36 protein-coding genes, 4 tRNA genes, 1 other RNA gene and 1 pseudogene are annotated in these 41,306 nt (G+C 78.1%); 20 read left to right on the forward strand and 22 right to left on the reverse strand.

Annotation, left to right across the window (positions count from 1 at the left end; genetic code table 11):
* Nucleotides 1-52: 52 nt before the first annotated feature.
* Entirely contained in the window at nt 53-613 is a 561-nt protein-coding gene (locus tag ACRYMN_RS14940; RefSeq protein WP_432496625.1) for a hypothetical protein, read from the reverse strand.
* A 238-nt stretch (nt 614-851) separates the two neighbouring features.
* Here ACRYMN_RS14940 and ACRYMN_RS14945 point away from each other — a divergent pair, with 238 nt between their 5' ends.
* Nucleotides 852-1,541, forward strand: a complete 690-nt coding sequence (locus ACRYMN_RS14945; RefSeq protein ID WP_432496628.1) for a DUF998 domain-containing protein — start codon at nt 852-854, stop codon at nt 1,539-1,541.
* 54 nt (nt 1,542-1,595) lie between these two features.
* On the opposite strand, the gene ACRYMN_RS14950 is transcribed toward ACRYMN_RS14945, so the two are convergent.
* The gene (locus ACRYMN_RS14950) at nt 1,596-2,567 is read right to left on the reverse strand and encodes an ATP-binding protein (protein WP_432496630.1); all 972 of its coding nucleotides are present in this window, start codon (nt 2,565-2,567) and stop codon (nt 1,596-1,598) included.
* A gap of 205 nt (nt 2,568-2,772) precedes the next feature.
* Between ACRYMN_RS14950 and ACRYMN_RS14955 the strand changes: the two genes are divergently transcribed.
* The 4 genes from ACRYMN_RS14955 (at nt 2,773) to ACRYMN_RS14970 (ending at nt 7,914) form a co-directional block, all read left to right on the forward strand.
* On the forward strand, nt 2,773-3,525 hold the full coding sequence (locus tag ACRYMN_RS14955) for a YqjF family protein (RefSeq protein ID WP_432496632.1): 753 nt from the start codon (nt 2,773-2,775) through the stop codon (nt 3,523-3,525).
* A 147-nt stretch (nt 3,526-3,672) separates the two neighbouring features.
* A complete protein-coding gene (locus ACRYMN_RS14960; protein ID WP_432496635.1) occupies nt 3,673-5,067 on the forward strand; it encodes a hemolysin family protein in 1,395 nt (464 codons plus the stop codon).
* Nucleotides 5,064-6,086: a hemolysin family protein gene (locus ACRYMN_RS14965; protein ID WP_432496637.1), complete on the forward strand. Its 1,023-nt coding sequence runs from the start codon at nt 5,064-5,066 to the stop codon at nt 6,084-6,086. Before ACRYMN_RS14960 ends, ACRYMN_RS14965 begins: the two co-directional genes overlap by 4 nt.
* 25 nt (nt 6,087-6,111) lie before the next feature.
* Nucleotides 6,112-7,914: a prolyl oligopeptidase family serine peptidase gene (locus ACRYMN_RS14970; RefSeq protein WP_432496712.1), complete on the forward strand. Its 1,803-nt coding sequence runs from the start codon at nt 6,112-6,114 to the stop codon at nt 7,912-7,914.
* Nucleotides 7,915-7,945: 31 nt separating this feature from the next.
* Here the strand turns inward: ACRYMN_RS14970 and ACRYMN_RS14975 are convergent, their stop codons facing one another.
* Nucleotides 7,946-8,512: a TetR/AcrR family transcriptional regulator gene (locus tag ACRYMN_RS14975; protein WP_432496640.1), complete on the reverse strand. Its 567-nt coding sequence runs from the start codon at nt 8,510-8,512 to the stop codon at nt 7,946-7,948.
* A gap of 65 nt (nt 8,513-8,577) precedes the next feature.
* On the opposite strand from ACRYMN_RS14975, the gene ACRYMN_RS14980 reads away from it, so the two are divergent.
* Nucleotides 8,578-9,612 (forward strand): aldo/keto reductase, encoded by a 1,035-nt coding sequence (locus ACRYMN_RS14980; RefSeq protein ID WP_432496643.1) that lies wholly within the window; start codon nt 8,578-8,580, stop codon nt 9,610-9,612.
* 72 nt (nt 9,613-9,684) lie between these two features.
* Here ACRYMN_RS14980 and ACRYMN_RS14985 read toward each other — a convergent pair whose 3' ends face one another.
* The 4 genes from ACRYMN_RS14985 to ACRYMN_RS15000 all read right to left on the reverse strand — a co-directional run bounded on the left by ACRYMN_RS14985 (nt 9,685) and on the right by ACRYMN_RS15000 (nt 14,551).
* Nucleotides 9,685-10,932 (reverse strand): Nramp family divalent metal transporter, encoded by a 1,248-nt coding sequence (locus tag ACRYMN_RS14985; protein WP_432496646.1) that lies wholly within the window; start codon nt 10,930-10,932, stop codon nt 9,685-9,687.
* A gap of 84 nt (nt 10,933-11,016) precedes the next feature.
* Nucleotides 11,017-11,535 carry a GNAT family N-acetyltransferase gene (locus tag ACRYMN_RS14990; RefSeq protein WP_432496649.1) on the reverse strand — a complete coding sequence of 173 codons (519 nt, stop codon included), beginning with the start codon at nt 11,533-11,535 and terminating at the stop codon, nt 11,017-11,019.
* Nucleotides 11,528-12,754, reverse strand: a complete 1,227-nt coding sequence (locus ACRYMN_RS14995; protein WP_432496652.1) for an MFS transporter — start codon at nt 12,752-12,754, stop codon at nt 11,528-11,530. The genes ACRYMN_RS14990 and ACRYMN_RS14995 overlap by 8 nt, the downstream gene beginning before the upstream one ends.
* Before the next feature lie 162 nt (nt 12,755-12,916).
* Nucleotides 12,917-14,551 carry an ABC-F family ATP-binding cassette domain-containing protein gene (locus ACRYMN_RS15000; RefSeq protein ID WP_432496655.1) on the reverse strand — a complete coding sequence of 545 codons (1,635 nt, stop codon included), beginning with the start codon at nt 14,549-14,551 and terminating at the stop codon, nt 12,917-12,919.
* A 122-nt stretch (nt 14,552-14,673) separates the two neighbouring features.
* On the opposite strand from ACRYMN_RS15000, the gene ACRYMN_RS15005 reads away from it, so the two are divergent.
* Genes ACRYMN_RS15005 through ACRYMN_RS15015 form a run of 3 tightly spaced genes read left to right on the forward strand, consistent with a single transcriptional unit; the run spans nt 14,674 to nt 18,256 of the window.
* Nucleotides 14,674-16,362, forward strand: a complete 1,689-nt coding sequence (locus tag ACRYMN_RS15005; protein ID WP_432496657.1) for an NAD(P)/FAD-dependent oxidoreductase — start codon at nt 14,674-14,676, stop codon at nt 16,360-16,362.
* Complete coding sequence (locus ACRYMN_RS15010; protein ID WP_432496660.1) at nt 16,359-17,891, forward strand: sensor histidine kinase; 1,533 nt, start codon at nt 16,359-16,361, stop codon at nt 17,889-17,891. The genes ACRYMN_RS15005 and ACRYMN_RS15010 overlap by 4 nt, the downstream gene beginning before the upstream one ends.
* Before the next feature lie 14 nt (nt 17,892-17,905).
* Entirely contained in the window at nt 17,906-18,256 is a 351-nt protein-coding gene (locus tag ACRYMN_RS15015) for a UBP-type zinc finger domain-containing protein (RefSeq protein WP_432496714.1), read from the forward strand.
* A gap of 32 nt (nt 18,257-18,288) precedes the next feature.
* Here the strand turns inward: ACRYMN_RS15015 and ACRYMN_RS15020 are convergent, their stop codons facing one another.
* Entirely contained in the window at nt 18,289-19,230 is a 942-nt protein-coding gene (locus ACRYMN_RS15020) for an alpha/beta fold hydrolase (RefSeq protein ID WP_432496662.1), read from the reverse strand.
* A 114-nt stretch (nt 19,231-19,344) separates the two neighbouring features.
* Entirely contained in the window at nt 19,345-21,693 is a 2,349-nt protein-coding gene (locus ACRYMN_RS15025) for a helix-turn-helix transcriptional regulator (protein WP_432496665.1), read from the reverse strand.
* A 96-nt stretch (nt 21,694-21,789) separates the two neighbouring features.
* Here ACRYMN_RS15025 and ACRYMN_RS15030 point away from each other — a divergent pair, with 96 nt between their 5' ends.
* Nucleotides 21,790-23,133: a uracil-xanthine permease family protein gene (locus ACRYMN_RS15030; protein WP_432496667.1), complete on the forward strand. Its 1,344-nt coding sequence runs from the start codon at nt 21,790-21,792 to the stop codon at nt 23,131-23,133.
* Between the two features lie 65 nt (nt 23,134-23,198).
* Here the strand turns inward: ACRYMN_RS15030 and ACRYMN_RS15035 are convergent, their stop codons facing one another.
* From ACRYMN_RS15035 to ffs, 7 genes are all read right to left on the reverse strand, one after another.
* A complete protein-coding gene (locus ACRYMN_RS15035; RefSeq protein ID WP_432496669.1) occupies nt 23,199-23,369 on the reverse strand; it encodes a hypothetical protein in 171 nt (56 codons plus the stop codon).
* Between the two features lie 147 nt (nt 23,370-23,516).
* Nucleotides 23,517-24,596, reverse strand: coding sequence for an aspartate-semialdehyde dehydrogenase (locus ACRYMN_RS15040; protein WP_432496672.1), 1,080 nt, complete (start codon nt 24,594-24,596; stop codon nt 23,517-23,519).
* A complete protein-coding gene (locus tag ACRYMN_RS15045) occupies nt 24,593-25,885 on the reverse strand; it encodes an aspartate kinase (protein WP_432496674.1) in 1,293 nt (430 codons plus the stop codon). Before ACRYMN_RS15045 ends, ACRYMN_RS15040 begins: the two co-directional genes overlap by 4 nt.
* A gap of 115 nt (nt 25,886-26,000) precedes the next feature.
* Complete coding sequence (locus ACRYMN_RS15050; RefSeq protein WP_432496676.1) at nt 26,001-26,609, reverse strand: DUF5063 domain-containing protein; 609 nt, start codon at nt 26,607-26,609, stop codon at nt 26,001-26,003.
* A complete protein-coding gene (recR, locus tag ACRYMN_RS15055) occupies nt 26,602-27,201 on the reverse strand; it encodes a recombination mediator RecR (RefSeq protein WP_432496679.1) in 600 nt (199 codons plus the stop codon). The genes ACRYMN_RS15050 and recR overlap by 8 nt, the downstream gene beginning before the upstream one ends.
* Nucleotides 27,202-27,283: 82 nt before the next feature.
* Nucleotides 27,284-29,620 carry a DNA polymerase III subunit gamma and tau gene (locus ACRYMN_RS15060; protein ID WP_432496682.1) on the reverse strand — a complete coding sequence of 779 codons (2,337 nt, stop codon included), beginning with the start codon at nt 29,618-29,620 and terminating at the stop codon, nt 27,284-27,286.
* Between the two features lie 41 nt (nt 29,621-29,661).
* Nucleotides 29,662-29,758: signal recognition particle sRNA small type (ffs, locus tag ACRYMN_RS15065), an RNA gene on the reverse strand.
* Between the two features lie 131 nt (nt 29,759-29,889).
* Between ffs and ACRYMN_RS15070 the strand changes: the two genes are divergently transcribed.
* The 3 genes from ACRYMN_RS15070 (at nt 29,890) to ACRYMN_RS15080 (ending at nt 31,060) form a co-directional block, all read left to right on the forward strand.
* Nucleotides 29,890-29,974, forward strand: a tRNA-Ser gene (locus ACRYMN_RS15070).
* Between the two features lie 125 nt (nt 29,975-30,099).
* On the forward strand, nt 30,100-30,399 hold the full coding sequence (locus ACRYMN_RS15075; RefSeq protein WP_432496685.1) for a type II toxin-antitoxin system VapB family antitoxin: 300 nt from the start codon (nt 30,100-30,102) through the stop codon (nt 30,397-30,399).
* A 13-nt stretch (nt 30,400-30,412) separates the two neighbouring features.
* Entirely contained in the window at nt 30,413-31,060 is a 648-nt protein-coding gene (locus tag ACRYMN_RS15080) for a LytR C-terminal domain-containing protein (RefSeq protein WP_432496688.1), read from the forward strand.
* 87 nt (nt 31,061-31,147) lie between these two features.
* Here ACRYMN_RS15080 and ACRYMN_RS15085 read toward each other — a convergent pair.
* The 3 genes from ACRYMN_RS15085 to ACRYMN_RS15095 all read right to left on the reverse strand — a co-directional run bounded on the left by ACRYMN_RS15085 (nt 31,148) and on the right by ACRYMN_RS15095 (nt 32,358).
* A tRNA-Ser gene (locus ACRYMN_RS15085) sits at nt 31,148-31,234 on the reverse strand.
* A 78-nt stretch (nt 31,235-31,312) separates the two neighbouring features.
* Nucleotides 31,313-31,747, reverse strand: coding sequence for a nucleoside deaminase (locus tag ACRYMN_RS15090; RefSeq protein ID WP_432496690.1), 435 nt, complete (start codon nt 31,745-31,747; stop codon nt 31,313-31,315).
* A gap of 35 nt (nt 31,748-31,782) precedes the next feature.
* On the reverse strand, nt 31,783-32,358 hold the full coding sequence (locus ACRYMN_RS15095) for a tRNA adenosine deaminase-associated protein (RefSeq protein ID WP_432496692.1): 576 nt from the start codon (nt 32,356-32,358) through the stop codon (nt 31,783-31,785).
* A gap of 66 nt (nt 32,359-32,424) precedes the next feature.
* Here ACRYMN_RS15095 and upp point away from each other — a divergent pair, with 66 nt between their 5' ends.
* The 3 genes from upp to ACRYMN_RS15110 all read left to right on the forward strand — a co-directional run bounded on the left by upp (nt 32,425) and on the right by ACRYMN_RS15110 (nt 34,128).
* The gene (gene upp / locus ACRYMN_RS15100; protein WP_432496695.1) at nt 32,425-33,060 is read left to right on the forward strand and encodes a uracil phosphoribosyltransferase; all 636 of its coding nucleotides are present in this window, start codon (nt 32,425-32,427) and stop codon (nt 33,058-33,060) included.
* Between the two features lie 183 nt (nt 33,061-33,243).
* Nucleotides 33,244-33,405, forward strand: a complete 162-nt coding sequence (locus ACRYMN_RS15105) for a hypothetical protein (RefSeq protein WP_432496697.1) — start codon at nt 33,244-33,246, stop codon at nt 33,403-33,405.
* A gap of 15 nt (nt 33,406-33,420) precedes the next feature.
* Nucleotides 33,421-34,128: a PH domain-containing protein gene (locus tag ACRYMN_RS15110; RefSeq protein ID WP_432496699.1), complete on the forward strand. Its 708-nt coding sequence runs from the start codon at nt 33,421-33,423 to the stop codon at nt 34,126-34,128.
* Nucleotides 34,129-34,194: 66 nt separating this feature from the next.
* Here ACRYMN_RS15110 and ACRYMN_RS15115 read toward each other — a convergent pair whose 3' ends face one another.
* From ACRYMN_RS15115 to ACRYMN_RS15125, 3 genes are all read right to left on the reverse strand, one after another.
* Nucleotides 34,195-34,908: an Lsr2 family DNA-binding protein gene (locus tag ACRYMN_RS15115; protein ID WP_432496701.1), complete on the reverse strand. Its 714-nt coding sequence runs from the start codon at nt 34,906-34,908 to the stop codon at nt 34,195-34,197.
* Nucleotides 34,909-35,936: 1,028 nt separating this feature from the next.
* Nucleotides 35,937-36,012, reverse strand: a tRNA-Arg gene (locus tag ACRYMN_RS15120).
* A 211-nt stretch (nt 36,013-36,223) separates the two neighbouring features.
* A tRNA-Ser gene (locus ACRYMN_RS15125) sits at nt 36,224-36,314 on the reverse strand.
* A gap of 45 nt (nt 36,315-36,359) precedes the next feature.
* Here ACRYMN_RS15125 and ACRYMN_RS15130 point away from each other — a divergent pair.
* The 4 genes and pseudogenes from ACRYMN_RS15130 to ACRYMN_RS15145 form a co-directional block, all read left to right on the forward strand.
* The gene (locus tag ACRYMN_RS15130; protein WP_432496704.1) at nt 36,360-38,333 is read left to right on the forward strand and encodes a penicillin-binding transpeptidase domain-containing protein; all 1,974 of its coding nucleotides are present in this window, start codon (nt 36,360-36,362) and stop codon (nt 38,331-38,333) included.
* A gap of 366 nt (nt 38,334-38,699) precedes the next feature.
* The gene (ssd, locus tag ACRYMN_RS15135; protein ID WP_432496706.1) at nt 38,700-39,791 is read left to right on the forward strand and encodes a septum site-determining protein Ssd; all 1,092 of its coding nucleotides are present in this window, start codon (nt 38,700-38,702) and stop codon (nt 39,789-39,791) included.
* A gap of 8 nt (nt 39,792-39,799) precedes the next feature.
* Entirely contained in the window at nt 39,800-40,972 is a 1,173-nt protein-coding gene (locus ACRYMN_RS15140) for a TadA family conjugal transfer-associated ATPase (RefSeq protein ID WP_432496709.1), read from the forward strand.
* Nucleotides 40,969-41,306: pseudogene (locus tag ACRYMN_RS15145) on the forward strand (hypothetical protein); the annotation flags it as partial. The gene ACRYMN_RS15140 and the pseudogene ACRYMN_RS15145, both read left to right, overlap by 4 nt.

Below are 41,306 nucleotides of genomic sequence, written 5' to 3' on the forward strand. Positions count from 1 at the left end.
CGGGTGGCCTTGCCGGCCACCCGCCGCAGCGCCCGCGTGGAGCACGTCCTGCTCAGCCGACGCGCTCAGCGGTGTTCTTGACGAAGACGTCCGTGACGGTGGAGTCGCCACCGGCACCGACGACGGTCACCGGGACGTGCCGGCTCTGCCCGGCCTGGACGACGACCCCGTTGATCCGCCGGATGGTCGCGTCGGAGTACGGGTGCACGCCGTCGCAGGCGTCGGTGCTCAGCCACTCCACGAGGTCGACGGAGATCGCGCCGTCCGTGCCGACCTCGTGGACGTTGTTGAAGAACGTGCGGCTCTGGGTGTTCTCGGCGCAGTCGCTGGTCAGCGTGCGGGCGTAGGAACCGTTGTCCCAGTTCGTGAACTTCACGAAGGTGCTGCGCAGGCTCGACGCGGTGGCGTCCGGGCGGACCCAGTTGTTCTGGGTGACCTGGTAGTGGCTGGTGAGGCTGACCGTGTGCCGGTACACCGGGTCGCCGGGGCTCCACGCGGACGCCGGGGCGGCGGCGACGAGGGAGAGGGCCGCCGCCGAGGCGACCGCACCCAGCGCGGTGGCGGTGCGGGCGGTGCGGGCTGTGCGGGCGGTGGTGCGGGCGTGCAGGGCCATGGCGGTTCTCGCTCCTGTTCTGGCCGGTGCCCGGGGGCCGGTCCCCTCGAGCGCTGCCGGTGACGACGAGCCTGCTGGAGCGAACCCCTCGGCCCGAGGGTGCTCACCTGCACGTCGGGGGTGGTGCAGGCACCACCGGCACCGGCAGGTGCGCACCCGCGTGCGGCCGGCCCGGTCCGGTCACGCTCGGGGGAGGCGGGTGCCGGCGCGGCGCCGCCACCACCCCGAGGAGGTCCCCGTGGACGCGACGACCGCACGCCCCGCCCCGCCGCAGCCCACGCCCGCCCGGTGGGCCGGCGCCTGGCCCGCCCCGGCCGTCGCGGCCGCGGCCGGGTCCGGCGCGTTCGCGCTCTCCGTCGTCGTCGCGGGCGCCCTGCACCCCGGCTACAGCCACGTCCGCGAGGCGATCAGCGCGCTGGCGGCCACCGACTCGCCCTCGGCGTGGGTCGCGGTCGCCGGTTTCCTCGCGCTGGCCGCCGGCACCACTGCGGCCGGCGCGACCCTGTGGGTGCGCCTGCGCGCCGGCGCCGCCGGCCGGGTCGCCGCCGCGCTGGTGGTCCTGTCCGGCCTGACCGCGGTGGGCTCGGGGCTGGCCCGGCAGGACTGCTCCGAGGCCGACGCCGCGTGCGCCGCCCGGGAGGCGGCCGGGGCGCTCAGCACGCACCACTGGGTGCACCAGTACACGTCCCTGGCGGTGTTCGTGCTGCTGTCGGTGGCACTGCTGCTGCTGCCGCGGGCGCTGCGCGCGAACCCCGGCTGGGCGCACCTGGCGACGGCGACCCGGCTGGTCGGCCTCGCCGCCGTGCTGGTGATCGCCGCGCTGATGACCGTGGGCTTCGGGGACGTGAGCGGACTGGTCCAGCGGCCCTTCGTGGCCGTGCTCTTCGGCTGGCCGGTGCTGCTGGCCGCCGCCCCCGCGCGCCGCTGAACCGCCGCGCGCGGGGCCCGGGGGTCTGCGGTGCGCGCGGCCGGGGCGCCCGGCTCAGTCCAGCGGGCCGTCCCACGGGCGGGGTCGCCCGCCGCGCAGCTGGCGCTCGAACTCCTCGCCCATCCAGTGCGAGAGCTCCTCGACGTCGGGGACCTCGGAGAGGGTGAGCAGGCCCAGCGAGCGGCCCACCCGCTCCGCCTCGGCCATGCGCGCGCGCCAGCGCGTGACGCGCTCCAGCTCGTAGGAGGCGCGCGGGTACTCCAGGTCGACGCTGTCCAGGCCGTCGGCCAGCGCGGCGAGCTTGCGGGTCTCCGCGCCGTTGAGGTGCCCGCCGTACTCGGAGTCCAGCAGGTCGGTGACGTCGTGGGCCAGCGCTGCGGTGGCGGCGTCGGGGAAGGCGTGCGCCAGGTCCAGCAGGCGCAGCTCGCGCAGCATCGCCTCGCGGTGCTCGCGCAGGCGCACGCCCCGGCGCAGCGGGTAGCGCAGCAGCCGCAGCGGCTCGGCCCCCGCGGGGGCGGGCGCCCCGTCGCCGGCGCCGCCCGCCGAGAGCTCGGCGACGGCGGAGGCCCACTCGGCGGCCATGAGCGCGTCCACGTGGCCCTGCTCCTCGCGCTCGCGCTCCTCGTCGCGCCCGGCCGGCGGCGCGGCGCTGCTCAGCTCGCACCACACGCTCTTGCCGCTGCCGTCGGGGTGCACCTCGGTGCCGCGGGCGGCGCTCAGGGCCGTGATCAGGCGCAGGCCGCGGCCGGTGGCGGCGGTGAGGCTGCGCGGCACCCACTGCGGGGCGACGGGGGAGGGGTCGGCGACCTCCAGGCGCACGGCGTCGCCGGTGCGGTGGACGGTGAGCACCACGGGGCCGCCGGCGTGCAGGACGGCGTTGGTGACCAGTTCGCTGGCGCACACCTCGGCGTCGTCGACGACCGCCCCGGGCACCGCCGGGCCCAGCACGCGGCGCACGTGCCCGCGGGCTCGCGCGGCGCTGCCGGCGTCGGGCTGCAGCCGCAGCACGTGGTCGGCGTCGGGCACTGCGCTCCTCCTCCCGGACCCGGCTGCTCCAGTCCCGCTGCGGGCCGCGCGCGGGCCCGGACCCTCGGCACCCGGTGGGTGCCCCTCCGCAGCAAAACTACACACCGTGCGGGCAGCGTGACGCCGGGTGCGGAGAAGGGGGCCCGTCCGGAGCCTCGCGGGGGCCGGGCGCGCACCCCGGCGCCCGGCGCCGCACCCTGGTCCGGTGATCGAGCGCCTCCCGTCCCCCGACGCCCCGCCGCTGGAGGGCGCGGTGATGATGCACCAGCACTGGGACGACATCGCCTTCCTGCACTGGGCCGTCGACCCCGGGCAGGTCGCCCCGCACCTGCCGCCCGGCGCGCGCCCCGACGTGCTCGACGGGCGCACCTACGTGGGCCTGCTGCCCTTCACGCTGCGCGGCGCCGCGCCCGGCCGGCTGCCCGCGGTGCCGCACCTGGGCACGTTCCTGGAGACGAACGTGCGCTTCTACTCCGTCGACGACGCCGGCCGGCGCGGGGTGGTCTTCGCCAGCCTGGACGCCTCCCGCCTCGCCGTCGTGCTCGGTGCGCGCGCGGCGTTCTCCCTGCCGTACCGGTGGTCGCTCATGCGCCACGCCGTGCGGGTGCGCGAGGGCGCGCGCGAGCTGCTGTGGACGTGCCGCACCCGCACCGGGGTCACCAGCCGCGTCGCGGTGCGCGAGGGCGCCCCGCTGAGCGCCCCCGACGACGTGGCCACCTTCGTCAGCGCCCGCTACGGCCTGCACGTGGCCGCGTTCGGGCGCACCCGCTGGATCGCCAACGAGCACGAGCCGTGGCCGCTGCGCAGCGCCGAGGTGCTGGAGCTGGACGACGGGCTGCTGGGCGCCGCCGGCTTCGGCGACCTGGCCGGGCGCGCCCCGGACCACGTCGCCTTCGCCCGCCGGGTGACCACCAGCTTCGCGCTGCCCCGGGAACTCGCCCCCGCCGCGCCCCGTTGAGCCGGGGGACGACCGTCCCCGAGACCAGGAGAGGACCGCCGCCGCCGTGCGCGACGACGACCCCCCCAGCACCGCCGACCCCTCAAGTACCCGCTCCGCCACCGCGCGCCGCGCGCGCCCCCGCACCGCCGAGGGGGTGCGCCGCCGGTGACGGACGTGCTCACCCTCCTCCTCGGCGTCGTGGTGGTCCTCGCCATCACGGTGGCCACCGGCTACTTCGTGGCCCAGGAGTTCGCCTACGTGTCGGTGGACCGCTCGGAGCTGAACGCCCGCGCCGCCGCCGGCGACGCCGGGGCGCAGCGGGCGCTGCGCGTGACCGGCCGCACCTCGTTCATGCTCTCCGGCGCGCAGCTGGGCATCACCGTCACCGGCCTGCTCGTCGGCTACGTCGCCGAACCGCTCATCGGTCGATCGCTCGGCGCCCTGCTCGGCGGCGTCGGCGTCCCCACCGCCGTCAGCGTCGGCACCGGTGCGGTGTTCGCGCTGGTGCTCTCCACGTTCGTGCAGATGCTCTTCGGCGAGCTGTTCCCGAAGAACTACGCCATCGCCCGGCCCCGGCCGGTCGCCACGCGGCTGGCCCGCTCCACCCTCGTCTACCTCGCCGCGCTCGGCTGGCTGATCCAGGTCTTCGACCGGGCGTCGAACGCGCTGCTGCGCGCGCTGCGCATCGAGCCGGTGCACGACGTCGAGCACGCCGCGACTGCGCGCGACCTGGAGCACATCGTCGAGGAGTCCCGCACCAGCGGGGACCTGCCGGACGACCTGGCCGTGCTGCTCGACCGCGTCCTCGACTTCCCCCGCCGCGACGTCGAGCACGCGATGGTCCCGCGCGCGCGGGTGGACACCGTCACCGACACCGACGACCTCGGCCTGCTGCGCGCGCTCATGGCCGTCGGCCACTCCCGCTACCCGGTGGTGGCCGCCGGGTCCGGGGACGTCGTCGGCGTCGTGCACCTGGCGGACCTGCTGACCACCGCCGAGCCGGACACCGCGCCGGTCACCGCGATCGCCCGCCCGCCGCTGGTCGTCTCCACCCTGACGGCGCTGCCGGACGTGCTGCGCGAGCTGACGCGCACGAGGGACCAGCTCGCCTGCGCCGTCGACGAGCACGGCGGCTTCGCCGGCGTCGTCACGGTCGAGGACCTCGCCGAGGAGCTCGTCGGGGAGATCACCGACGAGCACGACGAGCACACCGGGTACGTGCCCGTGGAGGGCGACGGGGTGTGGGAGGTGGCCGGCGAGGTGCACGTCGACGAGGTCGAGCGCTCCCTGGGCGTGGACCTGCCGCGCGGCGACTACGAGACCGTCGCCGGCCTGGTCATCGCCGCCCACGGCGGCCTGCCGCGGCCGGGCACCGAGCTGAGCGTCGAGCTGCTCGCCGACCCGGGCGACCTCGCCCGCGACGGGGGCGCTGCGCCGCGCAGCCTGCACGTGCGGGTCCTCGCCGTCGAGCGCCACGTCCCCTCCCGGGTGCGCCTGGAGCTGCCCGCGCCCGCCGACGCCGCCACCGGCACCACCACCGAGCAGGAGAACCCCCGATGAGTGACGACCCGCTGGTCGTCGTCCCCGCCACCGTCGCGATCGTCGCGCTGAGCGCGTTCTTCGTGGCGGTCGAGTTCGCCCTGCTGGCCGCCAAGCGGCACCGCCTGGAGGACGCCGCCGGCACCGCCTCGGGGCGCGCCGCGCTGCGCAGCTCCTCGGAGCTGACGCTGCTGCTGGCCGGTTCCCAGCTGGGCATCACCGCCTGCACCCTCGCGCTGGGCGCCCTGAGCAAGCCGGCGGTGCACCACTGGCTGACTCCGCTGTTCGAGGCCGTGGGCCTGCCCCCGGCCGCCGCCGACATCCTGGGTTTCGTCCTGGCCCTGTTCGTCGTCACCTTCGTGCACCTCGTGGTGGGCGAGATGGCGCCGAAGTCCTGGGCCATCGCCCACCCGGAGCGCTCCGCGCTGCTGCTGGCGATCCCCATGCGCGCCTTCATGCGGGTCTTCCGCCCCCTGCTGGCCGTGCTGAACTCCGCGGCCAACGCGCTGGTGCGCCGCGCCGGCGCCGAGCCGGCCGACGGGGTCGCCGCCGGGCACAGCCCCGACGCGCTGCGGCACCTGCTGGAGCACTCCGTGGACGTCGGCGCCCTGGACGCGCGCTCCTCCGCGCAGCTGTCGGGCGCGCTGGAGCTGCAGCGGATGACGGTGCACGAGCTGCTGCGACCGGGCGCGCCGCTGGCGGTGGTGCCACCGTCGGCGACCGCCGGGGACGTGCGGGAGGTCAGCCGCCGCACCGGTCACCTGCGCGTCCTGCTCGGCGCGCCCGAGCGCGTCACCGGCGTGGTGCACGTGCGCGACACGCTCACCGAACCGGACGCCACCCCGGTGGCGCCGTTCGCCCGGCCGGTGTTCGCCCTGGCCGCCGGCACCACCGTGCACGCGGCGCTGACGGCGATGCGCGAGACGCGCAACCACCTCGCCGTCGTCACCGCCGACGGCACCCCCGCGGGTGCCGTGCACGGCGTGGTCACCCTGGCCGACGTGCTGCGCCGCCTGCTGCCGGTGCCCGCGGCGGGCTGACCCGGGCCCCGCGCCTCGTGGCACGATCGGCCGGGTGAGCGAACCGCAGGTCGTGCCCGAGCAGGTCCCCGTCTGGGAGCGCCGCTTCCGCGCCGGGCGCGTGGGGCTGCCGGAGTGGGCCGAGGACGCCCCGCAGCGCTGCGTGGTGGAGGCCACCGTGCGCGGGGTGCTGGAGGTGCACTCCTTCGACGCGGGCACCGGCGAGCTGCGCCGGGCCACCGACCGGCCCGAGGGCACCTCCGGCGCCACGATCGACCCGGCGGGGGAGTTCGTGTGGTGGTTCGACGACACCGCCGGCGACGAGTTCGGCGTCTGGCGCCGCCAGCCGTTCGGCTCCGCGCCCGGCGAGGGCGTGGAGGACCCCCTGGGCCTGCCCGCGGCCTACCCGGCGGGCCTGGCGATCGGGCGCAGCGGCCTGGTCGTGGCCGGCGGCAGCGACGACGAGCACGGCACCCGCGTGCACGTCGTCGACGGCGGCGGCGCGCGGCTGCTCTACGAGCACCGCGAGGACGCCTACGTCGGCGACCTGTCCCCGGACGAGCGGTGGGTGGCGCTGTCGCACTCCGAGCGCGGCGACTCGCGCCACCCGGACCTGCGGGTGCTCGAGCTGCCCGGCGGGGCGGTGGTGCGCGAGCTGTCCGACGGCCCCGGCAAGGGGGTCGCCCCGATCGCCTTCGCGCCGGTGCCCGGCGACCCGCGCCTGCTCGTCGAGCACGAGCGCGACGGGCGCGCGGAGCTGCTCGTGCTGGACGTGCTGACCGGCGAGGAGACCCCCGTCGTGCTCGGGGTGCCCGGGGAGGTCGCCGGGGCGGAGTGGACCCGCGACGCGCGCGGGCTGCTGGTGCTCGTGGACCACCACGCCCGCACCCTGCTGCACCGCGTGGACCTGGGCACCGGCGCGGTCGAGCGCATCGGCCCCGAGGGCGGCAGCGTCGGGGCGGCCACCGCCCGCCCCGACGGCGACGCGTGGCTGGCGTGGTCGTCGGCGCAGCGCCCGCCGGCGGTGCGCACCCTGGCCGGGGACGTGCTGCTGCGCGCCCCGGGCGAGCCGGCGCCGGAGTCGGTGCCCGTCGAGGACGTCTGGGTGGACGGCGAGGGCGGGCCGGTGCACGCGCTGCTGCGCCGCCCGCCGGGCGCGGACGGGCCGCTGCCGCTGGTGGTGGAGGTGCACGGCGGGCCCAGCGCCCACGACACCGACGCCTTCCGCGCCTACCCGGCCACCTGGGTGGACGAGGGGTTCGCGGTGGTGCAGGTGAACTACCGCGGCTCCACCGGGTACGGCTCGGCCTGGCGCGACGCGCTGGAGCAGCGGGTGGGGCACACCGAGCTGGCCGACGTGGCCGCCGTGGCCGACCACCTCGTGGCCACCGGGGTCGCCGACCCCGCCCGCCTGGTGCTGGCCGGCGCCTCCTGGGGCGGGTACCTGACCCTGCTGGGGCTGGGCACCCAGCCGCAGCGCTGGGCGGTGGGCCTGGCCGCGGTGCCGGTGGCCGACTACGTGGCCGCCTACGAGGACGAGATGGAGGGGCTGAAGGCGTTCGACCGCTCCCTCTTCGGCGGCTCGCCCGAGCAGGTGCCGGGCAGGTACGCGGACTCCTCGCCGATCACGCACGTGGACGCGGTGCGCGCGCCGGTGCTGGTGCTGGCCGGGCAGAACGACCCGCGCTGCCCGATCCGCCAGATCGAGAACTACCTCGCCCGGCTGCAGGAGCGCGGCGCGGTGCACGAGACGTACCGCTACGACGCCGGGCACGGCTCCCTGCTCGACGACGAGCGGGTGCGCCAGATGCGCGTCGAGCTGGACTTCGTGCGCCGCCACCTGCCCTGAGACCGCGCCCGGGTCCGGGCGCGGTCGGCGCTCAGGCGGCGGGCCGCGGGCGCATCCCGTCGAGCAGCAGGTCGACGACGCGCTCGGTGTACTCCCGGTCCGGCGTCGAGAGCCGCGACAGCGTGGTCAGCAGCTCCACCGGGCTCAGGCGCGCGTCGACCTGCCCGGCCTCGACGGCGGCGTCGAGCAGCGCGCCCAGCGCCGGCTCGAAGCGGGCGGAGAAGTAGGCGGGCAGCGGCTCGAACGCCGGGTCGCCGGAGTGCAGCGCGGCGGCGAGGCCGCGCTTGGCGGCGAGGAACGCGGTGAAGCGCCGCAGCCACAGGCGCAGCGCCTCCAGGGGCGGGTGGGCGGCGGCCAGCACCGGCGCCTCCTGCGCGCAGGCGTCGACCTCGTGCCGGAAGACCGCGGTGACCAGGTCCGAGCGCTGGGGGAAGTGCCGGTAGAGCGTGCCGACCCCGACGCCCGCCCGCGCAGCGATCTCGCGCACGGGCGCGTCGACGCCGTCGGCGGCGAAGACGTCGCGCGCGGCTCCCAGCAGCGCGTCCAGGTTGCGCTGCGCGTCGGCGCGCACCTTGCGGTCCACGGGACCCCCTTGCAAAAGCGGAACAGTGTTCCGTACAGTTCCGGAAGAGCGTTCCGCTTCATCGTCCCACAGGAGGAACCGTGCAGCACCGCCCCCTCGGCCGCACCGGCATCAGGGTCAGCCCCTTCGCGCTCGGCGCGATGATGTTCGGCGCCGTCGGCAACCCCGACCACGACGAGACGACGAGGATGCTCCACCGCGCGCTCGACGCCGGCGTGAACCTCGTCGACACCGCCGACATCTACTCCCACGGCGAGTCCGAGGAGATCGTCGGGCGCGCCCTGGCCGGCCGGCGCGACGACGTCGTGCTCGCCACGAAGTTCCACCTGCCCATGGGGGAGGACCCCAACGAGCGCGGGGGCTCGCGCCGCTGGATCACCCGAGCGCTCGAGGGCTCGCTGCGCCGGCTGGGCACCGACCACGTCGACCTCTACCAGGTGCACCGCCCCGACCCGGACACCGACGTCGAGGAGACGCTCTCCGCCCTGAGCGACCTCGTCCGCCAGGGCAAGGTCCGCGCGATCGGCACCTCCGGCTTCCCGGCCTCCGAGATCGTCGAGGCGCAGTGGGTCTCCGAGCGCCGCGGGCTGGAGCGCTTCCGCACCGAGCAGCCGACGTACTCCCTGCTCAACCGCGGCATCGAGGAGGAGGTCCTGCCCGTGGCGCAGCGCTACGGCATGGGAACCCTCGTCTACTCCCCGCTGGCCGGCGGCCAGCTCACCGGCCGGTACCGCGCGGGGCAGCGGGACGAGCGGCCCGCGGCCGGGCGCGCCGCGATGTTCCGCTACTTCTCCGACGAGCGGCGCCTGCTGGCCGTGGAGCGCTTCGCCGCCCTCGCCGACGAGGTCGGCGTGCCGCTGACCCACCTCGCGCTGGCGTTCGTCCTGGCGCACCCCGGCGTCACCTCGGCGATCCTCGGCCCGCGCACCTCGGCGCAGCTGGAGGACCTGCTCGCCGCCGCGGACGTGCGCCTGGACGACGACGTGCTCGACCGCATCGACGGGATCGTCGCCCCCGGCGAGGACGTCGGCCTGCTCGACATGCAGTACCGCACCCCGCCGATCGGCGACCCCTCGCTGCGCCGGCGCCCGCTCGCGCAGCGCTCGGCGCGCTGAGCGGCGCGGCACCCGGCCGGGTGCTCAGCCGGGTGCTCAGCCGGGTGCTCAGCCGGGTGCTCAGCCGGGTGCTCAGCCGGCGAACGTCAGGTACAGCAGGGCGGCGTTGAGCGCGACGACGAGGGCGACGGCCACCGTGGCCGCCACCCGGGTGCTCGTGCGGTTGACGTGCTCGCCCATGAGGGCGCGCTCACCGGTCAGGCGCAGCAGCGGCACCAGCGCGAAGGGGATGCCGAAGCTGAGCACCACCTGGCTGACCACGAGCGCGCGCGTGGGGTCCACGCCGGCGGCCAGGACGACCAGCGCCGGCACGAGGGTGACCGCCCGGCGGGCCAGCAGCGGCACGTGCACGCGCAGCAGGCCCTCCATGATCACCGCACCCGCGTAGGCGCCCACGGACGTCGAGGCCAGCCCGGAGGCGAGCAGGCCGATCGCGAAGAGCAGCCCGGCGCCGCCGCCGAGGGTGGCCAGCACCGCGGCGTGCGCGCCCTCGAGGGTGTCGGTGCCCTCCACGCCGCGCAGCGCGGAGGCGGCCAGCAGCAGCATCGAGATGTTGACGACGCCGGCCAGGACGAGCGCGCCGGCGACGTCGAGGCGGGTGGCGCGCAGCACGCGGCGGGTGTCGGCGGCCGCGACGGCGCCGTGGTGGTCGCGCGCCACCGCCGAGTGCAGGTAGATCGCGTGCGGCATGACGGTGGCCCCCAGCATGCTCGCGGCCAGCAGCACCGTCTCGGCGCCGGCGAAGCGCGGCACCAGCCCGGCGGCGGCCTCGCCCGGGTCCGGCGGGGCCAGCACCACGCCGGAGACGAACCCGAGCACGATCACCAGCAGCATCGCCACCACGGCGGCCTCGAACCAGCGCACCCCGGCGCGGTTGTGCAGGGCCAGCAGCAGCAGCGAGGCCGCGCCGGTGATCAGGCCACCCGCCAGCAGCGGCGTGCCGAACAGCAGGTTCAGCGCCACCGCTCCGCCGATGACCTCGGCGAGGTCGGTGGCCACCGCCACCAGCTCCGCCTGCCCCCAGTACCCCAGGCGCGCCGGGGTGCCCAGGCGCTCGCGCAGCAGCTCCGGCAGGGTGCGGCCGGTGACGACGCTGAGCTTGGCGGAGAGGTACTGCACCAGCACCGCCATGGCGTTGGCGGCCACCAGCACCCACAGCAGCAGGTAGCCGTAGCCGGCCCCCGCGGTGAGGTTCGCGGCGACGTTGCCGGGGTCGACGTAGGCGACGGCGGCCACGAACGCCGGGCCGAGCAGCCGCAGCAGCCCGCGCCGGGACGTGGGCGCGGGCGGGCGCCCCGCGGCGCGGGTCTCGGTGGTCACGGGCTGAACGTACACAGGAGTTCGGCCCACCGAAACCGGAGCGCCGCGGGGCGTGCCCGCCCGGTCAGCGCTCCCCGCCGGGGCTCACAGCTCCTTGGCGAAGCACAGGCACAGCGGGCTGTCGGCCCACTGCCCGAACGGCGCGGTGCGCTCGTAGCCCAGCCGCCGGTACAGCGCGACCGCCTCCGGCTGCGCGGTGCCGGTCTCCAGGCGCACCCGCCGCGCCCCGCGCGCGCGGGCCAGCTCCTCGAACGCGCCCACCAGGGCGGTGGCCACGCCGCGCCCGCGCGCGTCCCCGCGCACGAACACCCGCTTCATGTCCACGCCGCCGGCGAACTCCGCCGGGTCGGCGTCGGCCTGGGCGATGCACCCGGCCGGCTCGCCGTCCAGCAGCCCCAGCAGGAACCGCGTGCCCGGGGCGAGGTGGTACTCCTCGCGGCTGCCGCCGGGGTAGCGGCGCAGCAGCTCGTCGACCGCCTCCACGAGCAGCGGCTCCAGCCGCTCGTCGCCGCGCTCGACGGCCACGACCTGAACGGCGGCGCTCCCGGCGCTCCCGGCGCTCCCGGTGCCCGCCGTGCCGGTGGTGCGCGTGCGCTCAGGCACCGGCGTCCTCCGTGCTGCGCACCCCCGAGCGGCGGCGCTGGGCGGGCACCGCGGCCACGGCCGGGTCCAGCGGGGCCCGGCCGGTGGCGTCGGCGCGGGTGGCCACCGCCAGCACGCCCAGGCCCAGCACGGAGAGCCCGGCGGCGACCAGGGCGGTGGAGGCGTAGCCCAGGCCGGCGTCGATGACCGCCCCGCCCAGGAAGGCGCCCGCGGCGTTGCCGGTGTTGAACGCCGCCTGCATCGCGGCCGCGGCCATGCTGGCCCCGCCGCCGGCGGCGACCATCGCGCGCGTCTGGATGGCCGAGGACATCGAGAAGGCGACGAAGGCGAACGCGAAGACCCCGGCGGCCGCGGCCACCGGCGAGGACGCCACGGCGAACAGCGCCAGGTACACCGCCACCAGCCCGGACATGCCCATCACCAGGGTGTTCTGCACCGACCAGTCGGCCAGGCGCCCGCCGAGCAGGTTGCCGGCCGTGGCGCCCAGGCCGAAGAGCACCAGCACCCACGACACCGACGACTCCGCCAGCCCGGAGACCTCGGTCAGCAGCGGCGAGACGTAGCTGAAGACGGTGAACATCCCGCCGAAGCCGACGACCGTCACCACCAGCGTCAGCCACACCTGACCGCGGCGGAACGCGCCCAGCTCGCCGCGCAGCGAGCCGGTGCCCACCCGCACCTCCGGCACCAGCGCGAGCAGCGCGGCGACGGTCACCAGGCCGATGAGCCCGACCAGCGCGTACGTCAGGCGCCAGCCGGCCTGCTGGCCCACCCACGTGCCCAGCGGCACGCCGACGACGTTGGCCACCGTCAGCCCCGCGAAGACCAGCGAGATCGCCCGGCCCTCCTTGCCGGCCGGCGCCAGCGCGCGCGCCACGACCGCGGAGGCGCCGAAGAACGCCCCGTGCGCCAGGCCGGTGAGGAAGCGCGCGCCCACCAGCGCCGAGAACGTCGGCGCCAGCGCGGTGGCCGCGTGCGAGGCGGTGAACAGCGCCATCAGCCCCAGCAGCACCTGCCGGCGCGGGCGCGAGTGCGTCAGCGCCGTCAGGGTCGGGGCGCCGACGACGACGCCGACCGCGTAGGCGGTGATGATCCAGCCGGCGAGCGGGATGGACACGTCGAACGTCTGCGCGACCTGCGGCAGCAGGCCCATGGAGACGAACTCGGTGGTCCCGATCGCGAACGCGCCGACGGCCAGGGCCAGGAGGGCGAGGGGCACGGTGCTGCTTCTTCCACGAGTCGGACGGGTGGGTGGTGCTCGAGAGTGCTCCGTCGCGCCCCGGCGTGCCCCCATCATCGCGCACGGGGGCGCGCCGCTCCCAGCCCCGCGCACCGGCGACCATCGGAACCGTTGCCCGGCAGCACCTCCCGGGCGTGGCGCTCACACCTCGCGCACGGCCCCGTCCGCCACGGCCAGGCGGCGCGTGACGCGCACCGCCTCCAGCAGCCGGCGGTCGTGGCTGACCAGCAGCAGCGTGCCGGTGTAGGACTCCAGCGCCTGCTCCAGCTGCTCGATGGCCGGCAGGTCCAGGTGGTTGGTGGGCTCGTCGAGCACCAGCAGGTTCACCCCGCGCGCCTGCAGCAGCGCCAGCGCCGCGCGCGTGCGCTCGCCGGGCGACAGGCTCGAGGCCGGCCGGCCCACGTGCGCCGCGCCCAGGGCGAACTTCGCCAGCAGGGTGCGCACCTCCGCGTCGCTCTGCTCGGGCACCGCGGCGCCGAAGGCGCGCGCCAGCGGCTGCTCGCCCAGGAACAGCCCGCGGGCCTGGTCCACCTCGCCGACCTCGACGCCCGAGCCCAGCGAGGCGGTGCCCGCGTCGGGGGCGAGGCGGCCCAGCAGCAGGTCCAGCAGCGTGCTCTTGCCGGCGCCGTTGGGGCCGGTGACGGCCACGCGGTCGCCGGCGTCGAGCTGCAGGTCCACCGGGCCCAGGGTGAACGCCCCGCGGCGCACCACCGCCCCGCGCAGCGCGGCCACCACCGAGCCCGAGCGCGGCGCGGCGGCGATGCTCATCCGCAGCCGCCACTCCTTGCGCGGCTCCTCCACGACCTCCAGCCGCTCGATCATCCGGTCGGTCTGGCGGGCCTTGGCGGCCTGCTTCTCGCTGCCCTCGCGCATCTTCGCGCGGATGTTCTTGTCCGGCTCGCCCTTGCGCACGGCGTTGCGCACGCCCTTGGCCATCCAGTTGCGCTGCATCCGCGCGCGCGCCTCCAGCCCGGAGCGCGTCTCGGCGTACTCCTCGTACTCCTCGCGCGCGTGGCGGCGCTGCACCTCCCGCTCGGCCAGGAACGCCTCGTAGCCGCCGCCGACGACCCGCACGAGCTGCTGGGCCAGGTCCAGCTCCACCACCCGGTCCACGGTGCGCGCGAGGAACTCGCGGTCGTGGCTGACGACGACGGCCGGCGAGCGCAGCTGCGCCACGAAGCGCTCCAGGCGCTCCAGGCCGTCGAGGTCGAGGTCGTTGGTGGGCTCGTCGAGCAGGAAGACGTCGTAGCGCGAGAGCAGCAGCGCCGCCAGCCCCACCCGGGCGGCCTGCCCGCCCGACAGCGCCGTCATCGCCCGCTGCGCGTCGACGCTCAGGCCGAGGTCGGCGAGCACCTCCCCGCGCCGCTCGTCCAGGTCCGCCCCGCCCAGGGCCAGCCAGCGCTCCAGCGCCTCGGCGTAGCGGTCGTCGGCGCCGGGCGCGCCCTCGGCGAGCGCGGCCGCGGCGGCGTCCATCGACTCCTGCGCGGCCGCGACGCCGGTGCGCCGGCCGAGGAAGCCCGCGACGGACTCCCCGGCGCGCCGCTCCGGCTCCTGCGGCAGGTACCCCACGGTCGCGGTGGGCGGGGACAGCGAGACCGCGCCGGTCTCCGGGCGCGCCAGGCCCGCGAGCAGGCGCAGCAGGGTGGACTTGCCCGCGCCGTTGGCGCCGACGAGGCCGACGACGTCGCCGGGGGCGATGACGAGGTCCAGGCCGGAGAAGAGGGTGCGCGTCCCGTGCGCCGCGCTGAGGTCCTTGGCGACGAGGGTGGCGCTCACACCCCCATCCTCGCCGATCCCGCGGCCCGCCCCGCCACCGGTTCCCCGCCCCGCCGCGCCACCGGTTCCCCGCCCCGCGCACGGCCCTTGACCGCGCGCGCGGGCGGTGCGAGGTTCCCCGCATGCCCGAGCCCACCGCGGACCGGCCCGTCCTGATGACGGTCGACGACGACCCGGCGGTCTCCCGCGCCGTCGCCCGCGACCTGCGCCGGCGCTACGGGCAGAGCCACCGCGTGCTGCGCGCCGACTCCGGCGCCGACGCGGTCGCCGCGCTGCGCGAGGTGAAGGTGCGCGGCGGCACCGTCGCGGCCGTCCTGGCCGACTACCGGATGCCGCAGATGGACGGCGTGCAGCTGCTGGAGCAGGCGGTGGACCTCTTCCCCGCCGCGCGCCGGGTGCTGCTGACCGCCTACGCCGACACCTCCGCGGCGATCCGCGCCATCAACGACGTCGACCTCGACCACTACCTGCTCAAGCCCTGGGACCCGCCGGAGGAGAAGCTCTACCCGGTCCTGGACGCGCTGCTGGAGGCGTGGCGGGCCGCGCCGCCGCGCCCGGCCGGGGAGGTGGCCGTCGTCGGCGACCGCTGGTCGGCGCGCTCGTTCGCGGTGCGCGACTTCCTGGCGCGCAACGAGGTGCCCTACCGGTGGCTGCTGGCGGAGGAGCCCGAGGCGCAGCGGCTGCTCGCCGCCGCGGGCGTGACCCCCGCGCGCCTGCCCGTCGTGCTCGCCCCGGCGCGCGGCGACCAGCCGCCCGTGGCGCTGGTGGACCCCGGCGACACCGCCCTGGCCGAGCACGTGGGGCTGAGCACCCGGGCGCGCGAGGACTTCTACGACGTCGCCGTCGTCGGCGGCGGCCCCGCCGGGCTGAGCGCGGCGGTGTACGCCGCCAGCGAGGGCCTGCGCACGGTGCTGGTGGAGGAGCGCGCCACCGGCGGGCAGGCCGGGCAGAGCTCGCGCATCGAGAACTACCTCGGCTTCCCCGACGGCCTCTCCGGCGCGCAGCTGGCCGACCGCGCCCGCCGGCAGGTGGCGAAGTTCGGCGCCGAGACGCTCTCGGCGCGCAGCGTCACGCGCCTGGAGGTCTCCGGCAGCGCGCGCGTGCTGCACTTCGCCGACGGCACCGCCGTGGCCGCGCACACCGTGCTGCTGGCCACCGGGGTGTCCTACCGCACGCTCAGCGGGCCCGGGCTGGAGGAGTTCACCGGCCGCGGCGTCTACTACGGCGCGGCGCTGAGCGAGATCACCTCCTGCGCCGGCCAGGACGTGTTCGTGGTGGGGGCGGCGAACTCCGCCGGGCAGTCCGCGGTGAACCTCGCCCGCACGGCGCGCAGCGTGACGCTGCTCGCGCGCGGGCCGAGCATCGAGGCGTCGATGTCGGCGTACCTCGTCGAGCAGGTGCGCAGCTGCGCGAACGTGGAGGTCCTCACCTGCACCGAGGTCGTCGGCGCGCGCGGCGGCGAGCACCTGGGCTCGGTCGTGCTGCGCGAGCGCAGCAGCGGGCGCGAGCGCGAGGTGCCGGCGCACCACGTGTTCGTCTTCATCGGCGCCGAGCCGCGCACCGACTGGCTCGACGGGGTCGTCGAGCGCGACGCGCGCGGCTTCGTGCGCGCGGGCCCGGACCTGCTCGTCGACGGCCGCCGCCCCGCCGGGTGGACGCTGGAGCGCGACCCGTACCACCTGGAGACCTCGGTGCCCGGGGTGTTCGTCGCCGGCGACGCGCGCGCGGAGTCGGTCAAGCGGGTCGCCTCCGCCGTGGGGGAGGGCGCGATGGCCGTCATGCTCGTGCACCGCTACCTGGCGCGCTCGTGAGCACCCCCGCCGGCACCCCCGCCGGCACCCCCGCCGCGCCGGCCGTGGACCCCGCGCAGCTGCGCACCCTGTTCCTCTTCGAGCGCCTCGAGGAGCACCAGCTCGCCCGCTTCGCCGCCGCCGGCCGGCTGCTCGACGCCGCGCCGGGCTGGCTGTACCGGCAGGGCGAGCCGGCCCGCTCGTTCTTCGTGCTCGTGCAGGGCGCCGTCGCCCTGCACCGGCGCGTGGGCGGGGACGACGTGGAGCTGGGCCGCACCCGCCAGCGCGGGGTGTACGCCGGCGCGTGGGAGGCGTACCTGGGCGAGGGCGCGCCGGGGGAGTACGGCACCTCCCTGCGCGTGCTGGAACCCTCCCGCTTCCTCGTGCTGCCCGCCGCGGAGTTCGGCGCGGCGGTGCGCGAGTGGTTCCCGATGGCCGTGCACCTGCTGGAGGGCCTGCGCCTGGGGCTGAGCGAGGCGCAGCAGCTGGTCAGCGCCCGCGAGCGCCTGCTCGCGCTGGGCTCGCTGACCGCGGGCCTGACCCACGAGCTGGGCAACCCCGCCGCGGCGCTCAGCCGCACCGTCGTGCAGCTGCGCGCGCAGGTGCAGGCCCTCACCTCGTGCCTGACGCACCTGGTGCCCGCAGGGGAGCAGCTGGCGGCGGCCGTGGCGCGGGTGCGCGAGGAGGCCGTCGCGCCCGCGCCCGGCGACGTGCTGGCGCGCGCCGACGCCGAGGACGAGCTGCTGGAGCGGCTGGAGGACGCCGGCGTGCCCGCGCAGGACGCCGGCGACCTGGCGGCGGTGCTGGCCGACGCCGGAGTCGGCGCCGACCGCCTCGACGGCTTCACCGCCACGGCCGGGGTGAGCGCGCAGCGGTCCGTGCCGTGGCTGGCGCGCTCGCTGGCCGTGGAGTCGCTGCTGGAGGAGGCCGCCGCCGCCAGCGCGCGCATCAGCGCGCTGCTGGCCTCAGCCGGCCGCTACGCCTCGCTGGACCGCGCCCCCACCCGCTGGGTGGACGTGCGCGAGCTGCTCGACGCCAGCGTCGACATGCTCGGCGCCGGTGCCGGCCGCGGCGCCGGCCCGGTGCGCGTGGTGCGCGAGTACGAGGACGTCCCGCAGGTCCTCGGCCACGCCGGGGAGCTGACGCAGGTGTGGACGAACCTGCTCGACAACGCCCTCGACGCCCTCGCCGACGTGCCCGGGCGCCCGGGCACGATCACCCTGCGGGTGCACGGCGGGAGCACCGCCCGCGGCCCCGCCGTCGTCGTGGAGGTCGCCGACGACGGCCCCGGCATCCCCGCCGACGTCCTGCCGCGCGTCTTCGAGCCGTTCGTGACCACCAAGGACGTCGGTGAGGGCACCGGTCTGGGCCTGGACATCGCCTGGCGCGTCGTCGTGCAGCGCCACCGCGGCGAGCTGACCGTCACCAGCGGGCCCGGCGGCACCGTCTTCCGCGCCTGCCTGCCCGTGGACCCCGACGCCGCCGACGGGCCCGGCGGCACCCCCGACCCCGACCGCCCCGCGCGCGCACCAGGAGGCACCGCCCCGTGAGCACCCCCGACGCGATCGACCCGATCGACCCCGCCGCCGCGCCCAGCGGCACCGGCTGCGCCGACTGCGAGGCGGCCTCCCCGCAGGGCTGGTGGTTCCACCTGCGCCGCTGCGCCGCCTGCGGGCACGTGGGCTGCTGCGACTCCTCGCCCGCGCAGCACGCGCGCGCCCACGCCGCCGCCGCCGGCCACCCGGTCATCCGCAGCTACGAGCCCGGCGAGGAGTGGTTCTACGACTTCACCACGGGCACCACCTACGAGCGCGGCCCCGACCTCGCCCCGCCGCAGCACCACCCGGTGGACCAGCCCGCGCCCGGCCCCGCCGGGCGCGTCCCGGCCCGCTGGCGCACCCTGCTGCACCGCTGAGGCGCCGCTGGAGCGCTGCTGAGGCACCGCCCTCACCGCGCTCCCCGCAGCAGCGCCGCCGTGCGCCGCGGGTCCTCCAGGTGGGGCAGGTGCCCCACGCCGGCCAGCAGCTCGAAGCGCGCTGCCGGCACGTGCGCGGCCCACGCGGCGGCGTGGGCGGCGCGCACGCGCGGGTCGTCGGCGCCCTGCACCCACAGCGCCGGCACGCGCACCGACGCCAGCGAGCGCCGCCACGCCCCGGTGCGCGCCAGGAACGCCGTCGTCTCCAGCACGGCCGCCCAGCGGAACGCCTCGTCCGCCGCGGCCCCGGGCCGCGCCGCCTGCTCGGCCACCTCCTCGGCCGCCGCGCGCAGCGCCGCGGCGGGCACCCGGGAGGGGTGCGGCGTGGCGGCGCGCACCTGCTCCAGCACCAGCTCGTCGGGCGCGCGGCGGGCGGTGAGCCGGCGCACCGCGGCCGCCGTGCCGGGGGCGCGCAGGAGCGCCAGGCGCGCCAGCAGCGCGGCGTCCACCCGGCCGCGCACCGGCCGCGGCACCGGTGGCGCGAGCAGGACCAGCCGCTCCACCGCGGGCTCGTCGGCGGTGAGCACCGCCACGACGCCGCCCAGGGAGTGGCCCACCAGGGTCACCGGCGCGCCCGCGGCCTGCCGGCGCGCGGCGCGCAGGTGGGCCCGCACCTGCCGGGTGAGCGCGTCCAGCGCGCGGCCGGGGCCGCCGGGGGCGGGCGAGCCGCCGTGCCCGGCGAGGTCCGGGGCGAGCACCCGGTGCGTGCCGGTCAGCAGGGGCGCGAGGGCGCCCCAGTTCAGCGCCGAACCGCCCAGGCCGTGCAGGCACAGCAGGACGGGCGCGCCGGCCGGGCCGCCGAAGTCGCGCAGCTGCACCGGCGGGTCGCAGCCCGGCGCGGGCGAGGTCGCGCCCGCCGACCACGGGGCCGGCGGCGCGGGGAGAGGGGCGGCGGGAGGTGCGGTGTCGGTCACGGCGCGCACCGTCCCCGCCGCCGGGGTGGTCGCGGACCACCCCGCGCCGGGACCACCCGGGGTGGTCGCGGGCGCACCCCGCCCCGCCGCCGGCCCCCGGCACGGGCCCGCTCCTCAGCACAGCCCCAGCTCGCGGCCCACCGCGACCGCCTCGGCGCGCGAGACCACGTCGAGCTTGCGGTACAGGCTCTTCGCGTAGCCCTTGACCGTGTTCACCGACAGGTGCAGCTCGCGGCCGATCTCGCGCTGGCTCAGCGGCCCGCGCAGCGCCCGCAGCAGCGTCAGCTCCCGGTCGGTCAGCGCCTCGCCCAGCACCGGCCGCGCCCGTTCCGCCGCCGTGCGGGCGCACGCGCGCTCCACCGCCTCCAGCCGGGGCACCGCGGCGGGCGCGGGTGCCTCCGCGAGGGCGGCGCGGGCCTGCTCGGCGGCCGCCCCGGCCAGCCGCACCTCGCCGTGCGCGAGCTCCGCCTCCGCCGCCGCGGTCAGCACCAGCGCCGCCAGGGCGGGGTGGCACTGCACCGCCACCAGGTCCGCCGCCCTGCGCAGCGCGGTCAGGGCGGCGGCCGGGCGCCCCTCGGCCAGGGCCAGCAGCCCTCCCGCCCCGTGCCGCAGCGCCACCGCGGTGGAGGCGGCCCGCCCCAGCGCCCGCTCCACCGCACCGGCCTCGTCCGCCGTGGTGCGCAGCAGGCCGACCAGTTCCGCGCGCTCCTCCCCGGTGCCGGTGCCGGTGCCGGTGCCGGTCGCCGAGCCGGCCGGGTGCTGGGCCAGCGCCCAGGCCAGCAGCCCCGCCGTCTCCAGCCGCGACAGCGCCGGCAGCAGCGGGACCACCGGCGCCCGCCACGCGCGGCGCAGCGCCTCGCGGGCGTCCTCGCCGTGCGCCAGCAGCGCCCCGCCGAGGGCGACGTGCGCCACGACCCACCCCGGCAGGTGCTCGTCGGTCTCCTCGGCGACCGCGCGACGGGCCTCGCGCAGCGCCACGTCGCCCTCGTGCGGGCCCGTGCCGTACACCGAGCGCAGCGCCGCCGCGGCCCCCGCGGCCGAGCGCGACCCCGGGAACCCCGCTCCCGCCGGCGCGGCACCGGCCAGGTCCAGCAGCCGGGGCACGCGCTCGCGCCGGCCCGTGCTGCCCGCCGCCCACGCCATCGACAGGGCCAGGGCGGGGGTGCGGGCCACGACCGCCTCGTCGACCCGCTCGCCCAGGCGCAGGTAGGTGCCCACCGCGCCGGTGCGCACGAAGTCTCCGGTGCGCTCGACGAGCACGCGCGCGGCCCCCGGGTGGTCACCGGCCTCCAGCAGCACCCGCACGGCCTCCTCGGTGAGGCCGTGCTCCAGGAACCACCGCGCGGCGCGCGAGCGCAGGGCCCCGGCGTCCCCGCCGAGCTCGCGGACCAGCGCCGCGCGGAACACCGGGTGGAACCGGAACCAGGGACCGGCACCGGCGGGGGCGCCGGCGGGGACGCCGTCGGTGCCGCTGTCGCCGTCGGGGCCGTCGGGGCCGTCGGGACCGTCGGGGCCGACCGCCGACAGGAACACCCCCTCGCGCTCCAGCGCCCGCAGGAGGACCCCGGAACCGGTGCGGTGCAGCACCTCGTCGCACAGCGCCCCGCACACCACGCCCAGCGCGGCCGCGCTCAGCAGGAACCCCCGGCGCTCGGCGTCCTGGGCCGCGAGGACCTCCGCCAGCAGGAACTCCGCGGCCGGCGCCTGCCCGGCCCACCCGCCCGGCGCGGCGGCCCGCCCCTCCCGCAGCGCCGCGGCCCCCAGCACCAGGCCCGCCGCCCAGCCCCGCGTCGCGGCCACCAGGTCGTCGAGCGCCCCGGCCGGCGCCCCGGCGGCGCCCAGCACCCGCAGCAGCTCGCGCGATTCCGCCTCGCCGAACCGCAGGTCCCGCGCTCCCACCTCCACCAGCCGGCGCCGGGCCCGCAACCGCGGCAGCGGCAGCGGTGGGACGCCGCGCGAGCCCGTCACCAGACCCGCGCCGGGCGGGAGGTGCTCGAGGAACAGCTCGAGCTGCTCGTGCACGCGCGGCTCGGCGACCGCGTGCAGGTCGTCCAGGACGAGGGCGGTGCGCGCCCCGGCGCCCCGCAGGCCCTCGAGCAGCTCGGGCAGCGCCACCTCCACCGGGTCCACCCCCGGCACGGTCAGCGCCGCCACGGCGCGCGCGCAGGCGTCCGGGGCCAGCGGGGCCAGCGCGCGGGCCACGTAGGTCCAGAAGCGGGCGGGGTCCTCGTCCCGGCGGTCCAGCGTCACCCACGCCACCGCGTCCACGGCGCGGGTGCTGCGCGCCCAGCGGGACAGCAGCGTCGACTTGCCCCAGCCGGCGCCGGCGACGACCGCGGTGAGGGGGGTGCCCGCGGCGTCGTCGAGGCGCCGCAGCAGGTGCTCGCGCGCCAGGACCGCGGCGGGCACCGGCGGCGGCACCAGCTTCCCCGCGAGCAGCGGCGACGGCGGCGCGGTCCCCACGGCCCGAGCCTAGGCCGCGCACCGCGGCGCACGCCCTAGTCTTCACGCGCCTCGCGTGGCGACCGCCCGCGAGCTGGTGCGACGTGGGGGGACGGCGTGGCGGGGATCGGCTGGCGGGTGCACGGCGACGGGCGGGAGGTGCGGCCCGGGGCGGTCGTGGAGCCGGGGGAGCGGCTGAGCTGGCCGCGCACGGTGGGCATCGGCCTGCAGCACGTGGTGGCGATGTTCGGCGCCACGATCCTCGTGCCCGCCATCACCGGCTTCCCCGCCGCGACGACCCTGTTCTTCTCCGCGGTGGGCACCGCGCTGTTCCTGCTGCTGACCGGCAACCGGCTGCCCAGCTACCTGGGTTCCTCGTTCGCGTTCATCGCGCCCATCGCCGCGGCCACCGCGAGCGCCGGGCAGGCCGCCGCGTCCGGCGGGATCCTGCTCACCGGCGCGCTGCTGGTCCTGGTGGGCGCCGTGGTGCACCTGGCCGGCTCGCGCTGGATCGACGCGCTCATGCCGCCGGTGGTCACCGGCACGATCGTGGCGCTCATCGGGCTGAACCTGGCCCCCACCGCCTGGGGCACCTGCCAGGACGACGGGTCCTGCTCGGGGTTCCGCGCCGCGCCGGTGACGGCCCTGGTGACCCTGGGTTCCATCGTGCTGGCGACGGTGCTGTTCCGCGGGATGCTCGGGCGCCTGGCGATCCTCGTCGGCGTCGTCGTCGGCTACGCGTGCGCGGTGCTGCGCGGGGAGGTGGCCTTCGAGCAGGTGCGGCAGGCGGCGTGGTTCGGCCTGCCGCAGCTGAGCGCGCCGTCCTTCGACGCCGGCGTGCTCGGGCTGTTCCTGCCGGTGGTGTTCGTGCTGGTGGCCGAGAACGTCGGGCACGTGAAGTCGGTGGCCGCCATGACGGGGCGGGACCTGGACCCGCTCACCGGCCGCGCGCTGCTGGCCGACGGCCTGGCCACCACCCTGGCCGGGGCCGGCGGCGGCTCGGGCACCACCACGTACGCGGAGAACATCGGCGTCATGGCCGCCACCCGGGTGTACTCCACGGCCGCCTACTGGGTGGCCGCCGCCACGGCGCTGGTGCTGAGCTGCTCGCCGAAGTTCGGCGCGCTCGTCGGCTCGGTGCCCGCCGGCGTCCTGGGCGGGGCCGCGACCCTGCTGTACGGGATGATCGGGATCCTCGGGGCGCGCATCTGGGTGCAGAACCGGGTGGACTTCTCGAACCCGGTCAACCTGACCACCGCCGCGATCGCGCTGGTCGTGGGCATCGCGAACTTCAGCTGGGTGCCGCGCGAGGGGCTGGCCTTCGAGGGCATCGCCCTGGGCACCGCCGCCGCGATCGGCGTGTTCCACCTCATGCGCGCGCTGGCCCGCCGGCGGGGCACCTCCCAGGAGGCGGCCACGCCCGCCTCGGTGCCCGGCGGCAGCGAGCTCGAGGGCCGCTGAGGCCCCGCCCGACGACGACGGCCCGCCACCCCGGCGAGGGGTGGCGGGCCGTCGTCGTCGGGGCCTCAGCCCAGCGGGCCCTCCTCGGCGGAGGGGGCGTCGGCGCTGCCCTGGTCCTCGCCCTGCGGGCCGGTGCCCGGCGCGGTGGGCGGGGCGCCGGTGCCGGGGTCCGCAGCGGGCACCTCGACCTCGCCGGCGTCCTGGCTGGCCGGGGTGAGCGGTTCCATCATCGACACGGGGTTCCTCCTCGTCGGCGCGCTCGCCGCGCGTGCTCGTCGGTTCCAGACGCGCCCAGCCGACCACGCCCCCGCCCGGCCCGCGAGCCGGGACGCCGACGGCCCGCCACCCCAGGCGGGGCGGCGGGCCGTCGGCGGGTGCCGGGCTCAGGCGCTCAGCTCGGCCGCCACCAGCTCGGCGATCTGCGCGGTGTTCAGCGCCGCGCCCTTGCGCAGGTTGTCCCCGCACACGAACAGGTCCAGGGTGTTGGGGAAGTCCAGCGCCTGGCGCAGGCGCCCGACGACCGTGGGGTCCCCGCCCACGGTGCCCGCCGGGGTGGGGAAGACGCCGTTGGCGAGGTCGTCGCGGACCTCCACGCTCGGCGCCGCCTCCAGGGCCGCGGTGGCCTCGGCGACCGTGACCGGCTGCGCGAACGTCGCGTGCACGGCCAGGGAGTGCGTCGTCAGCACCGGCACCCGCACGCACGTCGCGGACACCTTCAGGTCCGGGATGCCCAGGATCTTGCGGGACTCGTTGCGGACCTTCAGCTCCTCGCTGGTCCAGCCGTCGTCCTTGAGGGAACCCGCCACGGGCACGACGTTGAGGGCCAGGTGGGCCGGGAACGGGGAGTCGTCGCCGAGCTTGGCGCTGACGGCGGCGGCGGTGTCCCCGGCGCGCTGCCCGAGCGAGCGGTCGCCGGCGACGACCTCGAGCTCGTCGTGCAGGCGGTCCACGCCGGGCTGCCCGGCGCCGGAGGCGGCCTGGTAGCTGGCGACGACGAGCTCGGTGAGCTGCCAGCGCTCGTGCAGGGCGCCCAGGGCGTCCATCATCGTCAGCGTCGTGCAGTTGGGGTTGGCGATGATGCCCCTGGGGCGGTTCCGCGCCGCGTCGCCGTTGACCTCCGGCACCACCAGCGGCACGTCCGGGTCCATGCGGAACGCCCCGGAGTTGTCCACGGCCACCGCGCCGCGCTCGGCGGCGACCGGCGCCCACCGCGCGGAGACCTCGTCGGGCACGTCGAACATCGCCACGTCCACGCCGTCGAAGACCTCCGGCGACAGCGCCCGCACCACGACGTCCTCGCCGCGCACGCGCAGCACCTTGCCGGCCGAGCGCGGCGAGGCCACCAGGCGGATCTCGCCCCACACGTCGGGGCGCTCGGAGAGGATCCCGAGCATCACCGAGCCGACGGCGCCGGTGGCGCCGACGACGGCCAGGGTCGGCTTGCGGTTCGTGCCCGTGCTCATCGTCCCGTCCCTCCGTAGACCACGGCCTCGCCCTCGGCGTCCAGGCCGAACGCGGTGTGCACGGCGCGCACCGCGTCGTCGAGCTGCTCGGCGCGGGTGACCACCGAGATGCGGATCTCCGAGGTGGAGATCATCTCCATGTTGATGCCCTGCGCGCCCAGCGCCTCGAAGAACGTGGCCGACACGCCCGGGTGCGAGCGCATCCCCACGCCGATCAGCGACACCTTGCCGATCTGGTCGTCGAACTCCAGCCGCTCGAAGCCGACCTCGCCCTTGACCTTGTCCAGCGCGGTGGCCGCGCTGTGGCCCTCCGACTTCGGCAGGGTGAAGGAGATGTCGGTGCGGTTGGAGGCGCCGACGGAGTTGTTCTGCACGATCATGTCGATGTTGATCTCGGCGCCGGCGACCGCCTTGAAGATGGCGGCGGCGGTGCCGGGGGTGTTCGGCACGCCCACGACGGTGATCTTCGCCTCGCTGCGGTCGTGCGCGACGCCCGAGATGATCGGCTGTTCCACGGGTTCCTCCACGGCGTGGGAGCTGAGGCCGGCGGGGACGGGGGAGTCCGTCACCCAGGTGCCCTCGTGCGCGCTGAAGGAGCTGCGCACGTGGATGGGCAGGTCGTAGTTCCGCGCGTACTCCACGCAGCGCAGCATGAGGATCTTCGCCCCGCACGCGGCCATCTCCAGCATCTCCTCGCTGGCGATGCGGCCGATCTTGCGCGCGGTGGGCACGATGCGCGGGTCGGCGGTGAACACGCCGTCCACGTCGGTGTAGATCTCGCAGACGGCGGCCTCCAGGGCCGCCGCCAGCGCCACGGCGGTGGTGTCCGAGCCGCCGCGGCCGAGGGTGGTGATGTCCTTGGTGTCCTGGCTGACGCCCTGGAAGCCGGCGACGATGGCGATGGCGCCCTCGTCCAGCGCGGTGCGGATGCGCCCGGGCGTGACGTCGATGATGCGCGCGCGCCCGTGCGCGGAGTCGGTGATGACGCCCGCCTGCGAGCCGGTGAAGGAGCGCGCCTGCAGGCCGAGGTTGTTGATGGCCATCGCCAGCACGGCCATGGAGATGCGCTCGCCGGCAGTCAGCAGCATGTCCAGCTCGCGCGCCGGCGGCACGGGGGTGACCTTCTCGGCCAGCTCGATCAGCTCGTCGGTGGTGTCGCCCATCGCGGAGACCACCACGACGACCTCGTGGCCGGCGCGCTTGGTCGCCGCGATCCGCTTGGCGACGCGCTTGACCCCGTCGGCGTCAGCGACCGAGGAACCGCCGTACTTCTGCACCACGAGAGCCACGACGGGCGATTCTACGGAAGGGGCGCGGGTGCTCCCGCCCCTGCTCACGCGCCCGGGCGCGCGCCGGGCAGACCGCGCCCGGCGCGCGCGGCCCGCTGGGCGTTCTGCTCAGCGCTCAGGGGTGCAGGGCGTCGAACTCCGCGTCCGAGGCGGTCTCGGCGTCCACGTCCAGGCGCAGGTGGGCCAGCACCGACTGCAGCACCCGCAGCGCCGCGGTGGCCCGCGTGCCCCACGAGGACAGGTAGGAGAACTGCCACCACCACAGCGCCTCGGTGACCTCGCCGCGCTCGAAGTGGCGCAGCCCGTGCACCAGGTCCGCCGCCACCGAGGCCAGGTCGTCCGAGAGGGCCCCGCGCACCAGCGCCGCGTCCGTCAGCGGGTCCACGACCTCGGCGTAGTCGTCCAGGCCCTCCAGGACGTTGGCCAGGCTGGCGCGCACCGGGTCCACGTCCGGGTCCGGGCCGGCGTCCGGCTCGAAGCGGCGCGCGGGCACCACGTCGGCCACCGCGCCCAGGCGCGCGCCCGCCACCTGCACCTGCGCGACCGCCAGCAGCAGCACCGACAGGGCGGTGGAGCCCATCTGCCCGCTGGCCACCTCGGTGACCGCGTCGAGGTAGGCACGCGCCTCCACGGCCGTGGCCGCCGCCAGCTCGGCCATCTCCACGGCCTCGGCCGCCTCGGCCCCGGTGGTCTCCACGGTCGCGCCCAGCGCCTCGTCAGGCATCGAGGGCCCTCCGCCCGGCGAACGCGCGCCCGAGGGTGACCTCGTCGGCGTACTCCAGGTCGCCGCCCACGGGCAGGCCCGAGGCCAGGCGCGTGACCCGCAGCCCCATCGGCCGCAGCAGCCGCGCCAGGTACGTGGCGGTCGCCTCGCCCTCGAGGTTGGGGTCGGTGGCGATGATCGTCTCGGTGACCTCGCCGGAGCTCAGCCGCGCCAGCAGCTCGCGCACCCGCAGGTCGTCCGGGCCCACGCCCTCCATCGGGCTGATCGCCCCGCCCAGCACGTGGTAGCGGCCGCGGAACTCGCGGGTGCGCTCGATGGCCACGACGTCCTTGGACTCCTCGACCACGCAGATCACCGACGCGTCGCGGCGCGGGTCCCTGCACACCCGGCACAGCTGCTCCTGCGCGACGTTGCCGCACACCTCGCAGAAGCGCACCCTGCTCTTGACCTCGGTGAGGACTTCGGCGAGGCGGCGCACGTCGGCCGCGTCGGCGGACAGCAGGTGGAACGCGATGCGCTGCGCGCTCTTGGGCCCGACCCCGGGCAGCCGTCCGAGCTCGTCGATCAGGTCCTGGACGACTCCTTCGTACACGGGGTGAGCCTACGTGCCGCCACCGACAGCGGGCACCGCCCGCGAGAGCCCCTCAGGACCCGCCGGCGCCCGTCAGAGCCCGTCAGAGCCCGTCGTCGGTGGAGATGACCGTGCCGCCCAGCAGCTGCTCGACGACCACCGCGCCCACGAGCTGGGAGTCCTCGGCGTCCTCGTCGTCGCGGCTGGGCACGTCCTCCTCCAGCGGCCCGGGCGCCACGACCGCCGGCGCCGGGCGGCGCACCGGCTGGGGCGCCTGCCGGGGGGCGTGCTGCTGCGGCGCGTGCTGCTGGGGCGCCTGCTGGGGGGCGTGCTGCTGCGGGGCCGCGGGGCGCCGGGGCGCCGACAGGTGCTCCTCGCCGGGGTCGTCGATGGGCGCCTCGGGCGGTGGCACGTCGTCGTCGGGACCCACCAGGCCCGCCGGGACCGCGTGCCGGGGCTGCTGCGCCTGCTGGGGGGCGTGCTGCTGCGGCGCGTGCTGCTGCTGGGGGGCGTGCTGCTCGGTCCGCGGGCGGGCCGCTGCGGCGCCGCGCCCGCCGCGCGGGCCGGCGCCGCGCCCGCCGCGGGGTGCGGCGCCCTCCGCCCCGGCGGCCTGCACGCCCGCCTCGATGCCGGTGACCTCCAGCAGCGCCTCGCCGACGAACCCGGCGTGGTTGCCGCGCCCGAACGCCGAGGCCAGGCCGGGGGTCTTGAACTGCAGCACCAGCACGCCGCCGCGGCAGTCCTGCACCGTGGCGTTCTCCGCGACCAGCGACCACGTGGTCCGCTTGATGCGGAACAGCGCGCCGAGCACGTCCACCCACAACCGGCGCACCGTCTCCGCCTCGGAGGCGGCTTCGGCGCTCGCGGGCGCGGGCTGCCCGGCGGGCGCGGGCGCGGCGGGCGCGCTGGACGCCGCGGGGGCCGCCGGGGAGGCCGCCGCGGGCGGCGGGGACCCCGGCGTGCGGGCGGTCGGCCAGCCGTCGTCCGCCACCGCCGCGGCCGCCTCCACCACGGGTGCGGGGGCCGGTGCGGGCGGCTCCACGACGGCCGCGGGGACCGGTGCGGGGGCCGGTGCAGCGTGGACGGCGGGTGCGGCGGGTGCGGCGGCCTCCTCGGCGGGTGCGGCGGCCTCCTCGGCGGGTGCGGCGGCCTCCTCGGCGGGCGCGGGGGCCGTGGTGGGCGCGGGGGCCGTGGTGCGCTCGGCGCGCTCCACGGGCGGGGCCGGGGGAGCGGCCGCGGGAGCGGGGGCGGCGGCCTGGGCGGCGGGCGCGGCCACCGGCAGTCCCGCGGCCAGGCGCCGCTCCAGCCGCTCCAGGCGCGGGCCCAGCCCGCCGTCGGCGTCGGCGCCGGGCAGCAGCAGGCGCGCGCACAGCAGCTCCAGCTGCAGGCGCGGCGAGGTCGCCCCGGTCATCTGCTCCAGGCCCGCGGCCACCACGTCCGCCGCCCGCGACAGCTCCGCGCGCCCCAGGTGCGCGGCCTGCGCGCGCAGGCGCTCCAGGGCGTCCTCGGGCACGGCCAGCGCGTCGGCGGCCCCGTCGCCGACGGCGGCGACGACCACGAGGTCGCGCAGCCGCTGCAGCAGGTCGTCGGCGAAGCGGCGCGGCTCCTGCCCGGACTCCACCACCCGCTCCACCGCGCGGAAGACCGTGGCCCCGTCGCCGGCGGCGATGGCCTCGACCACGTCGTCGAGCAGGGAGGCGTGCGTGTAGCCCAGCAGCGAGACGGCCGTGTCGTAGGTGACGCCCTCCTCGCCCGCGCCGGCGATGAGCTGGTCCAGCACCGACAGCGAGTCGCGCACCGAGCCGCCGCCGGCGCGCACCACCAGCGGCAGCACGCCCTTGCCGACCGCGACGCCCTCGCGCTCGGCGAGCTCGGCGAGGTAGGACGTCAGCCGGGCCGGCGGCACGAGGCGGAACGGGTAGTGGTGGGTGCGCGAGCGGATCGTGGTGAGGACCTTCTCCGGCTCCGTCGTGGCGAAGACGAACTTCACGTGCGGGGGCGGTTCCTCGACCGTCTTCAGCAGGGCGTTGAAGCCCTGCTGGGTGACCATGTGCGCCTCGTCGAGGATGTAGACCTTGAAGCGGTCGCGCGCCGGGGCGAAGGAGACCCGCTCGCGCAGGTCGCGCGCGTCGTCGACGCCGCCGTGGCTGGCCGCGTCGATCTCCACCACGTCCACGCTGCCGGGACCGCCGGTGGCGAGGTCGGTGCACGAGTCGCACGTGCCGCAGGGGGTGGGCGTCGGGCCGGCGGCGCAGTTCAGGCAGCGGGCCAGGATGCGCGCGCTGGTGGTCTTGCCGCACCCGCGCGGGCCGGAGAAGAGGTAGGCGTGGGTGACGCGGCCCTTGGCGATCGCCTGCGACAGCGGCACGGTGACGTGCTCCTGCCCGATGACCTCCGCGAAGCTCTCGGGCCGGTAGCGGCGGTACAGGGCGCTCGTCACGACCCCGAGGCTAACCCGCGCCGGGGACAGGCCGGGAGGGATGGAGGGACCCCCCGCGCACCCGCCAGAGCCCGCCTACCCTTGCTGCCTTCCGGCCCTGGGGGGGTTCAGCTGGATGACGCCGCACGAGGGGTCTGCGACCACTGTACGGGCCGTGGCGCGGTGCGGTCCAACCGCCCCCGCGAACCCCCGGTGCACCCCCCGGGTGCGCCCGGCGCGCACCCCTCCGGTCGAGGGCACCCCCGCGGGCGCGCTACGCTGGGAGCACTGGAGGATTCGCCTAGTGGCCTATGGCGCACGCTTGGAAAGCGTGTTGGGTTAACGCCCTCGCGGGTTCAAATCCCGCATCCTCCGCCGGCCGAGGGGCCCGGACCCGCACCGCGGGTCCGGGCCCCTCGTCGTCCGCCACCCCGGTGCGCGGCACCCTCCTCGCGCGTCCTGCCCCGCCGCCGGGGCCCCGCCGCCTACACTCACCCAGCGTGATCTTCCAGGCCGTCGGCGAGGGGCGCCCCTACCCGCAGCACGGGTACGAGACCACGGGGCAGTGGTCGGGGGTGCCGCCGCGCCAGGTCCGCCTGGACGAGCTGACGACCACCCGGCGCACCCTGGACCTCGACGCGCTGCTGGCGGAGGACTCCACCTTCTACGGCGACCTGTTCGCCCACGTCGTGGCCTGGCGCGGGCGCATGTACCTGGAGGACGGCCTCCACCGCGCCGTGCGCGCGGCGCTGCACCAGCGACAGGTGCTGCACGCGCGCGTGCTGACGCTGCCCGACTGACCGAGGGGGGACCGTGCCCGAGGACCGCGACGACGAGGTGCCGTACCGCGAGCGCGAGGACCGCGCGCCGTACGGGGAGGGCGACGAGGACGAGCTGCCCGAGGTCTCCGACGACCTCGACGACGCCTCGTACGAGCGGCTGCAGCGCCGCCGGCTGTGGCGGCGCCGGCGCCAGCGCGCCGTCTTCGCCGTGCTGGTGCTGCTCGTGCTGGGCGTCGGCGGCGGCGCCGCGCTGCTGTGGACGGGGCGCTGGCAGCCCGGCGACGAGGTCCCCGCGGTCGCGGGCCCCTCGTGCGCGCCGGCCGTCGAGCAGCCGCTGCTGCCCCCGGCGGAGGCGCCCGTGGAGGTGCTCAACGGCACGGACCGCTCCGGCCTGGCCGCCGGGGTGGCCGAGGAGCTGCGCGGGCGCGGCTTCACCGTCACCCGGGTGGGCAACGCCGCCGTGGACGCCGGGCCCGTGACCGCGGTGGTGCGCCACCCCCCGGACCGGCTGGCCCAGGCCCGCACCGTGGCCGCCCGCGTGCCCGAGGCCCAGCTGGTCGAGGACCCCGCCGTCGCGGTGGTGGAGCTGGTGCTCGGCACCGCCTACCAGCAGCTGCTGGCCGAGGACGCGCTCGCGCCCCCGCCGCCGCCCCCGCCGGGCGCCCCGCCGGCGTGCTGAGCGCCGCCGCGCGCGTGCCGGGCGCGACCCCGCCCGGCACGACGAAGGCCCCCGGCTCCGCGGAGCCGGGGGCCTTCGCCCTTCGAGCGGTGGCGGTGGGATTTGAACCCACGGAGGAGTCGCCCCCTCACACGCTTTCGAGGCGTGCTCCTTAGGCCGCTCGGACACACCACCGTCGGCAACGATACACGGTGCCGACCCGTCAGCCGTCCCGCCAGCCGTCCCGCCCGGCGCCGCGCCCGGCGCCCGCGCTCAGCCGCGCCGCTCGGCGAAGAACCCGTCCAGCAGCGCGGAGCACTCCTCCTGCCGGACGCCGCCGGCGACCTCGACGACGTGGTTCAAGCGCCGGTCGCGCACCACGTCGCGCAGCGAGCCGGCCGCCCCGAAGCGCGGGTCCCACGCCCCCAGCACCAGCCGCTCCACGCGGGCGAGCACCAGCGCGCCGGCGCACATCACGCACGGCTCCAGCGTCACCACGAGGGTGCAGCCGTCCAGGCGCCAGCTGCCGCGCGCGCGGGCCGCCGCCCGCAGCGCCAGCACCTCCGCGTGCGCGGTGGGGTCCTGCGCCGCCTCGCGCTCGTTGCGGCCGGTGCCGAGCACGGCGCCGTCGGGGCCGAGGACCACCGCGCCCACCGGCACGTCCCCCGTGGCGAGGCACGCCCGCGCCTCCTCCAGCGCCAGGCCCATCCACCGCGCCCAGCGCGGCGGCTGCGCCAGCCCGCTCAGCGCAGCGACTCCAGCACGTCGGCGAACCCGAGCAGCTCCCCGACCTCCACCGTCGCCGCGGACGGGTCCGCGCCGGAGGCGGCCAGGCGCACCAGCACCGCCGCCGGGCAGCCCAGGTCCGCCAGCAGCTCCGGGTCCCCGGCCCACGCGTCGTCGAGCACGCCGGCCGCCGCGCCGGCCGCGGCGCCCGCGCCGTCCGCCCGCTCGCCGTCGCCGTCCTCGTCGTCCTCGCCGTCGTCCTCGTCGTCGCCGTCCTCCCCGGCGTCGTCCGCAGCCGCGCCGGCGCCGGCGGACGCCGGCACGGCGGGGGGCAGTTCGGCGAACAGCTCCGCGCGGGAGCTGTCGGCGGCGGCCACGGCGTCGGAGACGAACACCCGCACGTCCTCGCCGTCGGTGCGCACGAGCGCGAACCACTCGTCCTCGCGCTCGAGGACCGCCACGACGAGCGCGTCGTCGCCCACGGCCCCGCGCAGCACGTCGCCGAGCTCGTCGGGGGAACCGGCCTCGAGGTCCACGTCGACGGAGCGCCAGCCGTCGCCGTCGGGGGTCAGCACAGCGGTGAAGTACGCCACGTGACCATGGTGGCAGCACGTTCGCGGCTGCCGCCAGCACGGTCGCGGTGAGTAGGTTGTGCCCTCGTGCGCCTCTCCGTCATCGACCACCCCCTCGTCGCCCACAAACTCACCGCGCTGCGCGACGCGAGCACCGACTCACCCACCTTCCGCCGGCTGGCCGACGAACTCGTCACCCTGCTGGCCTACGAGGCCACCCGCGAGGTGCGCGTCGAGCCGCACCCGGTGCGGACGCCCGTCGCCCCCACCACCGGGGTGCGGCTGACCTCGCCCAAGCCGATCGTCGTGCCGATCCTGCGCGCGGGCCTCGGCATGCTCGACGGCATGGTGCGCCTGCTGCCCACCGCGGAGGTCGGTTTCCTCGGCATGATCCGCGACGAGACGACGCTGCAGGCCACCACGTACGCCAACCGGTTGCCCGACGACCTCTCCGGCCGGCAGTGCTACGTGCTCGACCCGATGCTCGCCACCGGCGGCACGCTCGTCGCGGCGGTGCGCTACCTGCTCGACCGCGGCGCCGACGACGTCACCGCCCTGTGCCTGCTGGCCGCGCCCGAGGGGCTGGAGGTCGTGCGCTCCGCCTTCGACGAGCACGCCCACGTCAGCGTCGTCACCGCCGCCGTCGACGAGCGCCTCGACGAGCAGGGCTACATCGTCCCGGGCCTGGGCGACGCCGGCGACCGCCTCTACGGCGTCGTCTGAGCCCACCCGTCCCCGCGCCCGCCCCGCCCCGCCGGGTCCCCGACAGGTCCGCTGCGCCCGGCGCGTGCTGGCCCGGCGCGCGCGCCGCGTCCGGCAGGATGTCGCCCGGTCGCGGGTGGCCCGGTGGCCCCCGGCGTGCAACGACCGCGAGCAGCGTTCCAGGAACGCGGTGAGGAGCTGGGCATGAGGTGGCGCCGGGTTCTGGGCTGGGCCCTGGTGGTGTTCGCGCTGTACGCCGTCTACAGCGCGCCGGAGTCCGCGGCGGCGTTCGTGCGCGGCGTCGGGGAGGCGCTGGGCACGCTGGTCGACAGCATCGCCGCGTTCTTCGACGGCCTGCTGCGCTGAGCGGGCGGCGTCGACGTGGTGCGCCGCCGCGAGCGGGCCTCCTCCGGGACCTCGCCCGTCGAGCTGGCCGCGGCCGACGAGGCCGACCCGGACCGCGAGGACCTGCCGCGCTGGGTGAAGCGGCGGCTGCTGGCCGGTGAGCGCACCCGCGTGGCCGTGCAGCGCCACTGGGCCCAGCTCGCCGGCACCGTCGCCGGGGTGGTCGCCGGCTTCCTGGCCGTGCTGTGGCTGGGCGTGCGCCTGCCGCCCGACCCGCCGGTGCTGCGCGACGGGCTGTTCCTGCTCTGGCTGGTGCTGCTCGCCCGCGCGGTGTGGCGGCTGTTCCTGTGGCGCAACGGGTGGTTCATCGCCACCGACAAGCGCCTGCTGCTCACCCGCGGGGTGGTCAACCGCCGCACGGCGATGATGCCGCTGACCAAGGTGACCGACATGAGCTACAACCAGTCGGTGGCCGGGCGGCTGCTGGGGTACGGGGAGTTCGTGCTGGAGTCCGCCGGCCAGGACCAGGCGATGCGGCGCATCGACTGGGTGCCCGACCCCGACGAGAAGTACCGCGACCTGTGCGAGGTCATCTTCGGGCGCCCCGCCGCCCCCTCCGCGGACCCGAGCGCCGCGCCCGCGGGGCCCGCCGCCGCGGCCGGGCAGGTCGTGCTCGCGGGCACCGGGCGGCGTCGCCGGCGGCGGGCTGGACGCCGGGAGCGCCGGAGCTCCTCCGAGGGCTGATGAGCCCCCGCACGCGCGAGGGGGCGGGGTCCCGTGGACCCCGCCCCCTCGCGCGCGCTGCCCCGCTCAGGCGGTGGCGGCGCGGAACCGGTCGATGATGCTCGTGGAGATCGGGCCGCGCGGGGCGACCGTGATGCCGTTCTCCGCGGCCCACTGGCGCACCGCGCGCGCGTCGACGGCACCGGCGGGCGTCGCGGCCGGAGCGGACTTCTTCGCGGCGGGAGCGGACTTCTTCGCGGCCGGCGCGGGCTCCGCCGGCGCAGCCGACTTCGCGGCCGGCGCCGACTTGGCGGCCGGGGCCGACTTCGCCGCGGACCTGCCGGCGGACTTCGCGGCCGGGCGGCGCGAGGAACCGCGCTTGGCGGGCGCCGGGGCCTCGGCCGCCTCGGCCGCCGCGGGAGCGGTTTCGGCGGCCGGCTCCGGCGTGGGCTCCTGCTCGGGGGCGGCCTGCGGGGCGGGAGCGGCCTTCTTCGAGGCCGCCTTCTTCGCGGGGGCGGTCTTGGCGGGCGCGGTCTTCGCGGGGGTGGCGGCCTTCGCGGGCGCGGCCTTCTTGGCCGGGGCGGCCTGCGCCGGGGCGGTGGTGCTCGACAGCGCCGCCGGCAGGTCCTCCCAGGACACGGACGTCGGGGCCTTGGAGGTCGAGGGGTTCCAGGAGACGCCGTTCGCGTTGACGGTGAACGTGCCGATGCGGCGACCGTTGCGCTTCACGGGGATCTCGAGGTCCACCGCGCCGACGGGCAGTTCGGTGGCCACCTTCAACGCGACGTCGTGGCTTGCCATGCTGGGCTCCTGGGAGGGGGAGTGGGTTGATTGAGGCTGAACACCATGAAACCACAGTTCTTCCGGGGTTCGCGCTCGGAGAGCCCTTTCCCGATCGGCCCGGCGGTGTTCTGCGCGCGCACCCGGACCGCCGTTCCCGCGGGTCCTTCCCGCGCCCCCGCGCGCAACTGCCGGGCCGCTGCCGGGAACACCCCGGAACGGCCGCGCACCGGGCGTTCGCGCCGGGCGTTCGCGCCGGTGGGCGCCCCCCGGCGCGGCGCCGGGCGAACCGGGCGGGCCGGCTCGCGGCGGCCGGCGCGAAAAGCACCCGAACACCGCGCGGCGGTTGCTGTGAACACCCCGTGGAATGGCGGCGCGAACACCCCGGGAACGGGCGGCCGGCCGGTTCCCCGGGGTTCGGCCGGGGTTCGGCCGGGTTCACGCCGCGCGCCCCGGTGTTCCCCGGGGCGGTTCACCCGGGCGGGTGCGGACCCGGCCGCGCGGAACCCGGCCGGGTCCGGCCCCGGCGCGGCCCGCGGGCGCCCGGCGGCCGGGGGGTGGAACCCGGGCCGGTGCCGCGGGACGGGCCGCACGGGTGCGGGGCGTGAGCGCCGGCCGGCACCGGGGTGCGGTGCGGTTACGCGCCGGGCCAGGGTGCGGCGCGCGCCCGGCCCGGGTGCGGGCCCGGGCCGGGAGCCGCCCGCCGCCGGTGCCGCCGGGCCGGGAGCGCCCGGGGCGGGAGCGCCCGGGGCGGGGGCCCCGCGCGGGCGGCGCCGGCTGGTGACCCGTGCCGTGCGGGGGCGGTGGTGCCCCGGCTGGTGCCTCGCGGCGGCGAGGACGGGCGGCGGCGAGGACCGGTGGCGAGGACGGGCGGCGGCGGGCGACCGTGACGGGGTGGCAGCGGGGCCGCGCGCACGAGCGGCCGGCACCGCCCGGGCCGGCCGAGCGGGCCGCCGGTGGTGCGCGGCGCGCCGACGGCGGCGAGGCGGGCCTGGACGACGAAGGGCGGGTCCCCCGAGGGGGACCCGCCCTGTGCGGCCGGCTGGCCGTGGTGCGCCCGAAGGGACTCGAACCCCTAACCTTCTGATCCGTAGTCAGATGCTCTATCCGTTGAGCTACGGGCGCCGGTGCCGCGTTGCCGCAGCAGCCGTCGACTACTGTAGCGGCCCGTCGCCCGGAGCACCAATCGGTTGCGGCGCAACGGCTCAGGGCCCCGAACGGCGCTCGCGGCGGCGGGCGCGGACCGCTCGGGCACGTCGCGGACGGGGCGCCGGCGGCGCCGCGGGCGGAGACGACGAGAGCCCCGTCCGCGGTGCGGACGGGGCTCTCGGCCCTGCGGAGGTGGCGGGATTTGAACCCGCGAGGGGGTTGTAGCCCCCAACCCGCTTAGCAGGCGGGCGCCATAGACCGGACTAGGCGACACCTCCAACGCCTGAGAGGTTACCAGCCGCCGCGTGCGAGCATCGCGGGCGATGAGCGCCGACGTCCCCTCCCCGCCCTCCCCGACCTCCCCGTCCCCCGCCCGCCGCCCGCGCCGGCGCGCCGTCGTCGCCGGGGGGGCCGCCGCGGTCGCGGGCGGCGCGCTGTGGCTGCGCGCGCGCGACGACGACGGCGCCGGCGCGCGCCGGCTGGCCGACGAGGTCGCCGCCGGCTGGGCGGCCGGCACCTGGCGCCCGGAGCTGTTCGCCGCCGCCACCGGGAGCCTCCCGGCCGACCTGGGCGCCGAGTACGCGCGCCTGGCCGGCCGCCTGGCGGCGGCCCCGCCCGCGGTCGCCGTCGCGTCGGTGGACGCCGAGCGCGCCGGGGACGGCGCCGCCGAGGCCGTCCTCGACGTCTCCTTCGACCTGGCCGGCGCGCACGGCGCCGCCGCGGGCACCGCCTTCGCGTACACCACCGCCCTGCGGCTGCGCCGCGGCGACGACGAGGCGTGGCGGGCGCTGTGGGAGCCGGCGCTCGTGCACCCGGCGCTGGCCGACGGCTCCGTCCTGCGCCTGGAGCGCACCGCGCCCGAGCGCGCCGACGTCCTCGGCCGCGACGGGACCGCCGTGGTCACCGCCACCGAGGTGGTGCAGGTCGGGGTGCAGCCCTCGCGCACCACCGACCCGGAGGCCACCGCCGCCGCCCTGGCGCAGGTGCTGGACGTGGACGCCGCCGCCCTCGCCGCGCGGGTGCGCCAGGCGGCGCCCGACGCGTTCGTCGACGTCATCACCCTGCGCCGCCCCGACTACGACGACCGGCGCGCGGCCCTGCAGCCGGTCCCCGGCGCGGTCTTCCGCACCTCCACGCTGCCGCTGGCGCCCACCCGCGCCTTCGCCCGCGGCCTGCTGGGCACGGTCGGGCAGGCCACGGCCGAGGTCGTCGAGGCCTCCGGCGGTCGCTACGCGGCCGGCGACCTCGCGGGCCTGTCGGGGCTGCAGGAGCGCTACGACGAGCGGCTGGCCGGCCGCGTCGGCGTCCTCGTGCGCACCGACGGCGGCACCGGCGCGGGGCGCGAGCTGTTCTCCGCGCCGCCGGTGGCCGGCGAGCCGGTGCGCACCAGCCTGGACGCCGACGTGCAGCAGGCCGCCGACGACGTCCTGGACACCGCACCGTCGGCGGCCGCGCTGGTGGCCGTGGACACCACCACCGGGGAGGTGCTGGCGGTGGCGAACTCCCCGGCCGACGAGGGCGACCGGGCGCTGACCGGGCGCTACCCGCCGGGCTCGACGTTCAAGGTGGTCACCACCGCGGCCCTGCTGGCCGGCGGCCTCGACCCCGAGGAGGTCGTGCCGTGCGCGCCCACCGCCGTCGTGGACGGGCGCTCCTTCCGCAACTTCGAGGGCGAGGCGTTCGGCGACGTGCCCTTCCGCACCGACTTCGCGCAGTCGTGCAACACCGCGTTCGTCACCCTCAGCCCGCGCCTGGCCGACGACGCCCTGCCGCTGACCGCCGCGCAGCTGGGCGTGGGCGCGCGGTGGTCCACCGGCGTGGAGGCCTTCGCCGGCGAGGTGCCGGCCGCGGAGTCGGCGGTGGACCTGGCCGCGGCCAGCTTCGGCCAGGGCCGCACCCTCGTCAGCCCGCTGGCGATGGCCGTGGCCGCCGCGTCGATCGCCGCCGGGCAGCTGCGCCGGCCCGCCGTCGTGCTGGAGCCCGCGCCGCCGCCGGCGCCGCAGCCGCCCGCGCCGGTGGACCCGGCGGTGCTGGCGACCGTGGGCGCCCTGATGCGCGAGGTGGTCACCTCCGGCACGGCCACGGTGCTGGCCGCGGTGCCGGGCGCCCCGGTGCACGCCAAGACGGGCACCGCGGAGCACGGCACGGGGGACCCGCTGCCCACGCACGCGTGGACGATCGGCTACCAGGGCACGCTCGCCTTCGCGGTCTTCGTCGCCGACGGGGCCAGCGGCGGGTCCGTGGCGGCGCCGCTGGCCGCCGACTTCCTCGCGCGCCTGGCGCCGCTGCGCCCCTGAGGCGCCCGCCCGCGGCTCGCGCGGAGCTCGCGCAGGGCCCGCGCAGGGCCCGCGCGCGAGGCGTGGAGAACTCGTCAGCGTCGAGGAATTGCCAGCGGCGCTCCGATGAGGTCAAATGTCGGAGTACGCCTACGGGCGACGGCGGCGCCGGCTCATCCCCCCCGAGCCGGACCGTGGACGGCCCCCGCTCCCCCCCAGCGGGGGCCGTCGCCTTTCCCCCTCCAGGCCTCCCCGGGTCGCCCCGCGCCGCCGTGTCCACACCCCGGCCGCGCCGCTGCGCACCCACAGCCGCACCCGGCGCACGCCGGGCGCGCCGCCGGGCGGCAGCACGGTGGTCGCGACCACCGCGACCGCCAGGAGGACCCCGTGCCCGCAGACCCGCGCCCCCGCCGCCCCGCCGAGGACCCCGGGCCCGGTGCCGCGCTGCTGACCGACGACGACGCGCTGGCCGCGGCCGTCCTGCGGCTGGCCGGCGCCGCCGGCTGCGCGGTGCTGCGCGAGGTCCCGCCCGCCCTCGAGGCGCCCCCGCTGCTCCTCGTCGGCGCCGACGCCGGTGCCGCCGCCGTCGCCGCCGCCCGCGAGCGCGGGGCGGGCGAGGTCGTGCTGGTCGGGTGCGCGCCGGTGGGGCCGCAGTGGTGGCGCCGCGCCGCCGAGCTCGACGCCGACCACGCCGCGCTGCTGCCCGAGGCCGAGCCGTGGCTGCTGGACCGCCTGCTCGACGCCGCGGGCGGGCGGCGGCCGGCGGGCCGGGTGGTCGGCGTGGTCGGCGGTTGCGGGGGCGGCGGGGCCAGCGTCCTGGCCGCCGCCCTGGCCGAGGCCGCCGCCACCACAGGCGACGTGCTGCTGCTGGACGCCGACCCGGGCGCCGGCGGGCTGGACCTGCTCGTGGGCGCCGACCAGCTGCCGGGCCTGCGCTGGGGCGACCTGGCCGGCGTCTCCGGGCGGCTGCGCCCCGACGTGCTGCGCTCGACGGTGCGCCTGGGCGAGGGCCTGCACCTGCTGGCCGGGGACCGCCGCGCCGGCGCCGCGCCCGGTGGGCAGGCCCTGGGCGCGGTGCTGCGCGCGGCGCGCGACACCTTCGCCACGACGGTCGTGGACCTGCCGCGCGGACGGCTGGAGCAGCTCGGCGCGGGCGTGCTCGGCGCCTGCGAGGAGGTGCTGGTCGTCGCGCCCGCCACCACTCGCGCGGCCGCGGCGGCCTGCGGCACCGTCGACGAGGTGCGCCGGCTGGCCGGCACCGGCACCGGCGCCGCGGTGCGCCTGGTGCTGCGCGACGTCGGCTCCGGCGCCGACCCCGGGGTCCTCGCCGACGTCGTCGGTGCGCCGCTGAGCGCGGTGCTGCGCCCCGAGCGCGACCTCGAGCCCTGCCTGGAGCGCGGGGAGGGCCTGCCCGCCGGCCGGCGCAGCGCCGTGCGCGGCTTCGCCACCCGCTGGGCGGCCACCGCCCCGGCCCGGTGAGCGGCCCGGTGAGCGGCCCGGTGGTGGGCGCGGGGGTCGGCGCGGGGGTCGCCGACCTCGCCGAGCGGGTGCGCGCCCGCCTGAGCGGGCCGGTGGACCCGGTGGCGGTGGCCGCGGCCGCGCGCGCCGAGGGCGTCGTGCTGGGCGCGGCCGCCCTGCTGCGCCTGGTCGACGACGTGCGCGACCGCGTCAGCGGCGCCGGCCCGCTGCAGCCCCTGCTCTCCCGCGAGGGCGTCACCGACGTCCTCGTCAACGGCGGCGGGCGGGTGTGGGTCGACGACGGCGCGGGCCTGCACCCGGCCGGCGTGGAGGTCGGCGGCGAGGAGCGGGTGCGGGCGCTGGCGGTGCGGCTGGCCGCCGGGGCCGGGCGCCGGCTCGACGAGGCCAGCCCCTTCGTCGACGCCCGCCTGGCCGACGGCACCCGCCTGCACGCCGTCCTGCCGCCGCTGGCGCCGGAGGGCACCTGCATCAGCCTGCGGGTGCCCGCGCTGCGGCGCTGGCGGCTGGAGCAGCTCGCCGACGCCGGCGCGGTGCCCACCGCCTGGCTGCCGCTGCTGCGCGCGGTCGTGGCCGCCCGGCTGTCCGTGCTGGTCAGCGGCGGCACGGGAGCGGGCAAGACCACGCTGCTGCAGGCGCTGCTGGGCGAGGTCGACCCCCGCGAGCGCATCGTGCTCGTGGAGGACTCCGGCGAGCTGCGCCCGGACCACCCGCACGTCGTGCGCCTGGAGGCGCGCCGCGACAACGTCGAGGGCCGCGGCGGCGTGGGCCTGGACGTCCTGGTGCGCCAGGCGCTGCGGATGCGCCCGGACCGCCTCGTGGTCGGCGAGTGCCGCGGCGCGGAGGTGCGCGACCTGCTCGCCGCGCTGAACACCGGGCACGCCGGCGGCGCCGGCACCGTGCACGCCAACACCGCCGCCGACGTCGTGCCCCGGCTGCACGCCCTGGCGGCCGCCGCCGGCTCCTCGCCCGAGGCGGTCGACGCGCAGCTGCTGGCCGGCGTCGACGTCGTCCTGCACGTGGCCCGCCGCGGCGAGCGGCGCGGCCTGGTGGAGGTCGCCCTCGTGGGCCCGGTGGCCGGCGGGCGCGCCGGCGTGCTCCCCGCGCTGCGCCGCGACCCCGAGGGCGCCGAGCACCGCGGGCCCGGCTGGGAGGCGCTCGCCGCCGCGCTGGCGCCGCTGTGAGCGCCGTCGTCGTCGCGCTGCTGCTGGGGGCCGCGGTGGTGCTCGCGGGGCACCGCGCGCCCGGCCGGCCCGCCCCGGCGCCCCGGCCGCCGGGCCGGCTGCGCGCCCGTGCCGGGCGGGGGGACGGGCGCGGGCGGGGGAGCGCGCGGCGCCCGCCGGAGGAGGACCTGCTCGACGGCGCCCGGCTCGCCGAGCGCGTCGCGGCGCTGCTGCGCGCCGGGCTGGTGCCCGCGCAGGCCTGGGAGCACGCCCGCGCGAGCGGCGCGCAGCGGGCCGCCGGCCCCGGCGGGGTGCCGGGCGGGCCGGGGGGGGGGCCAGGGGGGGGGCCGGGGGG

The organism is Kineococcus gypseus, from assembly GCF_050871305.1.
GTDB lineage: Bacteria > Actinomycetota > Actinomycetes > Actinomycetales > Kineococcaceae > Kineococcus > Kineococcus gypseus.

Bases quoted from the DNA above. Each gene is read 5' to 3' on its own strand.
- ACRYMN_RS15005 (WP_432496657.1), top strand. From the start codon at position 14,674: ATGCCCGAGCCCACCGCGGACCGGCCCGTCCTGATGACGGTCGACGAC.
- ACRYMN_RS14940 (WP_432496625.1), bottom strand. From the start codon at position 613: ATGGCCCTGCACGCCCGCACCACCGCCCGCACAGCCCGCACCGCCCGC.
- ACRYMN_RS15090 (WP_432496690.1), bottom strand. From the start codon at position 31,747: ATGGGCCTGGCGCTGGAGGAGGCGCGGGCGTGCCTCGCCACGGGGGAC.
- ACRYMN_RS15040 (WP_432496672.1), bottom strand. From the start codon at position 24,596: ATGAGCACGGGCACGAACCGCAAGCCGACCCTGGCCGTCGTCGGCGCC.
- ACRYMN_RS15115 (WP_432496701.1), bottom strand. From the start codon at position 34,908: ATGGCAAGCCACGACGTCGCGTTGAAGGTGGCCACCGAACTGCCCGTC.
- ACRYMN_RS15130 (WP_432496704.1), top strand. From the start codon at position 36,360: ATGAGCGCCGACGTCCCCTCCCCGCCCTCCCCGACCTCCCCGTCCCCC.
- ACRYMN_RS14965 (WP_432496637.1), top strand. From the start codon at position 5,064: ATGAGTGACGACCCGCTGGTCGTCGTCCCCGCCACCGTCGCGATCGTC.
- ACRYMN_RS15105 (WP_432496697.1), top strand. From the start codon at position 33,244: ATGAGGTGGCGCCGGGTTCTGGGCTGGGCCCTGGTGGTGTTCGCGCTG.
- ACRYMN_RS15050 (WP_432496676.1), bottom strand. From the start codon at position 26,609: ATGCCTGACGAGGCGCTGGGCGCGACCGTGGAGACCACCGGGGCCGAG.